Origin of the sequence: Ktedonobacter sp. SOSP1-85 (assembly GCF_016587415.1) — a bacterium.
Classification (GTDB): Bacteria; Chloroflexota; Ktedonobacteria; order Ktedonobacterales; family Ktedonobacteraceae; genus Ktedonobacter.
This window is the reverse complement of record NZ_BNJI01000001.1, coordinates 6,097,933-6,155,603: the sequence shown is the minus strand read 5'-3', so window position 1 is coordinate 6,155,603 and position 57,671 is coordinate 6,097,933. Positions and strand designations below refer to the sequence as shown.

Sequence of the window (57,671 nt, the reverse complement as noted above, 5' to 3'; positions counted from 1 at the left end):
CCTCTCTCTCGTATTGTGTCCACGGCTCCTCTCGACAAGGAGCCCGAGCACGTATATGGCTTGCTCACGTGGACTGTCGAATGCCAGAGGCTGCTTCTTTACCTGGCACCCTCGACTCCTATGAGGCGTTGTCGCGACTCATTCGGCTTGCGTTTGCCTGTTGTTAGGATCAGTCTTTTCTTGCTCCGCGGGCGTTTCGCGTTGTGGAGAGGCTCCCGCGACACTCACTCTGGCTGGACGAATGACATGCTCTTCGATGATGTACCCTTGTTGGAGTACATCGAGAATAGTCCCTTCTGGCACATCTGCATGGGTCTCGGTCGTGATGGTCTCATGCCAGCGTGGGTTGAATTGTTCGCCAATGGCACCCACACGTTGCACACCCAGTTGGTCAAGCATTGACTCAAGTCTGCGCGCGACCAGAAACAGACCCTGCACCCAGGAATGCGGACACATCTCCGCTGGTGCCGAGCGCAACGCCAGCTCAAGATCATCGAGGACAGGCAACAGGTGATAGAGTAGGCTGCTCTGGGCTGTGATGCGTCCCTCAAGCTGTTCCTTACCCATGCGGCGACGATAATTGACGAACTCCGCCTGAGTTCTACGCAGTTGATCCAGGTATTCTTCCGCTTTGCGTTGCTCTTCCTGTACCGCTTCGCTCTGGGGAACTGACTGGATGGCTGTAGTCGCTTCAGGCGGAGTCTGCTGTTGCTCTGGTTGACCCTGTTGGGCTGACTGGGTGGCTGTCGTGGTGCCAGTTGTGGCCTTCTGTTGTTCTGGGTTGTTTGACTGCATAGCATAACCCTCTTCTTTTGAGCACTGTTTTTTACGCGTATCGGCAGCATCGCGCAAAACAACAAGCTATGAAAAAGCAATCGTGAACACTGCATGTAACTTTTGTCATTGAGGCCTTATGAGAGGGAACTTGCGTCACGGCGATGCATTGAAAACAAGAGGGCAACAATGATCACCTTTATAGTTCCTCAGACTAAGACCTGCATCAATTGGCTGATCAATATTGCTTATAACCCTGCTGTTATCCAGTTCGCGCCATCATACGAAAGATAGCATGAAAAGGAAAATTTCTCTATAAATTATTGCCAGTAGTAACACAAATAAAGTATCTAAATGTTCTGGTCTGCAAACCCATAATTCCCTATTGGACATACATTGGGTTAGGAATGCATACGCTGAGAGCGCTTAAAAGGGCTACTTTATTTAATCGAGGATTGTTGCCAACACTCCTTTCATTGAGGTACACTTCTAAAAGTGCATCTATATCTTTACAAACACCAATGGCGCTTATCTTGCATCTCTTGAGAATGTAAAAGTCTTTCACAACAAAGCTCCGTCTCATTTAGATGAGATGGGGAGAAGAGTCTCTTGAAGAGAGAGGAGTAACGTGCCTCACTTTACACTTAGCCACTCGACCAACCATACACAGATAGATCAGGCTCTGCAACAGCTTGTTGAACGATATGAGTCTTCCTTTCCCGAGCGCATCGCTGCATACTACCTTACAGGGAGCTATGCCGATGAGAGCGATGTACAAACAAGCGATGTAGACCTCGATATTATCTTCCGTGAGCGCTTTCGCAATACTGAGGAGCGCCAGCTCGCGGAACAGCTACGAGACGCGTTTACGACGCGTGCGAAACGCCGGCAACTCGAATTCGATATTTCCCTCACCGAAGAAGAGACATTCCGCACCACGGGCATCGAACCCAATCTCAAGCTAGCGGGGCAGATCCTCTTTGGCGAGGACATCTGTGCACGCTACCCACTGCTCTCCATCGAGGAGTGGGCGCATGAGCGCATGCATGCCGTCTATTATCTACTTACCCACGTCTACCCCAGAGAGGCCCGCCTGAACCTGGACTACCCCAACTGGAGCGATGAATTCTTTGGCTATATGAATCGCACCGTCACGCTCGCGGATGGGAGCGAGGTCCCCTGCACACGCAACCTGCTCCGCACCACGGGATGGGCCGCGACGGCGCTGCTGGCCTTTCAAGCCAGAGAATACGTAGCGCGCAAACGCGACTGTCACCTCACCTACCGGCAACATATCGATGACGAGTGGGGTACATTGCTGGAGAGCCTCTATACCCTCTGTCGCCAGCGCTGGCACTACCTGCTCCCCACCAGCCCCCAGGAGCGCCAACAGTTACGAGGAATTTGCCAGCTCATACAGGGCTTTGAGCAGCACTTTATGCGCCAGTATAAGCAGTTCATCTTGACCGAGTTACAGGCCGGACCGGAGGCACTGAAGCAACGTACACGCGAATTCCAACAACGCTTCCCTCTGCACGATGCCGAGGTAGAGGCAGCACTCCGCTGAACTTTCATCAGGCATGTATGGTCCATGCTAACGTGGGCCATACATGGTGTGCTTCTTTAGACTGTCACGCCCTGTTCTTGCAAGAGCAGGTCCTCTTCGTAGATACGGCGAATCACATCCTCGATCTCTGGCTCCTGGAAGGTGACATCGCGCAGGCGATGCCGCCCGCCCAACCAGGCCACCAGCTCATGCGCGGGCAGGGCATCGCGCGCAAAGCTGAGCCAGACACGCGGCCCCTCAGATCGCACCAGGCGTACACCAGGTGGGAGAGTTGGCAGCACGACCTGGTCCTGTTCGTCGCGGGCAAGTTGGTCCAGCTCAGCGGGATCAAGGACCGCGATCAGCGTACGCTCGCCGCCGAAGCGCTCTCGAATGTCTGCTACCGAACCATCGTAAAGCTTACGACCATGATCGATAATGATCATGCGAGGACAGAGCGTCTCGACGTCATCCATATCATGAGTCGTCAGCAAAACCGTGGTCTTCCGCTCGGCATTCAGTTGCAGCAAGAACTCGCGGATACGAGCCTTGGCCACAACGTCCAGGCCGATGGTCGGCTCATCCAGATAGAGTAGCTCCGGATCGTGCAGGAGCGCGGCCGCGATATCTCCACGCATCCGCTGGCCCAACGAGAGTTGGCGCACAGGCGTATCAATAAACTCGTTTAAGTCGAGTGTCTCGCGCAGCTGCTCCAGGTTCGCGCGGTGGCGCTCCTCCGGCACCTGGTAGAGGTGGCGCAGGAGGCGCAGCGAGTCGATAAGGGGCAGATCCCACCAGAGCTGGGTTCGCTGCCCAAAGACCACGCCGATCCGTGAGGCTAGTTCGCGCCGCTGGCGAATGGGTTCCAGGCCCGCCACGCGTAGAGTGCCACCACTGGGCGTCAGGATACCCGTCATCATTTTAATCGATGTGCTTTTCCCCGCCCCGTTGGGACCCACCAGGCCAAGCATCTCCCCGCGCTCAACACGCAGCGAGACATCCTGGACCGCGTTCACCAGGCGCAGCTCTGGATTGACGATACTGCGTATTCCACCCAGCATTCCAGGCCGGCGCCGGGCCAGGCGGAAGGTCTTAGTCATCTGCTCAACTTCAATAATTGCCGACATAATGTACTCCTTTCAGTTGTAGGGTCCATGCTGGCATGGACTGGAGGCCCGCAGATTGACACTCCGACGCGAGGAGATCGCTTCGCTCGGAGTCCATGCCAGCATGGACCCTACAAATACGCTATTTAGTTGCCAGTGCTTTGATATTGACGAACGCCAAAGCGCCAGGCCAGCACACAGACAGCGGCAAAGGCCAGCGCCAGGACAGGCGCACAAAAGGCCAGCCACAGCGGAAGGCCAAAGGGCAGGGGCCGCTCAAGAATGTAGCAGACCGGGATATACGAGCCAAAGGCCAGAGGCACAATAAAGAGAAAGAAGCGCTGCATCAAGGCGTTATACGCCGTGAGCGGATAGCTCAGCATCTCACGCCCCCCGTAGGAGAGCACATTGGTGATCTCCACTGCCTCGATGGTCCAGAAACAGATGGTCGCGCCAAGCAGCAGAATCGCCACAAAAATGAGCGCTGTACTGACAATACCAACTGGGAGTAAAAGCATCTTGATCCAGGTCCAGTGGAGCTGGGGCAGAAGCGTCAGGGAGTAGCCCATCGATAGCACTCCTAGCGAGATACGCCCCAGGCGGCGCAGGCGAAAATCGCTGCCCACAATCTGGAGAAATACCCCCGTTGGACGTAACAGCACCCGGTCAAACTCGCCCTTACGAATCGTCTCAGGGAAATTATCAATACCCGCGCCCACCAGCTCGGCCACGCCAAAGCTCAAATTGATCACTGAGCTGAGAAAGGCCACCTCACCCACCTTCCAGCCCAGCATATCGGGGAAGGCAAAGAAGAAAAGCAGGAGCGCGAAAAACTCCAGCCCGGTCACCGCCAGATACGAGCCAATATCCAGCAGTAGATTAACCTTGTACTGAAACTGAGCCTTAATCTGCATGCTCACCAGGTAGCGGTAGAGGCGCAGATCGGCCAGAAATGTCGATAGCATCGTATGAACACTCCTCTCTTAACCGCCCTGAGACACCACGCGACGCGTCGCGATGGTGGTCACGGCACGCGCAATCAGGATAAGGACTAGTAGCCAGCCCAGTTGACGCACAAACTCAAACCAGAAGTCGGTCAGCGTCATCTTGCCCAGAAAGGCCAGCGCGGGCGCGTTCATAAAGCCATTGAACGGCAACCAGACCGTGAAGCTTCGCAACCAGCCAGGGAAGAAGTAGACAGGCACATAGGACCCGGTAAAAAACTGCGAGATAACCACGGACATCGTGACCATGGCTCGCCCTTCAAGAATCCAGAAGGCAAAGATGTTATAGAGAAAGCGATAGGCCACCCCCAGCAGAATGGCGGGCGGCAGCATCAAAAGAAGCGTACCCCAGTTCGTCCAGGAGATAGGCACGCCTATATGAAACAAAACCATGCCCGCCACATAGATGGGTAGCCCACGAAAGAGCAGGAAGAAGAGGCTCCGCCCCACCTCGCGGCTAAACCAGTACCAGCAGAAGTCGCAGGGCTTGCTTAGATCCGACACGACCTCCCCAGTGCGAATCGTCATCATCAGGTCCATCCAACCAAATGGCGAAATGACCATAAGGAAGGATTGTAAGAGCCAGGTATAGCGCAGGCTATCCTGAACACTATAGCCAGGGACCGCCGGTCGCGCGTGATAGAGCGCGAGGATGATATAGCTAAATAGGGTACAGAAGAAAATGTTGGTAACCAGGCCCGAAATATTGGCCCAGCGATAGATTAATTGGCGGCGAAATGCGGTCAACGCCACCTCAACATAAAAAGGGAACATATCACTCCTTGCAAAGGACAGCCAGAGAGAGCACAAAACGCCCTACTCTGATGAAAGGACTGTGATCAAACGTGGCTTGCGTGCATACAAACCACGTGCCCGGACAAGGCCGGGTCGATGAAGAAGATGTGGAAAGGAAATTATCGGGGACACGACAAAACCGGGATGGCTCACAACCAACCCGTAAGGAAGAAAAACAAGTACCAGAAACCCCCTACGCGCCAAAGAGAGCGTCATCTTCACGCGAAGGAGCACTATTATAGCATCAGCCACTAAGGCTTAGCAAGTTCTTTGCCCTTCGCGTGAAGATGACGCTCAGGAGTAAGGGGTATCTGGTGGCGGGATGGTTTCGCCATCCCGCCACCAGATACCCCTTACTCGGTGTTGGATGTGGGCGAACTCACACCCAAACACCACATTATTCTTCTCAGGGCTAACTTGCCAGCCGAGAAGGGGAAGATCGATGTGCCCACAAGAATTCGTGAATGCCCCTTGATCGGAACACAAATCTCAGAAGTGGAGGATAGGCAGCTTCCGCCTGTGAAGCGGGGATAATCTCAGGCCTCTCTAACACATACTCCTCCCCTCTTGTCTTGAGAACACAACGGTCAGCGGCCATCACATTGCGGACCCAATCAACATTCTTTGCCTCCCCATAGAGCACTGCCATAACAAAACCATCACCCAGTGGATACGCTGAGAGAGGCGTGATATATTCTCGGCCACTGCTTCGTCCAAGATGCTTGAGCACAGAATAGGCGCGCAAACATCCTCCAGAAATTTTGAGAAAGAGCGCGTTCGATCTCTTATTTAGTTGCTGCCTGGGGCGCGCTTCAATTGTCTCTTGCTGCTCTGTATTTACTGGCACGGTACCACCTGCTTTCTCGTTCACCTTTTTCAAGCTTGTTTTGCAAAAGTCCCTATTTGACAGACATGCTATTTTGTAACGTAAAAGAAATTCCGTAACATGTTGTCTCTTTCCAAGTGTAGCCTGGCTCCTGGCTGGAAACAAGCCACAATTGGAGCTAATTGTTAGATATGTAACAAGGAGCGCAAGATGTCACACTCGCCTGGTGATTTGCGTGTGAGGCGCACCCAGAAGCTCATTCGGGATGCGTTCATCGCCTTAATAGAAGAGCGCGGTTTCGATGCCATCACTGTTGGAGAGATTGCAAGCCATGCGATGGTCAGCCGAACCGCCTTCTATCGCTACTATGAGGATAAATACGACCTGGTCATGAAGCTATTTGAGGAGACTGTCATTACTATCAACCGGGATTTTGATGTCTTTCGTCGCGATGCATTGAGCACTGCTGACCTCAAAACCCCTGCGCAGTCCTGGACCCAACTCTTCAAATATGCCGAAGAGGTCATTCCCACGCCCCTACCATATGTGGAACTCTTCGAGCATGTTGCTAAATATGAGAGGCTGTATAGGGCGCTGCTTGGCAAGAGGGGGAGTTCCTGGTTTGTGATGAACATGCGGGCATATCTCGCCGATATGATAAGCGAGCGTCTCCAGGAGTTGGTAAAGGCTTTCAACGGGAATCTCGGGGTTTCTCGCGTATTGATGGACGGGTTTGTGCCCGCCCAAATCGCCGCACTCCTGGTTGATACCATCACCTGGTGGCTAGAGCAGGGAAGGCCCTACACCTCCAGGCAGATAGCCATGTACTACTACCGCATGATGTGCTCGATCCTCAAGGATGTTCCCACGTGGGAATAGCATGCCTCTCGCTGCCAAACAACGGGAGGCATATTACCATTTATTCTGGTGTGGAGGAGGCTTCTTCCTCGATGGGTTCTTCCTGCTCCAGGAGGAGAGGGAAGGGCGTTTTTTTGCCGTTGGCAGAGAGTGCTGAGGGGCGCGTGGAGTGATTATTGGGGTGCGCACGCTCAAGGGGAAGCTGCTGGTGATGATAGATACGATTCGAGAGCAGGGCGTGATTGGCGTTCATCGCCACCTGCATGGATTCAATAATATGCTCCAATTGCTGGATGCTGGTGAGTATTTCTTCGATATTGGTAATATTACTGGCAAAGGCGGGCTGCTGCTGTATGAGATCCGCGTGCAAGCTCTGCATCTGGACCGCCAGGTAGTTCTGGACCTCTTTGAGCATACCTTGCATAGAATCATCGAGGATGCTCAGGCGCTGTTCCAGCACCCTGTCAAAGGCGGCTGCCATATCATCCCAGGGAATCTCGGTCTGTAGCTCTATCGAGTCGTACTCGGAACTCAACTCCAGTTCGGTAGCGCCCTCCCCAAAGGTCGCAAAGTCACTCTGGGTATGTTGCTTGATTAGCTCCTCGATGGCCAGCAGTTGGGCCGCCAGGGCGTTCTCCATGGTGTGTTGAAATTGTCCCTGCTGGCGATCCTCGCGCTGTTCCAGGTGGCGCGCCAGAGCCTGGTCCGCATGCTCCTGCCCGGAAGAGACGATCTGACTCAGCCCCTCCAGCGTGCGCGCATGCTGCTCATTCAAGCGACGAGGAATAGTACGTAAAAGTTCCTGGTTGAGTGAGGAGAGGCGCTGCTCAAACTCGCGGCGCAAGGTCGCAAAGCGGCTATCCAGCGAGCGCTCCATCTCGCGTCGATGCGCGCTCAGCCGTTGATCGAGAATGGTTGTAAATGCTTGTAGCTCATCTTGAGTAAATGACATGGCCTATCCCCTCTTCGTGTTTGTCCGCTTTAGCGAGTCTCGCCTTCCACAGTATAGGAAGCAAATACATCCATGTCAATATTTTCAGGCTTTTGGCAAGGGCTTTCCATTTCTCGATTACATCGGGGGGCTTCCTTTTTCTCGATGGAGCCTTCGCACCTGCGGCGCTCAGGGGTAAAGGGGTGTGATAGCTGATATCACACCCCTTTACCCCGAGGCGAGGCAAGAGCTAGAAGAAAAATGAAAAGCTTTGGGCTAGCCTGAGAAGTTCATCTGGGCCACGGCGGTATGGGCCAGGAGCTTCTGCGCATTGCGCCACATCAGTTTTTCGCGTGCCTCGGGCGTAAAATAGTCAAAGGCCTCGAAGTCGCGCAGCCAGCGCTGGGGGGTAATAAAGGGATAGTCGGAGCCGAAGAGGAAGCGATCCTGCATCCGCGTCGCGGCCTCGCGCAGCAATACCTCGGGGATGCGCTTGGGCGACCAGCCTGAGAGATCGTTATAGATGTTGGTCTTATGCTGCATGGCGGCCAGCATCTCCTCATGCCAGGGCCAGGAGGGGTGAGCGCCAATAATCGTCAGGCCGGGGAAGTCAGCCGCCAGGGCATCCAGGTAGATGGGGCGTGTATAGTCAAGCTTGATACCCATGCCACCAGGCGTGCCAGCCCCCAGGCCATTGGTGCCGGTATGAAAGAGCGCCGGGATGCCCAGTTCCTGAATCTTCTCCATCAATGGATAAAATTGCGGGTCATTGGGATAGAAAGCCTGAACGCCTGGATGGAACTTAGCACCACCCAGCCCAAGATCTTTCACGGCACGCTCTATCTCTTTCACGGCGACCTTGCCCTTATGGGGATCGACGCTGGCAAAGCCAATAAATTGCTGCGGGTAGCGCTTCACAATCTCAGCAATATAGTCATTGCCCAGTGGGGGCAGGCCAGTCGCGGTCTCGGCGTCCCAGGCCAGCAGCACACCGATCATATCTAACTCGGCGTAATCGGCGGCGATCTGCTCGATATCTTTAAGCTTGACTTCAGTGCGGAAGAACTTCTCAGCGGCCCTGGCATATGGGCCAAGCGTCACCTGCATAAACTCCGTAGTCGGCAGGTGGACATGAAAATCAACGGCGCGTGGCATATCATAACTCCTCATAATCTATACCCTAAGTGACACACAACATTGTGCATCTACGCACTCTCATTATAGTATCGCGGGAAGGAGGCATGTCCAAACGGTTGGCATCTTCTCGCTTGCGATACAGCCTTTTCTGGTGTGCCTCGAATGCTTTATTGCTTCCTTTATGGGACCTCTGGTTTTCTCAGGGGCAAAAAGGGAACTTATTGCGTTATGGTAAGTGAGGATGGCGTGATGCCTTCCTAGAACGCCATAAATATTTTTGCTGGAGACATATCAATTATGCAAAAATACCTGCTAAAACACACCCAGATAATCAATCAGCATATTTCAAGATCTTTATTTACAGGTATCTGCTGCTTCCTGCTCTTTCTCACGGGTTGCTCAGATATGGCAGCAGCCAATCCATCAGGCACGTCATCTCAGGCCGCTGTGGCCAAAGGGAACGAAAACACATATGAAAGTACACTTGAGCAGCAACGCCTCAGCAAAGTGAAGGCCTTAATTTCAAGCATGTCTCTCGACGAAAAGCTCGGGCAACTCATCATCGTCGAATATCTTTATAGCGACTATCCTAACACAGAACTCCCCGCCATGATTGCACAGCATGTAGGTGGCTATCTCTACCAGGCAGCAAACCATAACTTTGAATACCCCTCCAATACTATTGACGCGGTAAAGCAGTTGGGGGATTTAGCCAATAAAGACGCCAGGATTCCCTTGCTGATCGCCGTCGACCAGGAGGGCGGCTTAGTCAATAAAATCGCGACCTTCTTTGGGGATGCACCGGCTGCGGCAGACCTGACGGCCACCGGCGATCCCAACAAGGCCATAGAGGCGGGTCAGCAAGCCGCCAGGCACTTGCAGCAGCTAGGCATAAATACGAACCTTGCCCCCGTCGTCGATGTGCAAACGGTCACACCTCCGCTCCTCCAATCACGCATCTACGGTTCGGATGGCGATACTGTCGCGAACTACGCAGGCGCATTCTTAAATGGCGTGCAGAAAAATAATGTTATTGGCTGCTTGAAGCACTTTCCCGGTCTGGGCGCGCTTACGGCAGGGAATGAGAATGATCCTCACTTAGCACTGCCCATCGTCTCCAGCAGCATGGATACGCTTCAAAAATATGACCTCGCGCCCTATAAGAAGCTGATTGCGACGCAGAAGCCTGCCATGATCATGTCGACCGACGTGGTAACTACGGCCATTGATCCCAATCTGCCAGCGGAGCTCTCTCCCAAGGCCATCAATGGTATGCTACGTAAACAGCTCGGCTATAACGGTGTGGTGATCACGGATGGCCTCTATATGGGTGGCATAATTGATCGTTGGACGCTAGGAGAGGCCGCCGTGCTCTCGATCATCGCGGGCAACGACCTGATTGAGGGACCCACCACCCCTCGCAGGTAGCCGAGGTCGTGCAGGCCTTTAAAGACGCCATCCAGAATGGGCGCCTGAGCGAGCAGCGCATTGATGAATCCCTCCAGCGCATCCTCCTCATGAAGATGCAATACGGCATCATCAAAACCTGACCAATGTGCTTTAGCAGCATCGGCCCACCGTGATACAGCCGCTTCTGGCGCTCTATGCAAGCCTAATTGATTCCTTTATGGGACCTCTGGTTTTTTTGAAAACAAATGGGGGTATATTGCGTTATGGTAAGTAGGGAATGGCATGATGCCATCATCATATGATACCGCAGATGTTTTTTTTGCTGGAGCTTTAATTTACTATGCAAAACTACCCGCTAAAACGCACACAATTGACTCATCAACATATTTTAAAATCGTTCCTTGCCTGTATCTGCTGCCTCCTTCTCTTTCTTACCAGTTGCGCAGATACGACAACTGGTAACTCACCAAATACATCCTCCCAGGGCAGCCAGGCCACGGCTTCCAAAGGGAACGAGAACTCATATGAAAACACGCTTGAGCAGCAACGCCTCAGCAAAGTGAAGGCCCTCATCTCGGGCATGTCACTCGATGAAAAGCTGGGACAGCTCATTATCGTCGAATATTTTGGCTCAGATTACGAAAACACCAAACTCCCCTACATGATTGGTCAGCAACATGTGGGTGGCTATCTCTATCAGCAGGTAAATCATAATTTTGAATATCCCTCCAATACCATTGCTGGATCAAAACAATTCTCAGACGCGGCCAATAAAGATGCGAAGATTCCCCTGCTGATCGCCATCGACCAGGAAGGCGGGGTTGTCAATAAGCTCAGCACCTTGTTTGGAGACGCTCCATCCGCCGAGGATCTGGCAGCCACCGGAGACCCCAACAAAGCCCTGGAGGCGGGACAGGAAGATGCCAACCACATGCAACAGGTTGGCATTAATGTGAACCTTGCACCCGTCGTCGATGTGCAGACAGCGACGCCTCCACTACTCGCCTCGCGCACCTTTGGCACAGACGGCAACTCCGTCGCAACCTATGCGGGTGCCTTTCTGAATGGCTTGCAGAAAAATAACGTTATTGGTTGCTTGAAACATTTCCCTGGTCTGGGATCGCTCACAAGTGCGGATGACCCTCATGACACTCTGCCCATCGTCTCTAGCAGCATGGACACCCTCCAAAAGTACGACCTGGCTCCCTATAAAAAACTGATCGCGACGCAGAAGCCCGCCATGATTATGTCGACCGACGTAGTCACTACGGCTATTGATCCCGATCTGCCCGCCGAACTCTCGCCCAAGGCCATCGATGGCGTCCTGCGCAAACAGCTCGGCTATAACGGTGTGGTGATCACGGATGGCCTCTATATGGGTGGTCTCAAACGCTGGGGCCTGGCCGAATCCGCCGTCCTCGCAATCATTGCAGGCAATGATCTGATTGAGGGACCATATGAACCCTCGGATGTAGCAGGTATCATACAAGCCTTTAAAGACGCCATCCAGAATGGACGCTTAACTGAGAAGCGCATCGATGAATCCCTCCAGCGCATCCTCCTCATGAAATTGCAGTATGGCATCATCAAAGCGTAAATTCCTTGTGTTTGGGAATGTGATAGCCCCTGGCAACCTCAGGTTGCCAGGGGCTATCACATTCCCAAACACAGAGAATAATGCTCTTTTTCAGAGCCTCATAGCACAAATAGCATATTTCACTCAACAAGGCAGGCTTTGTATGATACAATTTCAATCTGTACAATGCTGTCCGCTTTCTTCTGTAGATTTCGCATGTAGAAGGAGAAGCTCGCCGATGAGATTAGCACTTAAACGACTTCATCACCTGGGAAAACATCTATCTATCGGTGTGCTTATCTGCACACTCATGACCTTAGGCGTAGTACCAGGAACCGCCTCAGCCCACGAAACAACCAAAACGTCCACGACAGCCAACCATGCCCTCTCTTCCACAGATACAGGCTCACCCAAGCGCCAACTACGTGCCGCCTGGATCGCTACAGTTACAAATATCGATTGGCCATCACAGCCAGGCCTGCCCGCCGCCACACAGCAGCAGGAATATCTAACGCACCTGGATGAACTGCAACAGATGAATATGAATGCCGTTGTCGTCCAGGTCAAGCCCACTGCCGATGCGTTCTATCCATCACAGTATGGCCCCTGGTCCCAATATTTAACCGGGGTGCAGGGGAAAGATCCTGGCTATGATCCCCTGGCATTTATGGTCAATGAGACGCATAAGCGCAATATCGAATTTCATGCCTGGTTTAATCCCTACCGGGTCAGCATGCAAGGCGATATCAACCAGCTTGTGCCAGATCATCCCGCACGCCTGCATCCCGACTGGGTCATCAGCTATGGCGGCAAGCTCTATTACAATCCCGGTATTCCCGAGGCTCGCGAGTTTGTAGTGCAGAGCATCCTGGAGGTTGTGCGCAACTACGACGTCGATGGCATCCACCTGGATGACTACTTCTATCCCTACAAGGTCGGCAACCAGGACTTCCCCGACGACGCTACCTACCAGCAATATGGCGCGGCTCGCTTCGCCAATAAGGACGACTGGCGCCGCGATAACGTCAACCAGATGATCCAGGAGCTTTCAAGCGGGATCAAGCAGATCAAGCCCTATGTCAAGTTTGGCATCAGCCCCTTTGGCGTCTGGCGCAATGCATCGGTTGATCCAACTGGCTCCGATACCACCGCCGGTCAGACCAACTACGATACCCTCTACGCCGACACGCGTACCTGGATCAAGAACAACTGGCTCGACTATATCGCGCCTCAGATCTACTGGAATATTGGCTTCGCGCCCGCGGCCTATGACAAACTCGTAAGCTGGTGGGTCAACGAGGTCGCCGGAACTCATGTTCAGCTCTACATTGGCCAGGCCACCTATAAGATCGGCACCAGCAACCCGACGAACTGGCTCAACCCGGACGAGATGCCCAATCAGCTCGCACTCAACCTGCAATATCCCCAGGTCCAGGGCAGCATCTTCTTTAGCTTAAAAGATCTCAATGCCAATTTACTGGGCTTTAAAGACCGCCTGGTCAACGATATCTATAAGCAGAAGGCGCTAGTCCCCACCATGCCCTGGCTGGATAGTACCGCTCCAGGCCCTGTGATACTCCTGCCTGGCGGACCGAAACAGGACAGCGCAAGTCTACGCTGGCTTGATCTCCCGCATAACACAACGGCCTACTATGTAATCTATCGCTTCGACGGCAAGGTTGTGCCTACCCAGGCAGACTTTGACAACAGCGCCAACATCCTCACAACACTGCGCAAGCCGCAAGATAACACACAGCAGCAGTTTGTCGATACAAGCGCCCAGAGCGGTCACACCTACACGTACTATGTTACCGCAGTGGATCGGCTGCATAACGAAAGCCAGCTCTCACACGAGCGATCGATCACACTCGCCTGACCAATAACGTCATCGATCACACTTGTCTGAACGAGAACGCTATTGATCACACTTGTGTGAACAAGAACGCTATTGATCACACTCGCCTGAGCGTGAACGCTATTGATCCACTCGCCTGATCGAGAACATACCTATCATGAGAAGACCCCCAGCAATTCCTGATTGCTGGGGGTCTTCTCATGATAGAAGGAAACACAGCGATTGTAGGGTCCATGCTGGCATGGACTCTTCGGCCTACAAGCCGAGGCTCGGCCATCGGAAGATCGCTACACTTAGAGTCCATGCCAGCATGGACCCTACACGTTCCTTACCAACTGCCAGGTCAATATTGCATCCTATCAATTCATCACGCTCAGGCGATGCTAGGACTCCTGCTCCTTGCGGACACTGCGTACAATGGCCCAGGCGGTGGGCAGCAAGGCCGCGGCGACGACCATCTTGAACATCTCGCCAGGGAGGAAGGGGACCGCGCCCGCCAGCAGGGCCGCGCTCAGGCTATGATTCACACCGTGCGCCATGGGCAGACCGAAGATAGCCAGCCAGATCACGCCCAGACCCAGGTTAATAACCACAGCAGGCAACATGGCGAAGATGGAGGTCAGGTAGCTGCGATCCAGGCCGCGCTCACAGAGCCAGCCAACCACGAAGGCCGCAATAGGAAAGGCCCAGATATAACCCGCGGTCAAACCAATCAAGCTGGCGGGAGAACCCCCACTCGCAAAGACCGGCAGGCCAACCGCGCCTTCAGCGATGTACAGCAGCATTACCAGCGCGCCACGCTTGCTGCCCAGGGCCGCCCCTGTCAGCAAGACCATAAATGTCTGTAACGTTATAGGAACCGGGGTAAAGGGGAGGTAGAAGCCTACGTGTGCGGCCAGGGCCATCAAAATACTAGCACTCACGATGAGCAATCCATCACGCCCCAGGCTGGCGACACGTGACGTCCGTCGCGCGGGAACTGCGTAATCAAGAATAGTTGTTCCTGGTGCTATTGCCATTAGTATACTCCTCAATCTGTTGTTCTGTTCGTTCTTTTAATTCCACAACGCTGCCCAGGCCAAAGATCTTCTACGAAATACGCACTACAAGAGACCTCTTCCTCGGGGCCAGCATTCACGTAGCGAATTCTACCACATTCTTCTAAATTATTGGTAGGTTGCTCAGGGTTATTGTTGAGTATGATGAAGGACTGGCTTCGCCAGCCATCGGAAGACTCAACAATAACCCTGAATATGCACTTTACATGCATATATAATCTTAAAGACTTATGCGAATACAAAACTATTTATAGCGTGCTACAATACAATTTATATAAGAATGTTCGTTTTCTTCTTTCAATTTCCGCACTCAAGAGATGGAGATGTTACACGATGAGACCACTGCCAGCACGCCTCATGGGCAAACTCATGTCACTCTCCGCGTTGCTCTGCGCCCTGCTCGCCCTGAGCCTGGTGCCGGGCACAGCTAGCATCTATGGCGCCACGAGCAGCCCCGGTATACCTCGGGTGAACACGGCTCCGCTCGCGCCCAAGCGCCAGTTGCGTGCCGCCTGGCTCGCCACTGTCCAAAACATTGATTGGCCTTCGAAGCCTGGATTGCCCGTCGACACACAGAAACAGGAGTATACGGCCCACCTGGATGAAATGCAGCAGATGAACATGAATGCCATCGTCGTCCAGGTGCGACCCACGGCTGACGCCTTCTATCCATCACGCTATGCCCCGTGGTCGGCCTACCTGACAGGAACCCAGGGACAGGATCCTGGCTATGATCCCCTGGCCTTTATGGTCGACGAAACGCATAAGCGGGGGATGGAGTTTCACGCCTGGTTTAATCCCTACCGGGTCAGCATGCAAGGTGATATTAACCAGCTCGTCGCTAATCACCCGGCACGCCTGAATCCCGACTGGGTCGTGAGCTATGGAGGAAAACTCTATTATAATCCCGGGGTACCTGCGGCACGCCAATACGTTGAGGATAGTATTCTCGAAGTCGTGCGCAACTACGACATCGATGCCGTCCACCTGGATGACTACTTCTACCCTTACAAGGTTGGCAATCAGGACTTCCCCGATGACGCCGCCTATCAGCGCTATGGCAGCGGAAGCTTTGCTAAAAAGGATGACTGGCGGCGAACCAACATCAATCTCCTCGTCTACGAACTCTCCACGCGCATCAAGCAGATTAAGTCCTTTGTCAAATTTGGCATCAGTCCTTTTGGCGTCTGGCGCAACAAAGTCGCCGATCCCACCGGCTCGGATACCGCCGCCACGCAGACCAGCTATGATGATCTGTATGCCGATGCTCGCACCTGGATCAGAAACAACTGGCTCGACTATATCGCCCCACAGATCTACTGGAGCATTGGCTTCACGCCTGCCGCCTATGACAAGCTCGTCGCCTGGTGGGCCAACGAAGTCAGCAGGAGCCGCGTCCAACTCTATATCGGGCAGGGAGTTTACAAGATCGGCACCAGTGAGACTACAGGTTGGCAATCTCCCGATGAGATGCCCAATCAGCTCGCGCTCAACCTGCAATATCCCCAGGTCCAGGGCAGCATCTTCTTTAGCCTGTCCAGCCTGCACGCCAATCCGTTGGGATTCAAAGATCGTCTGAGTAGCACCATCTATCACACTCCAGCGCTGGTCCCCACCATGTCCTGGCTCCCGCGCACAAATCCGCGATCTCTCACATTGCAACCGCTGGAACAGAGCACGCAGGGGATCACCCTGCACTGGAACGACGCGCCTTATAACGGCACAATAGCATATGTGATCTATCGCTTCAGCAGCAATGGCGCGACCCAGGCAACCGACTTCAACACTGGCACCAACATCCTGACGATTCTCCCCAAGCTCCAGAACAATTATCAGCACGCCTTCATGGATACCAGCATCCAGGCAGGAGGAAACTACACCTACTACATTACCCCCGTTGATCGCCTGCACAACGAAGGCACGCCCGTTCGTTGGCAACCCGTGACACAGCGTTAAAAGTCCTGTAAGGTCCATGCTGGCATGGACTCTTCTCGCCAGAGGATGTGCTTACTCTGCGCGAATAAGTCCATGCCAGCATGGACCCTACAGTTTATCCCTTGAGTGCCCCCATACGGACGCCCTCCAGGAAGTAGCGCTGGAAGATCAGGAAGAAGATAATCATGGGGAGGGCCGCCAGGGCCGCGCCCGCGAAGATGATGCCAAAGTCGGTGGAGAACTCGCCTTGTAGGCCAGCCACGCCAACCGGTAAGGTATAGGCAGAACTATCATTGAGCACGATCAGCGGCCAGAGGAAGTCATTCCAGTGGCGCACAAAGGTAAAGATGGCTAGCGCGCCAATGGCGGGCCTGGAGAGCGGCAGGATGACATGCCAGAAGACTCCCGGCTCACCACAGCCATCAATGCGTGCCGCATCCATTAACTCTGAGGGCAGAGTCTGAATATACTGGCGCATCAGAAAGATGCCGAAGACGCTGGCAAAGCCAGGAAGAATCACCGCCCAGAGCGTGTTGAGCAGTTGCAGATTACGTGTCACGAGATACATTGGTACCAGCGTCACATACGTTGGCACCATCATCGTCGCAATAACAATCCAGAAGAGCACATTGCGCCCCGGAAAACGCTTCTTGGCAAAGGCATAGCCCGCTAGTGTATCAAAGAAAATGTGGAAGAGTGTAACACATAGCGCAACGGCGATACTATTGCGCGCCCAGATCCAGTAATCGCTCGCCTGGTTCAATAGACGCTGAAAATTCGAGAAGTCCGCATGCAATGGCACAACATCAGGCGGCGTTTTCAAGACAAAGGTGGTAGGCGTTAGGGCGGTCACGAAGAGCCAGTACATGGGCCACAGCGAGATACAGGTCGTGATTGCCAGAACCAGCCAGGCAAGCCCCTTCGATGGGTGCCAGAGACGAATACGCGCAGCCTGTGGACGCGAAGAAACCGATTTGCTTGCCATTATCAATACTCCACATCAGATCTGAGAAAGCGGAATTGGACCAGCGCGACCGCCGCGATCATCAAGAAGAGAACAAAGGCCTGCGCCGAGGCTAGGCCATAGCGAAACTGCTGAAAGCCGTTCTGGTAAATCTGCGTCACGATGACCTGCGCACTATCGCCGACGCCAGCGGGAACCATCACAAAGACCTTCTCAAAGACCTCAAAGCTGGCAATGGTATAGAGCACCACCAGGTACAGGGTAGTAGGCCTGATCAGCGGCAGGGTAATATGCCACCAGCGGCGCAGGGGACCCGCGCCATCCAGCATGGCGGCCTCATAATACTCCGTGGGAATACTCCCCATCGCCGCATTAAAGAGCACCACGCCCGTTGCTGGTACGGTCAAGACGGTTGAGAGTGTAATGCTATTGAGCACAATATTGGGATCTGACAGCCAGCGCACAGCGGCAAGGTGGAACGCGCCCAGGATATAGTTGAGGAAGCCGTACTCACTGTTATAGATCCAGCGCCAGGTGATGGCGATAATGACTACGCTGGTAACGGCGGGCAGATAGAACGCCGAGAGAAAGAAGGTGCGCCAGGGCTTGCTGCGCCCCTGAATCAGGCTGGAGAGGATCAGCGCAATCAGAATATTGGCGGTGACCGTGATCACAGTATAGTAGAGTGTATTCTTGATCGCCTGGCCAAAGACGCCACCCTCCGTCGTAAAGGCATGCACATAATTGCTCAAGCCCGCCCACTTGCCATTCCAGATGAAGGTATAATCATAGCTTTGAAAGGAGATAAGCAGTGCCCAAAGCACGGGCGCGAGCGTAAAGATAGCAAAAACGAGCATACTGGGGAGGATAAAGGCATATCCCCACCCATATGCTTTGAAGAAGCGCCTCAGGCTGGCAACGACGCCACGTTGCCGCTGACCAGTCTGCTTTTCAAGTGCGATATGTGACATAGGTCTCTTCCTAGTGTTCTTGTAGGGTCCATGCTGGCATGGACTCCGAGGCCCACAGGCCGATACCCTGACGCTGAGGGATCGCTTTGCTCGGAGTCCAAGCTAGCTTGGACCCTACAATTGGTTAGCCGTTGAGCAGTGAATTGACCTCGCTGGCGGGATTGTTGAGCGCGTCTTTGGCTGTGACTTTGCCCAGGACCGCCTTCTGGATCTGATCGTGCAGGATTGTGCGAATCTGCGGCCACTGCGCGATAATCGGGGTAATATAGGTATAAGGCACAAACGGCTTAAACAGAGCGATAGGATTGCTCACTTCGACCGATTTACGCGCTCCGGGCGCCAGGTAGTAGCCAGTAATATCATGACCCACCTGCGAGCTTGTCAGGTAGCGCGCCAGGTCCATGGCGGCCTTAAGCTTATTCTCATCCTGCAGGTTCGTCACCGAGATCAGGCCAATGCCTCCGGTCGTGAGTGGTTTGCCGCTCATGCCAATGGGCATCGACTTGACTGTAAAGTTCATCCCCAGGGCTTTATAGGTCGCGGAGGAACCACTGGGCTCACTATACATCGCGTAGTTCTTCTTCTGGCTAAAGCCGGTAACCATGTCAGTGGTGGTTTGCGTACCAAAGTCAGGAGGCGTGACCTTATACTTCAGCGCCAGGTCCATCAGCTTTTGCAGACCACTCACGCCTTCAGGGGTATTAAAGGTATACTGTTTGTTATCTTTGCTCAGCGGATAGGCCCCATCACCCATAATAAAGGGCCAGGTATTGACGACGCCGGGATCAATGACGCCGCTATAGCCATATACCTGCTGGCCATTGGAGCGTTTGAAGGTGAGGCGTTTGGCGATATCCACAAACTCCTCATAGGTCCAATCATCATTGGGAACATCGACGCCTCGCTCTTTAAAAATATCCAGGTTGAGATACATGCCCACAGGCGGCACCCAGAGCGGCCAGGAGTAACGTTTACCATCGGTCGAGACCGCGTCAAGAAGATTAGAGGCGATATCGCTCTTATCGTCCGCTGTGAGAAAGTCATCGATTGGCGCGACCGACCCCGCACGCACCAGGGTTGGCAAGACATCGGATGGCAGGCGAAATACATCTACGGTACTGCCTCCCTGCACCGCTTGTGTCAGCTTAGTGAAGCCACTCTGATCGCCTGTATAACCTGTAATCGTCACCCCCTTCAGGTTCTTGTGAGCCTTTTTATAGGCGGCGACCGCGGCATCGGTCAGTTTACCCGTCTGGTTACCACCATTGGGCGAATAGCCAAGCACCCAATAGCGTAAGGAAACATCACTTGTTTGATTCCCCGACCCCGAATCCCCCCACACGCGGCGAGCAGTGCGCTCAGCACACTGGCACTTACAGCAACTTTGCTGCCCTCAACAAGCAATTGACGACGCGTAATCGAGCTACTCATCCTTGTACTCCTCATCTTATCAGGCCCAGGTAGCCGTATTCATAAGAGATGATGTGCAGGTACACGAACCGGCAAGTTGAGCCTTACACTATAGGCCAACACCTAGCGCTCTGCATGTCACATGCGTTAACCTTTAACAAGCCCTTTCCCTCCAGGTAGGCGCTCCAACGAGCCTCCACGCAACTTGCACGCGATGTCCACAGGCAGCGGCGCCCGCGTTCTCCAGTATCAGTTATGTTCGATAGACAAACATGCTCACCTCATGCGTAAAAAATAACAGGTGGTAGGCGAAGCTATTGAAGGGTGCAGAGACAGGAGGAGAAGATACTAAGAGAGATCGCCTGGCAAAGGGTAAGAGGGAATTTGTGCGCATATATAAATATATATACAACATGATCACTTGCAAAAAGTGAGGCTTCTTCTTACTCACAACGCCAGGAGTGCGAAAGAACATTTGCAATTGGGAAAGTGCATGGGTTTATTTTAACATTAAAAATACAACGTATGCAATATCGGCAAAATCTCAAGTAGAAATGTTGCCTGGCAGGTCACTCTCAAGCAGGTGCCAATAAGCGGCAGAGGTAGAGTACACAAGCATAGACCACTATTTTCTTCCTATACGGGAGAACAGAGCAGCATATACCATCGTTCCTATGCTACAATAGCAACTGCAGGCGATTATATGAAGTAGGCATGGAACAATGGCACGCATCGATTATTATAATGATCCTCAAGCCCCCAGACCCAATAGCCTGGTGCCCGCGGCATCAGCGATTATCTGTGATCAGCAGGGCCGCATTTTACTCCATCGGCGCAGCGATAATAATCTCTGGGCACTGCCCGGCGGCGCAATGGAGCCAGGCGAGTCTATTGGCAAGACAGTAGTACGCGAGGTGCGGGAAGAGACGGGCTTACATGTCCAACCAGAGCGGATTGTGGGTATCTACTCAGATCCGCGCCACATCATTGCCTTTAGTGATGGGGAGGTCAGACAACAGTTCTCGGTCTGCTTTGCCTGTATTCTCCTTGGTGGCAAGTTACGCGTCAGCGCGGAGTCATTCGAGGTCGCGTTCTTCTTCCCCTGCGAGATAGAGTATCTGAGCATGCATCCCTCTATTCGCCTGCGCATCCATCACTTTCTTGAGCAACGCACACAACCCTACTTCTCCTAGCGTCGGTTGGCAAACAGGGACGCAAGCAAGCCCGTCGCGCTCCCCCAGACCAGGTGGGCGGCGATCATCATCAGGTTACGCCGTCCGGGTTCGCGGTAGGCTGACTCTACCAGCCCCAGCGCGGGCAGGAGTCCAAGGTAGCTTGCGGCCCAGACAAGCAGGCCAAAGCCGCCTCCCTTCGCCAGTGACGGTCCGGGCATATAGCGCTCGACAGGTCTATAGAACAGGCCCATAGCAGTTCCATAGCCGAAATGAGATACAAGCGTCGCCAGCAAGATCTGGCGCTTGCTGAGCCGCCAATGGAGGTGCGCTCGCCGCGCCAGGTCTTGTATGATGATCTCGGGTGGCAGATCGTAGCGCTGCCCATGCGGCAAGAAGCGTTGTGTAAGCAGCATAAACAGCGTCATTGGCGCAGTCGCTACACATCCGGCAACGGCATCCTTGATCCACAATGGATACTCCTGGGCATCGGCCTCACGCGCACGTGTCGACATAGCATCTCTCCTTCTTGAACGGCTCCATCCTTCTGCGAACCCTTTTCCTTTCACACGTTGGAGCGCGTGAATTCGTGGCTAGCTCGTTTATTATGCTTGCTTGACGCTGCGCATTTCTAGATGCTACACTCAGGGGCAAGTTATCCAAACAGGACCTCTTATTTTGCCTGCATAAAGGATGCTGCCATGTCTACACACAAAGAAGTATTTTTGACTACAGCACAACAGGGTTCGTTATCATCCACCACTCCTCATCCTCCAGAGCAGCTTGATGCGCGCTATGAGTATTACCGCGAGATCTTTAAAACGCGAAGAAAGCCCTTTGCCTTTGTGGATCTTGACCTCTTACAGCAGAACGTCGAGCGCATCGCCACCCAGGCGGAAGGGAAGCATATTCGCCTGGCATCAAAGTCTATCCGCAGCACCGCTATTCTGCGCCGCATCCTGGAGGCCAATTCATGCTTTCAGGGCATTATGTGCTTTACCACGCGTGAGGCGGCCTTTCTGGCGGAACAGGGCTTTGATGACCTGCTGCTGGGCTATCCCACCTGGAACGAGGAGGATCTCGCCGAGATTGCCCGCGTCAATGCTCAGGGGAAGCGCGCCGTTTTGATGGTCGATAGCCTGGAGCAGATCGCGCAGGCGGAGCGCGTCGCGCAGCAATTCGCCGTACGCCTGCCGCTCTGCCTGGATATTGATATGTCTCTCCCCCTGCCGGGGCTGCACTTCGGCGTCTGGCGCTCACCCCTGCGCACCATCGCGGATGTGCGTCCACTGGTTGAGCATATCCAGGGCTCAGAGCATGTCTTGCTCGATGGCATCATGGGCTACGAGGCACAGATCGCGGGAGTAGGCGACGCCTTCGCAGGTCAGCGCGCAAAGAATACCCTCGTTCGCCTGCTCAAACGGCGCTCGCTCCCAGACATTGCACGCAGGCGAGCAGAGATCGTGCGCTACATTCAAGAGGAGGCGGGACTTCCACTACGCGTCGTCAATGGCGGCGGGACCGGAAGCATACACACTACCCGCACAGAGGCAGCAGTCACCGAAATAACGGTTGGCTCAGGCTTCTACTCCCCCACCCTCTTTGATAATTACCAGGCGTTTCGCTATCAGCCCGCGCTTGGCTACGCCATCGAGATCGTCCGCCGACCTCAGCCCCAAATCTATACCTGCCAGGGAGGAGGCTACACGGCCTCCGGCGCGGTCGGACTCGATAAACAACCTCAGCCCTATCTGCCCAAGGGAGCCAGGCTGGACCCCATGGAGGGCGCGGGCGAGGTACAGACACCTGTTCACTACAAGGGAGCGCTCGCCCTTCACCCGGGAGACCCCATCTTTATGCGCCACGCCAAGGCGGGAGAGGTCTGCGAACGCTTTACGCACCTGCTGCTGGTGCAATCTGGCACCATCGTCGACGAGGTAACTACCTATCGCGGCGACGGTAAATGCTTTTTATAAACGAGTTGTAAGAGGGAATAGATATGAGCCAGAAGAGTTTGATGGCCCCAACCAGCACGGGAAGCGCGCGTAACTGGCGCAACTGGTCGGGTTCGGTTGCCTGCACGCCCCAGAACTTCGCGCACCCAAGCACGATAGAGGAACTGCGTAAGCTTGTCCTCCAGGCAGGCACAGCAGGTGGACAGGTGCGCGTCGTCGGTGCGGGGCACTCCTTCACGCCCCTCGTACAGACTAATGATACGCTTATTTCGTTGGACAACTGGCAGGGGATCGAGCATGTCGAGAAAGTGGACGAGCAACAGGACATAGTCACTGTACGTGCAGGCACCAAGCTAAGCACGCTGGGCAAATTGCTACATGAACATGGTTTAGCTCAGGAGAACCTGGGTGATATCGACGTGCAAAGCATTGCAGGCGCCATCAGCACGGGTACGCACGGTACCGGCATTCAGTTTGGCACCATCGCGACGCAGGTCGTTGGCCTGACCCTGCTGACGGCGCAGGGCGAAGAGCTAGAATGCTCACCTGAAGAGCGCCCTGATATTTTTAAGGCCGCGCAGGTCTCGCTGGGCAGCCTGGGCATTCTCACACACGTCAAATTGCGCACCGTTCCCAGCAAGCGCCTGCACTACCGCAGCCATCGTGAATCTCTTGAAAGCTGCCTGGAGCATCTGGAGAGCTACAAACAGGAGAATAGCCACTTCGAATTTTACTGGCTCCCGCATACAAAGTGGGTCCAGACCAAGTTTGCCAATGAAACGGAGGCCGCGCCCAACGCTGGAAGTCTCTGGAGCACGATTAACCAGGTCGCGCTGGAGAATGGCCTCTACTGGCTGCTCTCGGAGGCCTGCCGCCTCTTCCCTCGCCTTACACCTACCATCAGTCGCATCTCCGCTATGGGTATCTCCCCCGTAGACGAAGTTGACTACAGTCATTTGATCTTTGCCACCCCGCGCTGGGTGCGCTTCCAGGAGATGGAATACAACATTCCCGCCGAGCACTTCACCACCGTCCTCGCCGAGGTAAAGCGCTGCATTGAGAAACACAACTTTGAGGTCCATTTCCCCATCGAATGCCGCTTTGTGCAGGGTGATGATATCTGGCTCAGCCCAGCCTACCAGCGTGATTCCGCCTATATCGCTGTACATATGTATCGCGGAATGCGCTACAAAGACTATTTCCAGGCCGTCGAGGAAATTTATCAACACTACCAGGGGCGTCCCCACTGGGGCAAGATGCACACTCTCACGGCAGAGCAGTTGGCGAGCCTCTACCCTCGCTGGGAGGACTTCAAGCGCATCCGGGCGCAGCTTGATCCCCAGGGACTCTTCCTCAACGGCTACCTACATGTCCTGTTTGGCGTGCCACCGGCGTCCGTTTAAGTCCATCTTGTAGGGTCCATGCTGGCATGGACTCCGAGGCCGGCTGGCTGATACCCAAACGCTGGGACATCGCTTCGCTCAGAGTCCATGCCAGCATGGACCCTACAGTTTGGCTCCTGCACGCCCCACTGTGCTTTCACGCTCAATGAGCCGGAAAGGGATATACACACGCTCTGGTGGTACATCACGCGTGCCCTCGATACGCCCCAGCAGGAAATCGACCGCCGTCTCGCCAATCAGTTTCTTATCGGGCGAGATGGTCGTCAGCGCTGGAAAGGCATAGCGCCCCTCCTCGATATCATCAAAGCCGATGACCGCGACATCCTCGGGCACGCGCAATCCCATGTCATAGAGGGCACGTATGGCTCCCAGCGCCATCAAGTCATTGAAGCAAAAAATGGCATCCACGGCTACACCATCAGCGAACAGGCGACGTATAGCGCTATAGCCACTCTCTCGATCATAAAAGGCTTCGGTTGTGGTAATCAGTTGCCTATCAGAGGCGATGCCAGCCTCCTGTAAGGCTTGCAGGTAGCCACGCAGGCGTAGTTTGGACGTTTCCGCCTGGTCGGGGATATCGATGCGCAGACCAATAGCGGCGATACGCCTGTAACCCAGGCGCAAGAGGTGGCAGGTAGCTTCATAAGCCGCGGCAACGTTATCAATCGCCACGTGATCATGGGGAACATCGAGGAAGCGCTCGCCCAGCAGCACCACGGGCGTCTCAACCAGGCCAGGTTGCAGATCCTCCTGCTCAAGCGCCAGGGGACTTAAGATCACCCCATCTAAGAGTTGCGGGCGCCATCCATTGATGACCATACGCTCATTGGCGCGTTCCCCCCCAGTCGTATCCACCAGGACGGTATACGCCTGGCGCCCCGCAGCCAGGATAATAGTATTGCTGACCTCTGCAAAATAGGGGTTTAAGAGTTCAGGGATAGCCAGGCCAATCACACCCACACGTCCCTTGCGCAGATAGCGTGCCGAGAGATTGGGCTGGTAGTTTAGCTCCTTGAGCGCCTCTTCAACCCGCTCGCGCTTCTCATCAGTGACATACACCCGCCCATGAATCACATTGGAAACCGTTTTTATAGAAACTCCAGCGCGTAATGCGACATCTTTGAGCGTCGTTGGCACGTGTTTCTTATTCCTTTTCCCAGAACTCCATGAAATACAACGTCAGACAACTATACCATGAAAAATTTATTACCGTCAATGCAAACGCCAAATTATATTGACAATGGTAAATTTTATATGGTACAGTTCTTTACAACGTTGTAATCGCGATTACAACGTTGTAAAAGTGGAGTTACAAGAAATCTGACAGGCGAATTCACGGATCAACGTAGATTTTTAGAGGTGCCGAGGTACCAACGCTGGTGACGATCTCTTCTTCCGGTCTTTTATTGTTGCTCATATGCAATTACAACGTCAATCACCTGCTTGTATCCTCGATCCTATTCACGCAGATTCAACTGGGAGTGTAAGTTACAGAGAGGCCTGCCATGCTTGTAACCGTGTGGCGCTGACACAGCTTTTTCAGAGGAGTATCACACAAAGGAAGGATCACTCAATGGTCTCTGAGCAGCGTACATTTACGACGGGTTCTGAACCAGAACAGGCGTCGCGCATTAGCCGTCGAGGCTTCCTCGGGCGCGCGGCCGCTCTCGGTCTGGGAACCACGGCCCTGGCTGGAATTCTCAGCTCTTGTGGCACAACCGCCTTTGGCGCGGGCAAGACACACATTACCTACTGGCATCTCCTGGGTGGCGGTGACGGCGAGCGCATGCTTGAGATGGTGCAACAATTCCAGCATAACCACCCCGAGGTTGACCTGGAAGCGGTCACCCTCTCCTGGGGAACCCCCTACTACACCAAGCTCGCGATGGCGGCGGCGGGCGGACGACCACCCGATGTGGGTATTCTGCACATGTCGCGCCTACCAATGTATGCGGGAAGCGGCCTGCTTGAGCCGTTCGATACCTCCGCCCTCTCCAACAACGGCATCACACAGGATAATTTCGTGGACCCCGTCTGGCAGAAGGCGCATTACAACGGCAAACTGTACGCCGTTCCTCTTGATACCCACCCGCTGGTGATGTACTACAGCACGGACGTCTGCCAGAAGGCGGGGCTACTTGACAGCAACGGCAAGCTCCTGGAATTCAAGGGCGAGGACGACGTTCTCAATGCCTTTAGCGAAGCTAAAAAAGCCTCTGGTGCCCTGGGCCTCGCCCTGGGCGTGGGTGATCCCTCCACCTGCTGGCGCGTCTTCTGCGCCCTTTATGCTCAGCTCAATGGGCAGTATTTCTCAGCAGATGGCACGCAACTGACCTTTGAAGATGACAAGGCGGAGCAGGTCCTGGCCTATATCTCGAAGCTCGCCAAAGAGGTAGGCAGCACCAATATCGATTATCCGGGAGCTGTTGCGCTCTTCAGCGGCGGGAAAGCAGGCTTCCACTGGAATGGTGAGTGGGAGGTCACGACCTTCCAGACGCAGAAGATGAAATTCGACATGACACTCTTCCCTAATGTCTTTGGTGGCCAGCAGACCTGGGCCGACTCGCACTCTCTCGTCCTGCCACGCCAGGGGACGGTTGATCCAGAACGGCGCGCAATGAGCATTAAATTTGTCAGCGAGCTTCTCAAGAGTAGCTATATCTGGGCACAAGGTGGACACATTCCGACGTATCTGCCCGTAGCGACCAGCAGCGAATATAAACAGCTCGTACCTCAGTCGCACTACGCGGCCGAAGCCTCAAACGTGGTGTACGATCCCCCGGTCTGGTTTGGTGGAGCGGCCTCTGAGCTGGAAAACCAGGCGGGCGCGGCCTTTCAGTCAATCATCACGCAGCAAAAGACGCCCAAGCAGGGCATCCAGCAATTCCGCGCGGCCATGCTCAAGCAGTTGCAAACGCCCAAACCGTTTTAAGGACGCTCTACAGCACAGAGAGGATTCGTCATGTCAGAAATTTTGCTTGAACAACAGCCTGCCGAGCGTCTTCAGAAGGCGCAGCAGGCCAGAAGGCAGGCTCGCTGGCGCAATGAACTAACCGGCTTTGCCTTTGTCCTTCCATTCCTGCTGGCTTACGCCATCTTTCTCATCTGGCCCGTCATTCTCGGCTTCCGCATGAGCTTCTTTAACTGGAGCCTGGCGGGCACAGGCACCGATGTGTTCATGGGCTTGAGCAACTATGCTGAGGCCCTGGGCGACGCCAACTTCTGGGGTGCCCTGGGAAACACCTTCCTCTTTACCATCATTAGCACACCTATTCTGGTGGTGCTGAGCCTGGGCCTGGCTTTGCTGGCGAATATGGCCATCCCCGCGCGCTGGCTCTTCCGCCTGGCCTTCTTTGCTCCATATATCCTGCCGGTCTCGGTGGTGGTCCTGATCTGGAACTGGCTCTACCAGCCTGGCTTTGGCCTGCTCAATAGCGTGATCACGGCCTTTGGGTTCAAAGAGGTCGCCTGGCTGTCCGATCCCAATGTGGCGATGCTCTCGGTCGTGATTGTGACGGTCTGGTGGACGCTTGGTTTTAACTTCCTGCTCTACCTGGCAGGTCTACAACAAATTCCCCAGGAGATCTATGAAGCGGCCTCAATTGATGGCGCGAACTCCAGCTCGAAGCTTTTTAGCATTACCGTTCCACTCCTGAAGAATACGACGGTTACCGTGATTATCCTCCAGGTCATTGGCTCGCTCCAGCTCTACGCGCAGGCGGCCCTGCTCACGGGTGGCGGCCCAAACTTTATGACCCGCCCCATGCTGGAATACATATACGATTCGGCCTTCACCTCCTTCCGCGTCGGATTCGCATCGGCGATGTCGTATCTCTTCTTTATCGTTGTACTCGTCGTAACAGCCATCCAGTTTGTCGTACTGTATCGTAGGGAGGCAAAAGGTAATGAGTAGTCTGGCATCCAACCTGTCGACTCGGGGGCAGGCAGAACCCAGGAAACGTTTCTCGCTTTCGCGCACGCTCGCGCTTGTCTTGCTGACGATCATGGCGCTGCTGTGGATCATTCCCCTGCTCTGGGCGGTCGATACCTCGCTGAAACCAGAGGCAGAGACCACTACAGTGCCTGTAAGCTGGCTGGCCTCGCACTTCACGGGTGACGCCTACCACAACGTCTTCAGTACAGCGGATATCTTCCGCTGGTACTTTAATAGCGCGTTTACGGCGTTGATCGCCACGGTACTGGTCATTGTCCTGGCGAGCCTGGCCGCGTTTGGTCTCTCGCGCATTCGTTTTCGCGCCCGAGGTCCCCTCTTCTGGATCATTCTCGCCGGCTTGATGGTCCCCGGTCAGATCCTGATCGTGCCCCTCTTCACCGAGATGCAGCAGATGAACCTTGTCAACACCTACTGGGGCATTATCCTGCCACAGATTGCCTCTCCCCTGGCGGTATTCATCTTCAAGCAGTTCTTTGATAACATCCCACAGGAACTGGAGGAGGCAGCCATCGTTGACGGGGCCAGTCGCTTCCGCGTCTACTGGCAGATCTGGATGCCCCTGGCGCGCACCGCGATCTCGGCAGTGGCGATCATTACCTTTATCGGCGTCTGGAACAACTTCCTCTGGCCCTTCATCGTCGCCACTGGCGTTGACATGATGACGCTGCCAGTCGGCCTGGCGACGGTCCAGACCTCCTATGGCGTCCGCTATGCGCAGATCATGGCCTCGGCGGTCGCGGGCGGTCTACCGGTCCTAATCGTCTTCCTGTTCTTCCAGCGCCAGATCATTCAGGGCGTGGCTGGAACAGGCCTCAAAGGCTAAGCGCCCTCTCTCGCGCCTGCGATGCGAAAGGGTGGAAAAAGGATGGGCGCGTGGTGCTGGCGAATGCCAGCACCACGCGCCCATCCTTTTTTTAGGTATATTGTGAGAAGTTTAACGCAAAATGCGTATTATATCTAGCACAACATGCAAACCTCCCGGGAACAAAACACGCGCCTCTAACGTCTCTTAGAGTAGAGTTAAAGCTAGACAAATCATCTCTATACTGGCTGCTCTGCAACAGCCACACAATGTATACCGTTGTCCACACATACGGTTGTTGTATTTTTATGTCTAAAAAAGGAGCCGCAATTATGAAGGGCCGGGGAAACCAGCTACGAGGCCTAAAACTAGGGGCCTGCTCTGCTTATTGTTGACCATTTTCCTTGTAGGCTGTGGAGGCGCGAGCACGAGCGGCGGCACAGCCAGCAGCAATACTGGTAGCACAGCAAGCTATAATACTTCCAAGCAGGCCAGCTCCAGCAATGCGAGTGGGTCTTCTACATCCAATGCGCCGACAAACTACACGCCACAGTACCTCATTAAGCAACTGAATGTCACCATGGAGGCCAAAGACACAAACAGTACCGCCAATGATCTACAAAACTGGATCACGAGCACTGATACACGCGCCTCCTCTTCGGGTATGCAATACCAACTGAACGGAGATACGTATACGATTACCATTACCTTCTCCGTGCAGGCCAGCGACTATACCCAGATTCAGCGCTACCTGGTAGACTATCCTGCCAAGCACAACGGGCGCCTGCTTAGCCTCAATGAGTCGGTGCAGAACGCCACCAATGACTACATTGATACGCAGTCACGCCTCAAGAATCTGCGCGTCGAGCAGCAGCGCCTACAGGATTTGATGAAGAATGCCCAATCAATGTCGGATGTCTTGAGCATTAATTCGCAGTTGTCGGATGTCGAGGGGCAGATCGAACAGGCAGAAGGACACCTCAATGCTCTGAGCGACCAGACCACCTTCTATCCCATTTCGATCACGCTTCAACCGCCAGGAGATGGCTCCGCTACACCTACGGCCCCCAGCGGCAATAGTTGGAACGCCGGTCAAATCGCGCACGATGCCTTCCAGGCCTCGCTCCACTTCTTCCAATTCCTGGTCTCGATCCTCATCTGGCTGCTGGCCTTCAGCATCTATATTATCCCAACTCTAATCCTCATCTGGCTCTACAGGCGCTGGCGCAGGGGCAGACAGGTGACGAACTACAGACCACAAAGACTCTCTACGCCACCGCCAGCAGCGACATTACACACGCAGCAACCTGTACCAGAGGCAGTACACCCTAAAGAGGAAGAGCCAGTTGCGCATGTGGATGCTGGCGAACAGGCAGAAGAAGAAGCTCAGCCCGTAGTCAACGAAGAGGAGCTACCAATCAGCTAGCCTCCAGTGGAGAGAAAGGCCCGACGCTACTAAAGTACGCGTCTACATATGCTCGTAATATGTAGACGCGTACTTTAGTAGCGTCGTCCAGCCACCTACGCTAAATCTCGACAGCTGCCAGGCCGTGTGCCCCGAGGATGGAGGGGATTTCTCTGACTCTCATTGCTCCAGGGCATCTAGCATCGTACGGATAAAGCCGACGCTTACTGAGAGCCAGTCGAAGGAGCGCGTCCAGGCGACCCATTCCTGCTGTGTTGGCCAGCCGGGCCGGTAACGTGTGATCATCTCGCGGGGCATGATGATCGCCCACTTGCTGCCCTCGCCCAGGGAACCCGGTGTGATCCTGACATTGAGGTTGAAGACCGTCTCTTTAGGGAGGTGCTGCTTCCAATCTGGCATGCTTTTGAGCAAGGGGTCCTGGCGCCAGGCGCTAAAGAGCGCGGGCTGAGGCTCCTCGCTCCCCTCGGCGGGTCGCAGGGTCACAACCTGTCCAACGACCACCGAGCGCTCCCACTCAGGGAAGCGCAGCCAGACCGAGTAGCGATACTCATCCAGGCCCATAGCAGAGACGAAGGGAGTATATCCATCGCGCGCGAGGCGACGCTGGGTATCGCTCTGCCAGAGCGCCACCATCGCATCGAGACGCTTTTTCTTTTCCTGTTCGCTCGCTCCAGCCAGCGAGCCACTATTTACGGGGTATGGCGTTGAAGCTGTCATTAACTTGTCCTCATTTACATTGTAGGGTCCAAGCTGGCTTGGACTTGCCCGACCCACAGGCCGATACCTGTACGTGGGGAGTCGCTGCGCTCGGAGTCCAAGCCAGCTTGGACCCTACAACTGGTATGTATCCTTCACTATACAACACAAGGCTGGGCAGCCGGGAAGTAGCGTTCTAACCAGGCCAGCAGGTCCGCCGTCAAGGGGGCGGTAAAGGTCATGACACGATTATCGACATAATGGCGTAGCGTCAGACTGCGCGCGTGCAGAAACTGGCGACCAAGCACGAGATCAGAGGGCTGGGGTTCGCGATATACCGGATCACCCACGATAGCCTGGCCTAAGGCCGCCAGGTGCGCTCGGATCTGGTGCGTGCGACCCGTCACTGGTCGGACTTCGAGCAGCGAGCGCGACGCCTCATGCGCCAGCACACGTACCTGGGTACGTGCCTCCTGTCCGCCCTCAATTACGACACAGCGCCGCCGGTCATCGGGGTCGCGCCAGAGGGGGCCATCGATCAGAAACTCAGTATCGGGCGCAAGCTCCTGAATGAAAGAGGTAGGGAAGTGTGCAAGCACCTGCCCATTGTGAGGGAAAGCGACACTCAGGGGAGCGCGTGGCCGTGTCCAATCTGGCGAACCTGGCTCGACGACCGCCAGGTAGCTTTTGACTATGGTATGGTCATGAAATTGATGAACCAGATGCGTGCGCGAACTCTCCGTGCGTGCCAGGGCCACCACGCCCGAGGTATCTTTGTCCAGGCGATGCACCAGGCAGGGGCGTGGGAGCAGGCCTTCTTCTTGCAGGATTTGGGCACGCCGCCGCTCGCGCAGCATATTCTGAATCTCCAGAGGGGCACGCGCCCAGGCGGGATCGTCCGCGAGTTCTGGTGGATTCCACTGCTCGGGCTCCTGCGCTGCCAGGTGACGCAGCAGAGCATCCCACATCGTACCGCCATCAGTATGCTTGTAAGTGGGGTGAATGACCATGCCTGCCGGTTTATTGACGATCAGGAGATAATGGTCTTGATAAAGAATAGTAATGCCCATCTCTTCCATGTTAGGCAGTATAGGGATTGAAGTCGCCAACGTCAATAATCCTTTCAACTGGACAATGGTCCTATCAGGCTCACCCGCAGGATGGAGCACATAAAATTTTTCCCTCGCACAAAAAAGAGATGGCATATCTCTACTACCATATTTGCCACAAGCCGCAAGAATGGTAGAATGATAACAAATATTTGCTTAAGGAGCATTTACACAGGCAGGTAGAGAGGTTTTTTGAATGTCACAGTTGCACTATCATGCCCAACCAACCCTACGAGATCCCCTGGTAATCGCCGCGTTCCGGGGCTGGAACGATGCCGCAGAGTCGGCGACGCATGCCATTCAATATCTCGCTGACCGCTGGTCATCCGAGAAAATTGCCGAGATAGATAGCGAAGACTTCTTCATCTTTACAGAAACGCGGCCAACAGTCAAGATTACCGACGACGATAAACGCGTGATTGTGTGGCCTAACAATGATTTCCTGGCCTATAGCGCACCCGATCTAGAGCGCGATATTATCCTATTTCTGGGGACCGAGCCACAACTCAAATGGAATACCTTTGCGCAGAGCTTCTTAAAGGTCTGTAGGAACTTTCGCGCCTCTGAGGTGATCTTGTTTGGGTCGATGCTCTCAGATGTTCCCCACTCGCTCGCGGTTCCCATCACGGGGGCTTCGTACGATCCCGCAACACTTTCACGCCTGGAAGAGATGACACTCCCTACCTCTGGATATGAGGGTCCCACCGGGATTCTCAGCGTGCTCCATGAAGTCTGCCACCAGGCACAAATACCGACCACGATGTTCTGGGCCGCTGCCCCCCACTACCTGGCAACTACCCCCAATATCATGGTCTCGTCTGCCCTACTCACCACGCTCAACGGCTACCTATCTCTAGACCTGGACCTCGATGAGATCCAGGCTGAAGCCAGGCGCTTTAGTTCCCGCATTGATGCCATGGTTGCGCGCAATCCAGAGGCCGGCGAGTACATTCGCCAGCTCGAAGAGCAGTTGGATGAGCTAGAGAACGAGATCGAGATTGAAATTGAACTGGAGGAGGAAGATGAGGATGAGGCGGATTCCCACCGCGAAGAGCAGTCAACCCCTCTGCCAAGCGCAGATGTTTTGATCGAGAATATTGAGGCCATGTTACGGATGGAACGGGAGCATCAGGGCCTTCCCTATCACTCTGATGATGACGAGAAGGATGTTGAATAGGATGATGAATGAATAAAGAGCTTCATAGCCTCGAAGAGGTGCTGCAACCACGCTCAGTCGCGATTCTGGGCGCCTCGCGTTCCCCCAGAAGTGGGGGCATGTCGCCGCGCGCCAGTTGATCGAAGGGGGATTTGCTGGTGAGGTCTACCTCATCAACCCGACCGTGTCCGAGATCCTGGGACGCCCCACCTATCCCAGCCTGCGTGATGTCCCCGGTCAGGTAGACCTGGCTGTGATTGCGACCTCGTTCCCACACGTCCCCAGTTCCATTGAGGATTGTATCGCTAAAGGCGTGAAAGGTATTGTCCTGATCACCGCTGGCTTTAGCGAGACGGGTCCCGAGGGGCGCGCCCTGGAGCAAGACCTTGTGGCCCGCTGCCGCGAGCATGGCATTCGTATCGTCGGCAGCAACTGCATGGGTCTCTATGTGCGTCGCTCCAAACTCAACGCGTTGGGAATGGTCTTCCCGCTTCCCGAAGGCCCCATCGGCCTGGTCTCGCAGAGCGGCAACCTGGGAATGTATTTCTACGCCCAGGCGCACCTGGATGGCTGCGGTTTTACCACCTTCTTGAGCGTCGGCAACTCCGTCGATGTCTCCTTCCCGGAATGCATGCAGTACCTGGCCGATGATCCAGAGACCAGTGTGATCGCTGGCTATGTTGAGTCCATCGAAGAGGAGACCCTGCGCCAGGTCACCAGAGATATGCATGCGCGTGGCCATTACAAACCTGCCGTGATCCTGCTCAGCGGCGCGACAGAGGTGGGTGTGCGCGCCTCCCTGGCCCATACTGGCTCCCAGGCTCGCGTTCGCCCAGATAGCGATACCAGCCTCTTCGCCAGCGGCGTCGTACGCGTCCTACGCTCAGACGAGCTCTTCCCCGTGGCCCAGGCCCTCGCGCTGCAGCCAACAACCCCTCAGGGCGGTCGACGCATCGCGATCATTGGCGATGGCGGCGGCAGCTCGGTCGCCTCTGGCGACGCCGTGATCCGCGCCGGCCTGGAGGTTCCCGTCCTCAAAGCCGAGACGCAGGCGGCCCTACGCGCGCTTATGCCCAGCCGTGCGACCTCGACGAATCCCGTAGACGTCGCGGGCGCCGCCGATGAGGATCCCCTCTCCTTCGCCCACCTGGCCGAGGTCTGTGTCAAAGATCCCGATGTCGATGGCGTGATCATTACGGGACTCTTCGGTGGCTACCGCTGGCTCCTCTCAGAGGACTTTGGCCCACGCGAAGAGGCCGCGGCCCGCGCCCTTGGCGACCTCGTACGCCAGTATGGCAAACCCATACTGGTTCAGACCATCTATGCACGCCACGATATCCCCGCGCTGCGCATCCTGCGTGAAGAGGGCGTCCCCTACTACGAATCGGTCGAGATCACCTGTCGCGCCATGGCCGCCCTCTCTGAAGTCGGCCAGTTCCTGGCCAGACAGGAGAGCACGGCTCCAGCCTCACAGGCATCCATTCGTTAGCCAAGATCAGTTGTAGGGTCCATGCTGGCATGGACTCGCCCGGCCCGCAGGCCGATCCCCTGATGCAGGGATGGTCGCTTCGCTCGGAGTCCATGCTGGCATGGACCCTACAAGAATTTCTCAGAGAAGCCACGGCTAATGGTGGTGGCTTCTCTGACGATACGCTCGATGAGTTCCTGGGTCGAGGGGATATCCTGTATCAGGCCCGCGACCTGGCCACCCCAGACGAAGCCTTCATCGAGCTCGCCTTCCAGGGAGGCGCGCGTGTTTACCCGCCCCTGGATGTAGGGAAGCAGGCGAGCCAGGCGCTCCGGCGGCGTGAGCTGCTCCTGCTCCATCTCGGCTTCAAGCGCGAGGATCTGCTCGGCGGCCTTCCCTTTTAGCACACGCGCCGGGCGCCCGATGGCGCGCTCAACCACCACGGTATCCGTCTCTTGCGCCTCGACCAGCGCCTGCTGATAGGCGGGATGAGCATTGCTCTCCTGTACCGCGACAAAACGCGTCCCCAGTTCAATGCCTTCCGCGCCCAGGGCCAGGGCCGCGACAAGCCCTCGTCCATCGGCGATACCTCCGCTGGCCAGCACGGGGATACTGACCGCGTCCACCACGCGCGGAGTGAGCACCATTGTTCCGATATCGTCACGTCCCAGGTGGCCACCGCCCTCAAAGCCTACGGCGATGACGGCATCCGCGCCCAGAGCTTCGGCCTTGCGCGCCGCACGCACCCCCGCGACTAATACCATCGTCTTCACGGGGACGCCGCTCTGCTGAATATGCTTTAAGAGTGGCTCGGGATTGCCGCCCGTGATGCTAATGACGGCCGGACCTTCCTCAAGGGTGACATCCAGAAACTCGCCCAGGGGAATGTGACCGATAGGAAAATTGACGCCGAAGGGCTGCTCCGTCAAACGCTTCGCCTGCTGAATATTCGCGCGCAATTCATCGGGAGTCTTAAAGCAAGCGCAGCCAATCTGCCCCAGTCCGCCTGCATTAGAGACCGCCGCCGCAAGCTCGGCAAAGGAGAGATGGGCTAGCCCTCCTTGCACAATGGGATAACGAATACCCACCAGTTCGGTAAAACGCGTTTGTATACGTTCTGGAAGTGACGACATCGCTGGCGTACTCACTTTCTTTTTGCCAAATTAGATGCAGAAATAAAACGTGCCTGGAATGTTGTATCACATTCCAGGCCGTTGTTTCAATTGTCTCCCTCTTCATGTTCTGTAAAGCTTGCTTAGTGCATAACCAGGTTGAAGGCCGCCGCCCCGAGCAGGCTTACCACCAGGATGGCTGCGCCAAAGGCGACCAGAGTTTTACGCATATAATTATTCATGGTCTCGTCATGCATTCCAATACCCAGATAGAAGAGGTCTTCGGCCTCGGTGCTGGCCTCCTGGCTCAGGGTCACCGTGGCAAGTTCGCCCATGCGGCTGCGCGAACTGACCACACCTCTGGTATACAGGAACACATTTACAAACACACCGCCTACGACAAGGGCAACGAAGAAGATTAGAGCGATCAAACCGACCATTGCTTGCATAGTTACACCGTCCCTTTTTTGTGTCTGCCTGAACATACCAGTCTGTTTACTACTCCACTTGCGTGGTTGTTCGCACTTTCAATTACCTAGACGCGTACTACACAAGGCGCTAAAAAAAGAAATGCCTCCATTTCTCTTCAATGGAGGCATTTCGTAATGATTTTGTCAGAAAAGCGTAACTTTTCGCGTCACATTCAATAAAGCTGGCGCTCTACAAGCCTATCAACGTCTCTTTCCCATACCAATCCTACAAAACCACTGTCACTTTCCGCTGTGTTCCTCCACGCAGAAATCCAATGGTGACCTTTTCGCCAGCTTTGTGGGTTCGCACGATACGCTGCAAGTCCCGAGGCTCGGTTACAGGCTCTTCATCGGCTGAGAGGATAACGTCCAGGCGCTTGAGTTGAGCCTGGTCCGCCGGGCTCTGGGAGCGAAGCTCAAGAATCTCCATGCCCCAGCGCTGCTGGAGCTGTAAACGCTGGCGCAGCGACTCCTCAAGCGTGACACGCATGCCGCCCACGCCAAGCGAGACGCCCTCGGGCCTGGCGGAGCGCTGAGTGGCGATCTTTGCCACCACACTCTTGACTGTATCCAGCGGAACCGAGAAGCCCAGGCCCTGGGCCATCGGCATCATAGCCGTCGTAATCCCAACCACGTGCCCCAGGCTGTCTACCAGGGGACCTCCAGAATTGCCGGGATTGATGGAGGTATCTGTCTGAATCAGGTTGGTCATCTTGGGAGTGCCTGGAGCCTGCAAGGTACGTCCCAGAGCGCTGACCACACCCGCGGTGACCGTCCAGTTTAAGCCATAGGGATTGCCCACTGCAATCACTAGCTGACCAACCCGCAGGGGCGAATGGCCAAGCTCGGCCACTGGCAAGCGCTCAGTTCCGATACGCAGAACCGCGACATCGACAGCGGGATCGCTTCCCATCAGGCCTGCATCGAAGGTTCGCCCATCGGCCAGGGTCACCTTGATATGGCGCGCCCCCTCGACGACATGGGCGTTGGTTAAAATTTGTCCATCAGAAGCAAAAATGAAGCCCGAGCCGATTCCTCCCCGCAACTCTGGCGGATAGCCATAGGAGCGAGAGCGGCGCGTGGCATGCTCGACGTCAATACGTACAACCGCAGGTCCAACCCGCTCAGCCGCCGTCGTGACCGCGTGCGAATAGGCATCTAGCGCCAGGGCATCTTTTTCAAACGTACTCATATCACATCGTGCTTTCTCGTGGAACCCGATCATGCTACGTATGTGCGAGGCTACAACTCAATAAATTTGATAGCTATTATATCACAACTGCTGAGACCAGAGTATCAAGGGATAGGTATTCTCTGGGGAGTGGCGTGATCGATAGGTGTTGCCTTATCGATCACGCCACTCCCCAGAGAATACCAAATCTCCTATGGGCGCGATTATTGGCTGGTTGGTTGCGTTGTCCCTAGTAGAAAAGAAAAAGTAAGTTTCTTTTCTTTTGAATGTGCCCGTATAGCTCTTGACAAGACAATTGCATGTTTTGTTATTCTACTCTTTTGGAGGATTTGTGAGAAAAGGTTTGCGGCGCAAGATGGCGCCATTTCTCGCTCGCCTGATGGGATGTGCTGTCCTACTAGCGACTCTTTCATCGATATTTATCTATCATAGTAATCCCGTTTCTGCGGCGTCACACACTGGACGTCACACACTACCTAGTCGTGCGATTGCGACGCTCAAACGCTATAAATCCACACAAGGAACTAGCAAACAGAAACAGCTACAGCTCTCGATCAGCCTCAATCTTCGCAATCGCGCTGGCCTGGACGCGCTGATCGCGGCCCAGAACGATCCGAAGTCACCTTCTTATCACCACTACCTGACGCCCCAGCAGTTTACAGCCGAGTTTGGCCCAACGCAAGCGACGGTGGAGAGCGTCGTCTCCTACTTGAAGGGGCAGGGATTAACGGTTACCTCGGTAGCCTCAAACAATATGCTGGTGAATGCAGCCGGATCAGTAGCAACGGTTGAAAAGGCCTTTGGCGTCACGCTCAATGACTACCAGGTCGACGGACGCGTGGTCTATGCTCCCGCTTCTGACCCGACCATTCCTGATACGCTAAGTAACACGATTCTGAATATTGAAGGATTGGACAATCTCGTTCTCTATCACCATGCAGCCATAAAGCAACAATCCAGGCAAGCGACTGGCCCAGGAAAAGGCTACACGCCGACGGAGTTGCGGACCGCCTATGCTATGAATGAACTAATGAACAATGGCGGCACCGGCGCTGGTCAGACGACGGCTCTTTTTGAGCTCGATGGCTATAATCCCTCCGATGTTTCGACCTACCTCGACTACTATCATCTCGGCTCTCCCAAGTACTCGAATGTGCTTGTGGATGACGCGACCAATACCCCTGGCGATGGAGCGGTAGAGGTCGAGCTGGATATGGAGGTTCTCTCAGCGCTAGCGCCCGATGCCACGCAGAAGGTGTATATCGGTCCCAATACCGTTCCTGGTGTGAATGATACATACAACAAAATCGTGACCGATAACCTCGCCAAAGTCGTCAGTATTAGCTGGGGCATATGTGAGCTGAACTCTGGTGACGCGGAACTGACAACACTGGACAATATCTTCACGCAGGGTGCAGCCCAGGGGCAGGCTTTCTTTTCTGCATCCGGTGACTCTGGCGCCTACGATTGTCGCGATGGCTCAACCCTGGCTGTTGACTCGCCCTCTGATGACCCATATGTGGTGGGCGTTGGCGGTACCAATTTACAGCTTCAAAGCGATGGGACCTACGGCAGCGAGTCAGCCTGGAGCAATACGACCTACGGCGAAGGCGGCGGCGGTGGCATCAGTGCTCACTTTACACGTCCAGCCTACCAGGCAGGCCCCAATCTTACAAATCTCAACCGCGAGACGCCCGATGTATCGGCAGATGCCGATCCACAGACTGGCTATTCAATCTACTGCACCACTACGGACACTATCTGCGCTCAGGGGTGGGGAGTTGTTGGTGGTACAAGTGCCGCGGCCCCCTTGTGGGCGGCCCTCGCCACCGATGTGAACGAATACCTCTCTAAACAGGGTAAGCCTGGTCTCGGTGGGGCCAGCGCCAGTTTATACGCCCTCTACAACACTCCTCAGACCTACAGCGCCTACCACGATATTACGTCGGGTAATAACCTGTACTACCAGGCCACTTCAGGCTATGATAACGCGTCTGGTATAGGCACCCCTGATGCCTGGAACATCGCGCGCGACCTGCTCACTCTGGCACCGGGCGGAGATCATGGCTCGACGCAGTTGTTACAGAATCCAGGCTTTGACAATGGATCACAATCGTGGACAGAACATGCTTCTGGCGCGTATGAGATCGTCGATACGACGCAAGCCCATGCGGGGGATACGAGCGCCGATCTCTGTGGCTACGCAACGTGTAACGATAGCATCGGGCAAACTGTGACCCTTCCCGCCAACACCACTAAAGTTGTGCTAAGCTACTGGATCTATGTCAGCAGCCAGGCCACAGGACGCAACTGCACCGACGCCCTCATCACACGCCTGCGCACAGCTAATGGAACCACCATTGCCACCTCTCAGAAACTGTGCAACACACAGGCCCCAGGATGGAATCAATATACCTTTGACATCACGCAGACGCTTGCCAAGTATGCCGGAAAACGCGTTGAGGTCGACTTCCACGGGACCACGACATCTTCGACAGCGACGGCCTTCTTCGTTGATGATGTGGCGTTGACGGCTACCCATTCTTGAAAATAGAGGCAAACCATGGATAGAAGAACATTCAAAGGAGTTTACGGTATGCGACCTCTGTTCACAGGCTCCAGATGGAGAATTACAGCCTGGCAAGCACGCTTCGCCTGCATAGCATTGCTGGCAGTGTGTCTGATGATCGGAGCATTTCTAGCGCCTTCCATCGCCAACGCGCAGGCCGCACAGACGGCAACACACCAGATCCAGCTTGCGGGGCTGACCATGATTGACCAGCAACACGGCTGGGCATTCGATGAGAGCCATACCCATATCTATGCGACGCATCAGGGACCCGAACACTGGCGCGACGTGACGCCATCACAGTTCAAAGCGACGAATATGTTCGTCACAACTTCATTCTTCCCGGATGCCAGGCATGGCTATATTGGAGCCCTACAAGATCAAACACAGATTCTTCTCAGCACCCAGGATAGTGGTCAGACCTGGCAAACAACATCCTTTACCCTTTCGACCCCTGGTGGGCCGTACTACTTCTATCAGATTAACTTTCTGGACTCCCAACATGGCTGGCTCGCGTTCAGCGCTCAGGGTTCCCATCCAGGATCGTCCGAGATCGCACTATTGCGCACCAGTAACGGCGGTAAAACCTGGGAGACCTTACTGAATACCGTTGATAATCCGGCGAGCCTGGTTCGTCCATACGGCCAGTCGATCCATTTTACGTTTGCCAACCCCCAACAGGGCTGGGTAACGGGCATCTGGCTCTCGGGCGAGGTCTATCTCTATAGCACCCATGATGGCGGCAAGACCTGGAGTAAAGACAACATTGCGCCCATTAAAGGGGGCAATAGCGTTTATTTTACACAAGGGTATGGGCCATTCTGGCAAGACAAGTATACTGGCACGCTTTTTGTGAAATATGACACAAGCTCTGGCAACGGTATGTCGCATCTCACCGCCTATCAGACGCAGGATGGAGGCAAGACCTGGCTGCTGGGACCTTCTTCGCCCGCGACCTGGTACACGGAATTCACAAACTTTAGTTTCCTCAATGCCCGAGAGGGCTGGAGCTTTGGCTTTGATGGTCAGGGCCAATTCGTCCTTCATCACACCAGCACTGGTGGTCGCTCCTGGGATATCATCCACCCAAGCGGGCTACTCAAGGCTGACGCCGATTGGCAGGTGTTGGGTGGCTTGACCTTCCTCACGCCCCAAACGGGTTGGGTCTGGATCAAGGATAAGCAGAATAACTGGAACCTTTTCCAGACCAACAACGGCGGTCATAACTGGCATGCTCTGCAGCCAGTTGCCGACTAGCCTTCTTGATGTGAGATAAAGGATGTGGTGCTGGACCAGCTAAGCCGGTCCAGCACCACATCCTTATTTGTTCCCAAATTATTCAACCTTTCAGCCATGTGCTGCGTATTATAGGTGAGGCTGTGAGAGAACGGTCGCAGTCAAGATGAGCACACAGCAGAATAGATGAGCACATAAAAACATACTTATGCAGCATATGCAAAAAGGAGTGTAATAACAATGGCACAAGATCCACGTGAAGGCTATACTGATCGCAGCAATATTGAGCAGAAATCTTATGGTGTTGAAGAGCTCCAGGTCGTTGGCGAGCAGTTGCTGGCCAAGGTAAAAGAGCTTATCCATGAGGGTAATGTTCGCCGTATTATCATTAAGCAGGATGGCAACTCCATTCTGGAGCTTCCTCTGACCATTGGCGTCGCGGGCGTTCTCCTCGCGCCAGCCCTGGCAGCGGTCGGCGTCCTGGGCGCGCTGTTGACGCAGTGCTCCATCGAAGTCGTGCGCACCGATAATCCCACCGACTATATCGAGCGCAAGGTGGAAGAGATTCGCGACGACGTTCCCCCTGCCCTCTAAACTCAATTAGTGTAGAGAAAAAAGTGTGAGAGCTGGTTCGGGCCAATGCCCGAACCAGCTCTCACACTTTTTTCTCTACACTATAAAACTACCCTAGCTTGACTACGGTGAGGATGCGCCCATTGACGACCTCGACGCCCTGCTTGACGCGCGGGAAGGCCTTGACCTCGCTAACAGGAAGGACCAGGGCATGCTCGCCTTTCTCTCCATTGCGTCCCGTCCAGCCGAGCAGCAAGTGATCCTGTTCATTTACCAGCATACTGAGCAAGACGCGGTCTTTGTCGCCAATCTCGGTAGTGACCACACCACCAGTTGCACGTCCCTTCTGGGGATACTGGCTAACAGGTACCTTCTTGAGCGTGCCCTGCTCGGTTACGACCAGCAGGCTATTCAGCTCTGGCAGGACTTCGCCCGTGGTCTCGTCGACGACGGTCCCTTGAGGCTCATAATAAGAGGCGCTTACAACGACGCCTCCTCCCTTAGCGAGGGCGATGGCCGCGACACCCTGGCCGACACGGCCCTGAGCACGCAAGGCCTCGTCACTAAAACGCAGCGTCTGCGCATAGTCGGTAGTGACAAAGTACTCGCCCTGGCCACGTGAGAGCAGCGCCGTGACGACGCTATCGCCCTCGGCCAGCTTCATATCTTGCGCGCCATCGATATCGACCGTTTTGTACTCGCTGAGTGGCGACTTCTTGACCTTGCCCAGGCGGCTAAAGGTGACCATGTAGCGATCCTCGTCATAGGCATCGATGGGCACAACCGCCACGATCTCTTCACCTGGCGCCAGCTCCAGCAGATCGCGGATGGCCTCGCCCTTGGCGGAACGCGTCACCAGGGGCAGGCGATGGCTACCGATCTGGAAGACACGCCCGGTCGAGGACATACACAGCAGGTAGTCCTGCGTGGTGGTGGCGACCACCTGGCGCAACTGCTCATCGCCACGGACAGGGGTATACGCAAGCACACCATTTTTCTGCTTGGGCTTGAAGGTATCGGGCGCAAGTGCCTTCAGCGTCCCAGGAGAGGCAAAGGCGACGGTCAGCGGCTCACGCTCGTGCAGGCTGGCCACGTGAGTGATGGGCGCGTGGGGCTGTCCCTCAACATCAATATAGGTCCGGCGCTCATCCGCAAACTGGCGCATGAGCTGCTGCATCTCCTTCTTCAAGAGGGAGATCAGGGCGCGCCGATTCGCGAGCAGATTCTCTAGCTCCTCGATGCGCCGCTGCAACTCATCGCGCTCGCGCTGGTATTTGCCGCTATCCAATTTGGTAACCTGCGAGAGTGTCATCGAAGCGATGACGTCCGATTGGATCTCCGTCAGGGAGTAGCGCTCTTCAATGGCTCTACGGGCGCTGGTCCGATCTTCTGACTGCTGGAAGATCTTCACGATCTCTTCCGCGTGCGCGGCACCGGTAATCAGGCCCTCAATGACATGCAGGCGCTCACGGGCCTTGCGCAGGTCGTACTGTGCCCGGCGCGTGAGCAGGTCGAGCTGGTGCGCGTTCCAGTAGTTGAGCAGTTCCAGCATCCCGGTCTGTTTGGGCTGGCGTGCGGCCTGCATGGGTGAGCCAAAGAGAAAGACCATCTGGAAGGAGATCGCGATCTGGAGATCAGTTTCGCGATAGAGCTGCTCCAGCGTCTGGGCTGCGTCCACGTCTTTGCGCAGTTCCAGCACGATACGCGTCCCCTTCTCGGTGTCGCTCTCGTCGCGCAGATCGGCCATCAGTCCTTCGAGTTTGCGCGCGTTAAAGGCCTTGATAATGGAAGCCTTGACCTTGTCGCGTCCAGTCGGGGGAATCTGGGTAACGACGAGCGCGCGGCTGCGCGGCGTCTCCTCCAGGCGCACCTCCGCCCGCACAATGATACGTCCCTTGCCGGTGGTGAAATAATCGCGAATGCCCTCGGTGCCGATGATATGGCCACCCTGGCTAAAGTCAGGCCCTGGAATATAGCCCATCAGCTCATCGACAGTCATATCGGGACGGTCTAGCAGGGCGATACAGGCTCGTAGCACCTCGCCCAGGTTATGGGGCGGGATGTTGGTTGAGAGGCCAACTGCGATACCGCTGGAGGGATTGACGACAGGCGGAATGCGTCCAGGTAGATAGTCAGGCTCCTGCACCTTGGGATCCTGCTTATAGGTTGGATGCAGGGGGACCGTCTCGCGCTCCATATCGGCCATCAAGGCCTCCGCGAGCGGCGAGAGGCGCATCTCGGTGTAGCGATACGCCGCCGGGGCATCGCCATCCTCGCTGCCCATGTTGCCCTGCCCCTCGATCAGCGGATAGCGCATGGTAAAGGGCTGGGCCATGCGGGCAGCCGCCTCATAGACCGAGGTATCGCCGTGAGGATGATAATTACCCAGGATCAAGCCTACAATCTCGGCGCTCTTGACCGTAGGGCGGCTGGCAAGGTAACGCGCCTCGCGCATACCCGCCAGGATGCGGCGCTGCACCGGTTTGAGGCCATCACGCGCATCCGGGAGGGCGCGATCCGTGACCACGGAGAGACCATAGGTCGCAAAGGCCTGGGCCATGATCACGGAGAAATCTTCCTGTATGATACCCGTTTCTACGGTTTTCTCTGTATTTTCACTTACACTAGCCATCGTTTACACGTCCAGTTCCTTGATCTTACGCGAGTGTTCCGCCAGGAAAACGCGACGGCGTTCCGCGTTTTTATCCTCCATCAGCTCAGTCACCAGTTTCGCCGCCAGGACGCCATCCTCCATTGTTACCCGCTTGAGCGTACGCCGTGCCGGGTCAAAGGTGGTATCGCGCAGTTCCTTCGGGTTCATCTCGCCCAGACCTTTGAAACGCTTGAACTCCAGGTTCTGCGCATCGGCATGGGTACGTACAAAGCGCTCACGCGCCTCGTCATTGAGCAGCCAATGCACCTTGCCCTTATACTTGACGGAGAACAGGGGGGACAGGCAATATACACATGCCCTTGCTCAATCAGATCGCTAAACTCCTGGTGGAAAAGCGTCAGCAGGAGGCATTGGATATGCAGGCCATCGACGTCCGCATCGGTCGCGATAATAACCCGGTTAAATTTGAGGCGGCTAATATCAAATACATCGCGCGTGCCGGTTCCCAGCACATTGATGATTGTGCGAATCTCTTCGTTCTCGACGATACTCTTCAAATCGGCCTTGGCCACGTTCAGGGGTTTGCCCTTGAGCTTTAAGACGGCCTGGAACTCGGAGAAACGCCCCTGACCGGCGCTACCACCCGCCGAATCGCCCTCGACGATAAAGAGTTCCGCGCGCGAAGCATCACTGGTGTTGCAACGCAGGAACTTCTTTGAGAGCGAGGTGTCGATCATCTCATTGTTCTTCTTGGTGCCCGCCCGCGCCAACTCCTCCACCAACTGAGCCTCATTGCGCGCTTTCTGCATCTGCTGAATTTTTTTCAGCCACTCTTTCCCGGCCGCGCTATTCTTCTCAAACCAGTCCTTCAGCCCCTCGTCAACGACTGAACGTACGATGCCTTCAATGGGAGCATTGTTCAGGCGATCCTTGGTCTGGCCCTGGAACTGGGGGTTGGTCAACTTGACCGAGATAACGACGTTTAGGCCCTGTTGAATCACCTCTGGTTTAAAGCCATCACGCTCGCGATTCTTGATCACGCTCAGCTTGATGGCATAGTCATTGATGACCTTGGTTAAGGCGGCCTTAAACCCGCTTTCGTGCACACCACCATCGCGCGTACGCACGGCGTTGGCGTAGCTATAGAGCGCGGTTTTATACCCTGTGGTAGGCTGGAGCGCCACCTCGACCGAGACATTATCCTTCTCTTTGGCGATGCCAAGCACATGCTTAAACATGGGGGTATTCGTCCCAGAGGAGAGATCACGTACGTAGTCTGGCAGACCCTCACGCGAATAGTACACGCGCCGCACCTGCTCGTTGAGGCTCTCATCCCAGGCCTCAAGATGGAAAGTTACACCGCGATTGAGATAGGCGGAGGCCTTCAAACGGCTATCGATGGCTTCAAGAGAGTAGTAGACATCGGGATCAAAGATGGTGCGGTCATACGCCCAGCGCAACTGGGTACCGTGTAATTTTGGGTCACAAGGCTCAATGTGGTGTGGCAGCGCGGTACCACGACTAAATGACTGGGTAAAACACTGCCCATCCTTCCAGATGGTCAATTCTAGCTTCTCTGAAAGGGCATTGATGACGGTCGAGCCAACACCATGCAGACCGCCTGCAGTCTTGTAGGCACCTTCAGCGAATTTGCCGCCTGAATGAGGTACTGTCAGGATAACCGTTGCCGCGGGCAGGTAATCCCCCTGGTAAAGCATAAGGTCAAAGGGCATACCTCGTGCTTCGTCACGTACCGTGACCCAGCCCTCCCGATCTATCGTTACCCAGATCTGCTTGCCATAGCCAGCTACAGCCTCATCAACAGCATTGTCAAGCGCCTCCCAAATCAGATGCACCAGTCCAGAGGTAGATGTTGAGCCAATATACATTCCCGGGCGATGTCGAATGGCGGAGATACCCTCGAGCACCTGGATATCGGCAGAGGAATATACTGCCTCCTTCCGGGCTCTAGGCGCCTTCGACTCAACGCTCTGTATCTGTTGTTTTTCTTCTCTATCTTCGTCTATACTCCGCGTCGCTAAGAATGAGAACTCCTGTTGCTGAAGGTCCGACTCATTCTGCATGGGAGGGAGTGCTTTTGGGGAACGAGACATCTAACCCTATACCTCTTTCAATGCGTTTATTGCCTAATCAGCATACAGCCTTAAACATGGAAAGTCAAGATAATCTCTAGCAATTTTGGATCAAAAGTTCTATTAGTCAAATTCTTTTTGTTCTTAGCATATCTGGTAATCATGCCAGGGCGCAAGATTAGCGCATGCACATGTTAGAATAGAGACGCCAATTTGGCAACTGTGGGTAGCACAAACGGCTGTGATATACTCAACTATCCTGGCCTCATTTTCGTAGTATAAGACAGCAAGGATAGAATTTCACCGGGAAAGGGCGCGAATTATCATGAAGCCAATTACAGGTCAGTATGAGTGTCAGCATCGCTCAGGGGTCGGTCTAGACTACTTTACCTCCCTCATTGACCGCCTTGTTCTCCAAGCGAATGGGCGCTTCGTCTTGATTGTCCAGGATCGCAGTCGCCTGGCCCATATGGCCCAGTCCTTCATCAAGGGCGAGCAGACCAACGCCACGGCGCCCGCCGCTGAGATCAGGCGTGAGGGAAATTTTTATCAGCAGGGCTCGCTACTGACCCTGCGCTTTGACGACGGGAACCAGGAGCAAGGGCAGTTGACGCCGCAAGAGGATGGCATCCAGTTGGGGAAGAACCTGTTCGCGAAGGTCTCAGACTCACCATCCCTGCCCTCGATGCAGCGCATGAAAAAGGATATGGACGATATCGCCAAAGGCATTAAGATCGCCACGACGCTGGGTGGAATGGCCGTCAAGGCCGCGAAAACCATCAATGATACGATTCAGAGCACACAGAAGCCAGATCCCGACGCGCAGCTAGCGGGTCCGAGCCAACCTACAGCGAATCCAAACTATCCCAGGCAACCAGTGCAGAACGTCGCTCCGCCTGCGCCCCAGCACCAAACTATGCCCACGCCGCCTGCGCCACCATCCTCGCCCCCCGTTGTCAGCCAAAATCAGGCGCCAGCAGCCAGTGGGCAGCCGATCTATTGTGAGCAGTGTGGCAATCGCTGTCGACCGGGGAAGCGCTTCTGTAATCGCTGTGGCGCGCCCCTCTTCTAGGCGCGCCCGGCCCTCCTATTTCTGCTCACGCATCAACGTATGATAGGCTGCGATGATACGCTGCATCTGCTGGGGATCGCCTCCCCGGTCCGGGTGGTACCGCTTGGCCAGCAGACGATAGCGCTGTTTAATTTGTTGAGGAGTCGCGTTCGCAGGCAGGCCCAGCACCGCCAGGGCCTGCTGGCGCTGCATGAGCACACGGGCTGGATTTGAATTGCTCTCCCAGAGCGCTTTCATACTCAGGCGCAGCATCTGCCATAGTAAGGCGCCCAGCGATTTTGGTGGTCGTGTACTCATTGTCCTCTCAATCTACAGTAAGCTCCTGCCCGACGCTACTAAAGTACGCGTCTACATATTATGCCCGTATATAATACACAGCTTCATGCTACTACATACCGCTATAGGTTTTCTGCCTGCCTTCTCTCCAATACTATACCCGAAATAGCGCTAGAAATGAAACGCTACACTATGCTCAACCGTGAATGATATACAGAAGATAAGGTCCTTTTTCTTGCTTTTCCTTTATCTTTCAGAAAATGCGGATAGCAGATCGAGCACTGTATAGTATCCAACGGGAGATGCAATTATGGCAAGCGGCATAAGCAATATGGAGAGTGAGGCGCACAAGAAAAAGAGCGCGACACAGCACCTCCTCCACGGGGCGGAAGCGGGCGGCAAGACCTTCCGCGAATTCCTGAACAAATTTAATAACGACTGGTCGTCGGGCCTGGCGGGCCTGCTGGCCTATAACATTCTGATGTCGATAGTGCCTATCGCCATTGCCTTGATCGCCATCCTGGGGTTTGCCCTGGGTGGTGTCACCGATACACAGCAACTTATTAACCAGGCAACGAGCTTCTTCCCAATCGCAGGGTCCAACAAGGCTGCGCTCAGCCTGGCGATTACGCAACTGCAGAAAAACGCCGGTTGGTTGACAATTATCGCCGTGGTGCTGGCACTTTTCAACGGCTCCAACCTGTTTGTGACCATAGAGAACTGCCTGGATATCGTCTACCGCGTACGGCCACGCCCTATGATACGCCAGCGCCTGGTCGCCATAGGCATGGTACTGATCTTTGTCTTTCTCGTTCCCATCATGGTCTTTGCCTCGTCGCTCCCCACCCTTATACTCGGATTACTGCAAAATAACCCGGCATTGAAGAGCATTCCCTTTGTATCAACCATCGCCGCAAACCCTGTGCTCTCGTACCTGGCAGGTTTTGGCGGTAGCGTCCTGGTAGGTTTTATGCTCTTCGAAGCCATTTACGTTATTGTCCCCAATCAGCAAATCAGCTGGAAGAATAGCTGGAAGGGCGCGCTTGGCTCGTCGATTGCCCTGGCTCTTTTCCTGGCGCTCTTCCCAATCTATGCGCGTTTTGGCCTGGGCAACTATACCGGCCAGGTAGGCTTCGCGATCATTTTCTTGATCTTTTTCTACTACTTCGCCACGATCCTGATGATTGGTGGCGAGATCAATGCCTTCTTTAGCGAAGGCGTACGCCCTCTCCCCAACAACCTGATAACGTTTGTCAGCACCATGGCGGGCAAGCTCAATAAGGATATTCCAGAGAAAGAAGCTGAGGCAATTGTAAATATCAAAGCCACCGAGCTTGCCGACCGCCAGCATGTTGCAGAAGCGCGGAAACAGGAGGAGCAGAACCGGCACCGCAACCAGGAGAAATTTCGCCAGACGCCAGGTTACCTGCAACACGGTTCAGCCGGAAACGTCCCTGCCGCTAAACCAAGCAAGAAAGGCATGGTCCTACAGGTGGCCGCTGGCTCCCTTGTCGCGGTCTTGCTCGAATGGTTCCGCCTGCGCCAGAGACATTAGATGCTCAGTAACCTCGGCCGCGAGTCCCTGTCCATCCAGACCATCGGCGAGAAGCGCGGCTCCTAGCGCACACTCGAAACCTTCAGGCTCGCTTGCCTCACGGGGAAAACCATAGACCTGGTAGAGGTCCCCGAGGCGAGCGAGCATCTTTTCGTTTACCAGCGGCACCGTGGCTGTTGATCCCGCAGGTATATAGCCTCGATCCAGCAACACGATATCTTCGATGTGGTGGATAGCTATAAGCGCCGCGAGGTCCTGGCGTAGATCCTCTTCCAGCGCCATGGCTAATTCCTCGCTCTCAGCCTGCTCGGGCGAGAAATAGGTGAGTGGCTTCTCGCCACAATCATCGATGATGCACCCATCATAGATCACCGTAATATGACGCGCTATACTGCTCATGTCAAGCAAGAGGAAGCGCATCTCTGGCCATACCGCCTCGCGCTGGCGCATACGGTAGAGCAAGGTCGCCGCCAAACTGAGGCGATCAGATCCCCCCATCTGGGAGCGATAACGCTTGCGGAAAGCCGGCACGCTCGGCAAATAACGCACACTCGGCAGGCAGTAGCTATGGTTATTGTAGACGCTTAACGAGACGAGAAAGCGCTGTAGCTCATCGTGCTCCTCAGCGCTAGCCGCGGTACAGAGCGAGAGCGAGACCTGGGTCCCTGGATCAAACGTAGCTAAAGGACGCAGGCCCGTTTCGAGCTGAGATGCCAGGGCCAGAGCCGGCTCGGGATAGCAGGCACAGAGACGCGATATATGCTCGGCGAGCAGTTCGCCTGTGGCGAAGGACCTATACTCGATGGGCTTTCCCTGCTCCAACACGCAAAGACGCCACTCACCATGGCGATACTCAAGACCCAGGCTTATATTCATGCTCTTCAATTTATCTCCCATGTATGGACACAACATATTGAAACACACAGCGCGTCCAATACTGTATTCCTTCGTTTTCCTTGACGTAACCTGTAAGAATCTGTTACACTTTCACTCAATTAGATGAGATGCCCCGTTTACCCAATGCCGTCCATGAACTCCTGGTTCTAGTGACAGAGTGTAGCAAAAATGCACGTGCCTTTTTGAGGTCCATGTAGCTTCGGAAGAGGTCGTAAGTATGCCTGGAGAGCAATCTATATCGACAAGTAATGAAGAGCACATTCGACTGAGAAACGCATTGCGCGAGAGCGAGTTGTTGCGCGAACTCTCAGAACTGCTGGCCTCTTCGCTGGACCCGACCCATATTTTACAGGTACTCGTGCGCCGTACCACAGAAGTGTGCGAAGTGCAGCGCTGCGCGGTCTGGCTCCTCGACGAAGCCCAGACTTCCTTTCTCCCCTCAGCCTATCACCTGAACGCCTCAAGCTTTCCGCCGAAGGCGCTCCAGGCCGCCGACCACGTCTGGCACCGAAGTCGCTTTCCCTTTCATGATCCTATTGTACAACACCTCGTACAACAACAACCCTGCCTGGCACTTAGCGATCTCGCCAGTACCCCCAGTTCCCACATGCGCCTGCTCGCTGATAAATTTCTGGTGCGCTCGATTCTATTGATCGCGCTCTTGCGTGAAGGCAAACCCGTGGGCATCATGTCGCTCGATAATCCCCAGCAGGAAACACTTTTTAGCGCGGAACAACAGCAGTTGGCACGCGCCATCGGGCAGCAGGCCGCGCTCACCATTCATAATGCCCGCCTCTATCAACAAGCACAGAGCGAGCGCAAGCGCGCCGAACGCCTGATCCAGCGCGCCCGCTCTATTTACCAGGTCGCTATGGCCGTCAACTCCGGTGAGGAGCTGGCGACGGTCTTGCATATTGCCACACAGCACCTCCAACAGGGCTTTGGTACGGGCAAGGCAGCCATTGCGCTTCTCTCCCAGGACACGACCCTGACCGTGATGATCCAGGGCGAGTCAACCTCCTCAACACCCAGCGAAGGCCCCCACCTGCCAGCGTTATCTCACTGTCAGCAAGCGGCCACAACGGGGAAGACCTACTTCATTCCCTCCGATCAGGCCACTCCACATGAGCGTGCCTGGTTTCAGCAACTTGGTTTTGAGCAGGTCCTCGTGGCTCCCTTGATGGGGAATCTTCCCCGCCAGCATAGTCGGCGGACGGCGCGTGGCGAGACCTCGTGCCTGGGACTGGCCTTGATTGGCTTTCCCCTGCATGCACGTGCCCCCTCGCAGGGATATCGCGCCTTTGCCCTGGATATCGCCGCTCAGTGTGCCCTGGCCATCGAGAAAGATCATATTTTGCAGGAGGCCCGCCAGGCCGCCGCCCTGGCGAATGAACGCGCCAATACACTTGATGCCATCTTCAACGCCATGAGCGAGGGCATCCTGGTCCTGGATATGCAAGGGGAGGCCATTCTCAGCAACCATATGGCCAGGCGCTACCTGGAAACCTCTTTTGACGCGCAAATTGACCTCTCCAAGCTCCTTCAACATCGACATATTTCAACCTTACGCGGCAAAACTATTCCACCTGAGCGCTTCCCGATTGTACGCGCACTACGTGGCGAATATATCCGTGGCGAGCGCTATGTGACTACAAGCGCCGATGGCTCCGAGCGTACCATGGAGATCAATGTCGAGCCGCTCCTAGACGATCAACAGCAACAGATTGGTATCGTCAGCGCATTTCGGGATATCAGCGAACAGATACGCAGCGAACGGCGCGTCCGGCGCGCACTGGATACCATGCTCCATGCTGCCGAGGCGGCTTCGGGCCTGACGAACCTTCACGATATGCTACAGAGCCTGCTGGGGAAAACCCTGGCTTCGCTGCATTGTGATCGCGGTATGGTCCAGCTCTACAACCAGGAGCAGCATGTATTTGAACCCTATCTCTCCATTGGTTTCGCTCCAGAGGAGGAGGAGCTCTGGCAGCAAGAGCAACAAACCTGGCTTATGCCAACAAAGGGACAGTACACGGGATTTCGGGAACACCTGCTGGCCGGGCACGCGCTCCAGGTCAGCGCGGAACAATGTCCGGAGCAGCCTAATCCCTTCGCCGAAACCATGCTCATCGCGGCTCCCATTATGCATCGTAACGACCTCCACGGGGTTATTCTGCTCGACCGCTCGACCACGCTGCGCAGGGAGCAGCATCCACAGGAGGGCGCGACACGTCCCCTGCGCCACCCGGTCTTTAATGTCTGGGATCTCGCGGTCGCCGAAGGTATCGCGCAGTTCGCGGGCCTGGCCATGGAACAGATGCACTGGCAAAAGGAGGCGACCCTCGCCCGCACCAGTGAGGAGCTTATGCGCCAGTCAAACGATCTGAAAGACGAATTTCTCGATATTACTGCCCATGAGTTTCGCACGCCGCTCACCATTATCGTCGCCCATAGCCAGATGATGGCGCGCCTGCTCCGCAAGCATCAACTTGAGCCAGTGCTCCAGGACAAATTGCATGAGAGCATCGCCACGATTGATCAACAGGGCCATCAACTCACTAACATCGTCAATACCTTCCTGGAGGTAACGCGCCTCAATCGGGGCCAGATCGTGCTCAATACAGAAGAACTTGATGTCCAGCGTATCGTTGAGCGGACGGTCGCCGAGCATGCTATGACCTCGCCCATGCATACCATCACCTGCCAGGTTCAAACAGGCGCGCACCCCTACCTCATCCTGGGTGATAGCGCCCGCCTCTCCCAGGTCTTTGCGAACCTCCTGCAAAATGCGATAAAATACAGTCCGTTCGGAGGATCTATTACTGTTACCTTGCAGCAGACACCTAACGCCAGTGGGGATCCCTTTGTAGAGATACGCATACAAGATCAGGGCATTGGCATCCCCCTCGATGCCCAGGCACGCCTCTTCGAGCGCTTTTATCGCGCCCCCAATATCGAAGGGAACAAGACCAGGGGCGTGGGCCTGGGACTGTATGTCGTGGCGCAGTTTCTGAGCCTGCATGGTGGGCATATCGGCGTCGAGAGTAGTGGTATTCCGGGCGAGGGCACTTGTTTTATTCTCACCTTACCATTAGTAGAAAGATCTGACATCATTGAAGCCTGAACTTCGCTCCTGGATCGTGGAACGCGCCAGGGAGGTACTGGAACAAGAAGAGTGTAAGGATGCCTCACATGATTTTGACCACTTACTTCGTGTCATGTCCCTGGCAGAGACGATTCAAGCCAGGGAAGGTGGTAATCTGCCCGTGATCTGGGCCGCGGTCGCATTTCACGATATCGGGCAGGAGCGCGAACGCCTGCATGGTGGCGACCATGCCGAGATAGGCGCGCATATGGCCGCCGACCTGCTCGCGCATACCCACTTCCCCCAGGAGAGCATTCCCCTGGTCCAGCAGGCCATTCGCGACCATCGCATGACAGGGGGCCAGGTTCCGCGCACCCTCGAAGGGCGTATCCTCTATGACGCAGATAAGATTGATTGTCTAGGCGCAATTGGGATTGCACGCCTCTTCTGCATTACGGGACGCTACAACCAGAAGGTCTACTCAGAGGTTCCCCCGAGGTCAGTCGACCTGTCGATCCCCTCCTCGTCCGCCAGCTCCGTCGGCGCCCTGACTATTCGCCAAGCATCGAGTTTGAACTGCTCTTCGATGCCATGCCCCAGCGCATGACGACCGCGACCGGCCGCGAACTGGCACAGGAACGCTTTGACTATATGGAAAACTTCTTCCAGCGCCTGCGCCAGGAAGTACAAGGAGAGCTGTAAAGATACAGGATGTCGAGGTGGGACGACGCTACGAAAGTACGCGTCTACATATGATCTATATGTAGACGCGTACTTTCGTAGCGTCGTCTAGAGGATGATGTAGTTAAAGGTTGCTTGTTTAGATGCAGGGGCCGTCAGGTGGACGGTGAAGCCGACGCCGGGCTGGAGCGTGACGAAATGCACCACCACCGGGCCAGGGTCAGATGTCAACGTGACCAGGACCGTACTGGTGGCACTGACCTGTTCATGATTAATGGTGACGTCGCGCTGAGCGCTCTCAAAGACACCACTCCCCGCATTCGTCGTCTTCCGTGCTGTCTGCACTGGTTTCAGGGCCGTAAGGTAAGCGCTATTACGCATCATCTCCATGGGCGTATCGGGCAGGAGACCAGGGGCGTGTGTAGCCATGACGTCCTCACTTGCACGCTTCTCGCTTCCCTTCTGCACGGCTGGCATATAGGCGCTCACGCTCTCCTTGCGGCGCGTCCCGGCGATGGGAACACGGGGAGCTGTGGGTGAAAGCGGGATCTGAGTAGAGGCCAGGGTCTCCTTCGCCATAGCCACAGGTGAGGCGGCCTGCAAATGAATTTTGGTAGTGTGGCCAGCCAGGCGATACCTGCCCCTGCCCGTCTGCGAGACGGCAACGCTTCCCATGGAGGAACTGATGCTCGTCATGGAGGCCGAGAATGAACCCATCGAAGATGGCAACGGGCGAAAGGCTTCATTCCAGGGTGTGTCAAACATCTGCTCCAGCGGAGGTATAGTCATCTGATCCGCAATATGCGCTGCCTCTCTCATCTCATTCATAGTCGGCATGCCATCATGAAAAGATGCCGGTATCGATGGAAAATCAAGCGTCTCTTGCGCAGAAATCGTGTTAACCACAACATTTGTAGTATCTCTAGCAGCAGTATTTCTATAATCGCCTGACTCCGGAGGTGTTCCGCTCCGTTTGTAGAAACCGATAGCCGCCAGCGATGAGGTGACACGCCGCGCGAAGCGGGTCAGCAGGTTATTCTCAGAACTCGCCTTCAGTTCGCCATTTTCACCCAGAGCCATGAGGGCCACATTTGTCTGCGTGGCCGCGGGTTCTTCGCCCAGATTACTGCGGTAAAAGGCTGGTGCCAGGCGCGATTGCAAGCTAATACGAGGTGGAATCAGCGTTTTGCCATAGATGGTATGACTCGAGTTCTTCACTTTCCCATCTACCCCCTCCCGCTCTCGACCAGCAGCCACAGATTTCTCATAGAATGTCTGCTCTATAGAGGCCGAAAGATTATACCTCTCTTTCGCCACATAAGTATGCCAATCTTGGTTCGTTGTTTCTACTTGTTCTCTATGCAAAGACATCGCTGCTCCCAAAAGTTTTTAGGATTATACGATACAGGTTGGAACGTATAGATGCAGTATAACACATATTCCACAAAAGATTTGCAAAAATTATGCAGATAGCACATTTGGATAATCTACTTTCCATACATTTCGAAATCCCAAATTTGCATATTGAATGCAATTTATAGACCTCATAGAAGATAGAAGATATCCATTCGAGACGCCGTAAACCTCCCCTGCGATGGACATTCTCTGAGTAAAGGGTGATGATGTGGCGCGTGGGCAAATGCCCACGCGCCACATCATCACCCTTTACTCCTGAGCGCCTGCGCGCTCAGGAGTAGGAAAAGAGGCTAACTTCTTGAAAGTCGCATAAGAAGTCGGTACAATAGGGCCTGATCTACTAGATCGTACATGCAAACACATGCATATTGCAGAAGCGCATCAAGACGCTATCAACAATATTTTTTCTAAGGAAGGGTTTTTCTCGCATGAAACTTAGTGGTACACACAAGTTCAAGTCTTCCAGCTCGCAGGTCTTCAAGGGCATACTCAATCCCTCCATCCTCCAGGCCAGCATCCCTGGTTGCCAGTCGATTGAGTTCCTCGACGCGAACCGCATCAAGGCATTTGTGACGACGCCCATCCCCGGACTGAAAGGTCCCTACGCGGTGGTCATCAACATCACCCGCGTTCAGGAACCCAACTTCATTGAACTTCAGATTCAGCGCCAGGGCACCGGCGGTTCGGTTAATGGCGTCTGCCAGATCAATATTTCCGACGAGCCCGGCGGCGCAGTGCTGGCGTATGAGGCCAACGCGGAGCTTGAAGGCGCGGTCGCGATGGCGAACAATCCCATCGGCAAGGGCGTAGTCAACAGCACCCTGAACACCATCTTCAAGAACCTGGATAACAATATCGCGTAATTTCTCGCAAACTCAATAAGCGGGTCCCTTGCTCTCGGATGAGAGCAAGGGACCCGCTTTTCTTGTTCCTGCTTATCCATTCGCCCGCCAGGAGATAATGGCATTGGGCATCTGCGGCAACGGGAAGGTCAGCATGGTCTCCCGCTCAACCAGCCAGGAGGCCAGCATGCCACGCAGTTCCTCCATAATCTTGGGATCCTCAGGCAAAATCAACTGCTCACGCATCTCCGCGACGGCCTCCTCTAGCGAGGCAAAGCTCATACTTTGCGTGGTAGAGACGACCTCGACATTGGCATAAATGCCCATTTCGTAGAGGACATCCAGCGCGTGGATATAGCCAGGGGGCAGGCAGCGAGGCTCTCCATGGAAATGCCGCCACAGGGGATCGCTGATCTCATCAAAAGAGGTGGCGCGCATAAAGAGGAAGCAGGTATGCTGCGTCGCTGCATGTAGCCTGGCGAGGAAACGGTCCAGATCAAGAATAGGGTAGAGCACGTGGCTGCACAGCGAGACATCTGCACGCAGGGCGGGGTCTGCCTCCTGCCATGTGCTGGCTATCGATGAAATATTCGTGATCCCGCTGGCCTGCGCATCCGCTTGTAAATAGCGCAACATACTTGCGTTTGGCTCGACCGCGTAGACGTGTTTCACCAGAGGTGCCAGGGCCAG

48 protein-coding genes (1 of these 48 running past the window's edge) are annotated in these 57,671 nt (G+C 55.0%); 23 read left to right on the top strand and 25 right to left on the bottom strand.

Features of this window, described 5'->3' with window-relative positions:
- Positions 1-138: 138 nt before the first annotated feature.
- Positions 139-795, bottom strand: coding sequence for a nucleotide exchange factor GrpE (locus tag KTE_RS25770; protein ID WP_201386057.1), 657 nt, complete (start codon positions 793-795; stop codon positions 139-141).
- A gap of 607 nt (positions 796-1,402) precedes the next feature.
- Here KTE_RS25770 and KTE_RS25765 point away from each other — a divergent pair.
- On the top strand, positions 1,403-2,341 hold the full coding sequence (locus KTE_RS25765; protein ID WP_201386055.1) for a nucleotidyltransferase domain-containing protein: 939 nt from the start codon (positions 1,403-1,405) through the stop codon (positions 2,339-2,341).
- Between the two features lie 56 nt (positions 2,342-2,397).
- Here KTE_RS25765 and KTE_RS25760 read toward each other — a convergent pair whose 3' ends face one another.
- The 3 genes from KTE_RS25760 to KTE_RS25750 all read right to left on the bottom strand — a co-directional run bounded on the left by KTE_RS25760 (position 2,398) and on the right by KTE_RS25750 (position 5,204).
- The gene (locus KTE_RS25760; RefSeq protein ID WP_201386053.1) at positions 2,398-3,447 is read right to left on the bottom strand and encodes an ATP-binding cassette domain-containing protein; all 1,050 of its coding nucleotides are present in this window, start codon (positions 3,445-3,447) and stop codon (positions 2,398-2,400) included.
- Positions 3,448-3,572: 125 nt separating this feature from the next.
- Complete coding sequence (locus KTE_RS25755; RefSeq protein WP_201376396.1) at positions 3,573-4,391, bottom strand: ABC transporter permease; 819 nt, start codon at positions 4,389-4,391, stop codon at positions 3,573-3,575.
- A gap of 18 nt (positions 4,392-4,409) precedes the next feature.
- Complete coding sequence (locus tag KTE_RS25750) at positions 4,410-5,204, bottom strand: ABC-2 family transporter protein (RefSeq protein WP_201386050.1); 795 nt, start codon at positions 5,202-5,204, stop codon at positions 4,410-4,412.
- Positions 5,205-6,261: 1,057 nt separating this feature from the next.
- Here KTE_RS25750 and KTE_RS25745 point away from each other — a divergent pair.
- On the top strand, positions 6,262-6,930 hold the full coding sequence (locus tag KTE_RS25745) for a TetR/AcrR family transcriptional regulator (protein WP_201386047.1): 669 nt from the start codon (positions 6,262-6,264) through the stop codon (positions 6,928-6,930).
- Between the two features lie 40 nt (positions 6,931-6,970).
- Here the strand turns inward: KTE_RS25745 and KTE_RS25740 are convergent, their stop codons facing one another.
- On the bottom strand, positions 6,971-7,861 hold the full coding sequence (locus KTE_RS25740; protein WP_201386046.1) for a hypothetical protein: 891 nt from the start codon (positions 7,859-7,861) through the stop codon (positions 6,971-6,973).
- Between the two features lie 255 nt (positions 7,862-8,116).
- Complete coding sequence (locus tag KTE_RS25735) at positions 8,117-8,995, bottom strand: amidohydrolase family protein (RefSeq protein WP_201386044.1); 879 nt, start codon at positions 8,993-8,995, stop codon at positions 8,117-8,119.
- A gap of 387 nt (positions 8,996-9,382) precedes the next feature.
- Between KTE_RS25735 and KTE_RS25730 the strand changes: the two genes are divergently transcribed.
- From KTE_RS25730 to KTE_RS25720, 3 genes are all read left to right on the top strand, one after another.
- A complete protein-coding gene (locus KTE_RS25730; RefSeq protein ID WP_236600570.1) occupies positions 9,383-10,405 on the top strand; it encodes a glycoside hydrolase family 3 N-terminal domain-containing protein in 1,023 nt (340 codons plus the stop codon).
- A 322-nt stretch (positions 10,406-10,727) separates the two neighbouring features.
- Positions 10,728-11,984 carry a glycoside hydrolase family 3 protein gene (locus tag KTE_RS25725; protein ID WP_201386041.1) on the top strand — a complete coding sequence of 419 codons (1,257 nt, stop codon included), beginning with the start codon at positions 10,728-10,730 and terminating at the stop codon, positions 11,982-11,984.
- Positions 11,985-12,201: 217 nt separating this feature from the next.
- Positions 12,202-13,839, top strand: coding sequence for a glycoside hydrolase family 10 protein (locus KTE_RS25720; protein ID WP_201386040.1), 1,638 nt, complete (start codon positions 12,202-12,204; stop codon positions 13,837-13,839).
- 362 nt (positions 13,840-14,201) lie between these two features.
- Here the strand turns inward: KTE_RS25720 and KTE_RS25715 are convergent, their stop codons facing one another.
- A complete protein-coding gene (locus KTE_RS25715) occupies positions 14,202-14,837 on the bottom strand; it encodes a biotin transporter BioY (RefSeq protein WP_201386039.1) in 636 nt (211 codons plus the stop codon).
- A 372-nt stretch (positions 14,838-15,209) separates the two neighbouring features.
- Between KTE_RS25715 and KTE_RS25710 the strand changes: the two genes are divergently transcribed.
- Positions 15,210-16,832, top strand: a complete 1,623-nt coding sequence (locus KTE_RS25710) for a glycoside hydrolase family 10 protein (protein WP_201386038.1) — start codon at positions 15,210-15,212, stop codon at positions 16,830-16,832.
- Between the two features lie 94 nt (positions 16,833-16,926).
- On the opposite strand, the gene KTE_RS25705 is transcribed toward KTE_RS25710, so the two are convergent.
- The 4 genes from KTE_RS25705 to KTE_RS47745 form a co-directional block, all read right to left on the bottom strand.
- Positions 16,927-17,796: a carbohydrate ABC transporter permease gene (locus tag KTE_RS25705; RefSeq protein ID WP_201386036.1), complete on the bottom strand. Its 870-nt coding sequence runs from the start codon at positions 17,794-17,796 to the stop codon at positions 16,927-16,929.
- A gap of 2 nt (positions 17,797-17,798) precedes the next feature.
- A complete protein-coding gene (locus KTE_RS25700; RefSeq protein ID WP_201386034.1) occupies positions 17,799-18,746 on the bottom strand; it encodes a carbohydrate ABC transporter permease in 948 nt (315 codons plus the stop codon).
- Positions 18,747-18,870: 124 nt separating this feature from the next.
- Complete coding sequence (locus KTE_RS25695) at positions 18,871-20,031, bottom strand: extracellular solute-binding protein (RefSeq protein WP_236600569.1); 1,161 nt, start codon at positions 20,029-20,031, stop codon at positions 18,871-18,873.
- The gene (locus tag KTE_RS47745) at positions 19,986-20,177 is read right to left on the bottom strand and encodes a hypothetical protein (protein ID WP_236600568.1); all 192 of its coding nucleotides are present in this window, start codon (positions 20,175-20,177) and stop codon (positions 19,986-19,988) included. The genes KTE_RS25695 and KTE_RS47745 overlap by 46 nt, the downstream gene beginning before the upstream one ends.
- A gap of 701 nt (positions 20,178-20,878) precedes the next feature.
- On the opposite strand from KTE_RS47745, the gene KTE_RS25690 reads away from it, so the two are divergent.
- Positions 20,879-21,349 carry an NUDIX domain-containing protein gene (locus KTE_RS25690; RefSeq protein ID WP_201386032.1) on the top strand — a complete coding sequence of 157 codons (471 nt, stop codon included), beginning with the start codon at positions 20,879-20,881 and terminating at the stop codon, positions 21,347-21,349.
- On the opposite strand, the gene KTE_RS25685 is transcribed toward KTE_RS25690, so the two are convergent.
- Complete coding sequence (locus tag KTE_RS25685) at positions 21,346-21,843, bottom strand: DUF6789 family protein (RefSeq protein WP_201386030.1); 498 nt, start codon at positions 21,841-21,843, stop codon at positions 21,346-21,348. The genes KTE_RS25690 and KTE_RS25685 overlap by 4 nt on opposite strands.
- 120 nt (positions 21,844-21,963) lie before the next feature.
- Between KTE_RS25685 and KTE_RS25680 the strand changes: the two genes are divergently transcribed.
- Positions 21,964-23,304, top strand: a complete 1,341-nt coding sequence (locus KTE_RS25680; protein ID WP_201386028.1) for an amino acid deaminase/aldolase — start codon at positions 21,964-21,966, stop codon at positions 23,302-23,304.
- A 23-nt stretch (positions 23,305-23,327) separates the two neighbouring features.
- Entirely contained in the window at positions 23,328-24,686 is a 1,359-nt protein-coding gene (locus KTE_RS25675; RefSeq protein WP_201386027.1) for a D-arabinono-1,4-lactone oxidase, read from the top strand.
- A gap of 102 nt (positions 24,687-24,788) precedes the next feature.
- Here the strand turns inward: KTE_RS25675 and KTE_RS25670 are convergent, their stop codons facing one another.
- A complete protein-coding gene (locus KTE_RS25670) occupies positions 24,789-25,823 on the bottom strand; it encodes a LacI family DNA-binding transcriptional regulator (protein WP_201386025.1) in 1,035 nt (344 codons plus the stop codon).
- A 436-nt stretch (positions 25,824-26,259) separates the two neighbouring features.
- Here KTE_RS25670 and KTE_RS25665 point away from each other — a divergent pair, with 436 nt between their 5' ends.
- The 4 genes from KTE_RS25665 (at position 26,260) to KTE_RS25650 (ending at position 30,869) form a co-directional block, all read left to right on the top strand.
- A complete protein-coding gene (locus KTE_RS25665; RefSeq protein WP_201386023.1) occupies positions 26,260-27,618 on the top strand; it encodes an extracellular solute-binding protein in 1,359 nt (452 codons plus the stop codon).
- A 30-nt stretch (positions 27,619-27,648) separates the two neighbouring features.
- Positions 27,649-28,599 carry a carbohydrate ABC transporter permease gene (locus KTE_RS25660; RefSeq protein ID WP_201386021.1) on the top strand — a complete coding sequence of 317 codons (951 nt, stop codon included), beginning with the start codon at positions 27,649-27,651 and terminating at the stop codon, positions 28,597-28,599.
- A complete protein-coding gene (locus KTE_RS25655; RefSeq protein WP_201386019.1) occupies positions 28,592-29,464 on the top strand; it encodes a carbohydrate ABC transporter permease in 873 nt (290 codons plus the stop codon). The genes KTE_RS25660 and KTE_RS25655 overlap by 8 nt, the downstream gene beginning before the upstream one ends.
- Positions 29,465-29,831: 367 nt before the next feature.
- Positions 29,832-30,869, top strand: coding sequence for a DUF4349 domain-containing protein (locus KTE_RS25650; RefSeq protein WP_201386017.1), 1,038 nt, complete (start codon positions 29,832-29,834; stop codon positions 30,867-30,869).
- Positions 30,870-31,028: 159 nt separating this feature from the next.
- Here KTE_RS25650 and KTE_RS25645 read toward each other — a convergent pair whose 3' ends face one another.
- Together KTE_RS25645 and KTE_RS25640 are read right to left on the bottom strand one after the other, a co-directional pair.
- On the bottom strand, positions 31,029-31,586 hold the full coding sequence (locus KTE_RS25645; RefSeq protein ID WP_201386015.1) for a hypothetical protein: 558 nt from the start codon (positions 31,584-31,586) through the stop codon (positions 31,029-31,031).
- A 137-nt stretch (positions 31,587-31,723) separates the two neighbouring features.
- Positions 31,724-32,674: an RluA family pseudouridine synthase gene (locus KTE_RS25640; protein WP_201386013.1), complete on the bottom strand. Its 951-nt coding sequence runs from the start codon at positions 32,672-32,674 to the stop codon at positions 31,724-31,726.
- A 196-nt stretch (positions 32,675-32,870) separates the two neighbouring features.
- Here KTE_RS25640 and KTE_RS25635 point away from each other — a divergent pair, with 196 nt between their 5' ends.
- Positions 32,871-33,851, top strand: a complete 981-nt coding sequence (locus KTE_RS25635; RefSeq protein ID WP_201386011.1) for a PAC2 family protein — start codon at positions 32,871-32,873, stop codon at positions 33,849-33,851.
- Between the two features lie 115 nt (positions 33,852-33,966).
- On the top strand, positions 33,967-35,319 hold the full coding sequence (locus KTE_RS25630) for a CoA-binding protein (protein ID WP_201386009.1): 1,353 nt from the start codon (positions 33,967-33,969) through the stop codon (positions 35,317-35,319).
- 107 nt (positions 35,320-35,426) lie between these two features.
- On the opposite strand, the gene KTE_RS25625 is transcribed toward KTE_RS25630, so the two are convergent.
- From KTE_RS25625 to KTE_RS25615, 3 genes are all read right to left on the bottom strand, one after another.
- The gene (locus KTE_RS25625; protein ID WP_201386007.1) at positions 35,427-36,431 is read right to left on the bottom strand and encodes a nitronate monooxygenase family protein; all 1,005 of its coding nucleotides are present in this window, start codon (positions 36,429-36,431) and stop codon (positions 35,427-35,429) included.
- Between the two features lie 122 nt (positions 36,432-36,553).
- Complete coding sequence (locus KTE_RS25620; protein ID WP_201376422.1) at positions 36,554-36,859, bottom strand: hypothetical protein; 306 nt, start codon at positions 36,857-36,859, stop codon at positions 36,554-36,556.
- Positions 36,860-37,106: 247 nt separating this feature from the next.
- Positions 37,107-38,072, bottom strand: coding sequence for a S1C family serine protease (locus KTE_RS25615; RefSeq protein WP_201386003.1), 966 nt, complete (start codon positions 38,070-38,072; stop codon positions 37,107-37,109).
- A gap of 355 nt (positions 38,073-38,427) precedes the next feature.
- On the opposite strand from KTE_RS25615, the gene KTE_RS25610 reads away from it, so the two are divergent.
- The 3 genes from KTE_RS25610 (at position 38,428) to KTE_RS25600 (ending at position 42,471) form a co-directional block, all read left to right on the top strand.
- Positions 38,428-40,620, top strand: coding sequence for a protease pro-enzyme activation domain-containing protein (locus tag KTE_RS25610; RefSeq protein WP_236600566.1), 2,193 nt, complete (start codon positions 38,428-38,430; stop codon positions 40,618-40,620).
- Between the two features lie 48 nt (positions 40,621-40,668).
- On the top strand, positions 40,669-41,898 hold the full coding sequence (locus tag KTE_RS25605; RefSeq protein WP_201385999.1) for a YCF48-related protein: 1,230 nt from the start codon (positions 40,669-40,671) through the stop codon (positions 41,896-41,898).
- 219 nt (positions 41,899-42,117) lie between these two features.
- The gene (locus tag KTE_RS25600) at positions 42,118-42,471 is read left to right on the top strand and encodes a DUF4342 domain-containing protein (RefSeq protein ID WP_201385997.1); all 354 of its coding nucleotides are present in this window, start codon (positions 42,118-42,120) and stop codon (positions 42,469-42,471) included.
- An 88-nt stretch (positions 42,472-42,559) separates the two neighbouring features.
- Here the strand turns inward: KTE_RS25600 and KTE_RS25595 are convergent, their stop codons facing one another.
- Genes KTE_RS25595 through KTE_RS25585 form a run of 3 tightly spaced genes read right to left on the bottom strand, consistent with a single transcriptional unit; the run spans position 42,560 to position 47,178 of the window.
- Positions 42,560-45,082, bottom strand: a complete 2,523-nt coding sequence (locus tag KTE_RS25595) for a DNA topoisomerase (ATP-hydrolyzing) subunit A (protein ID WP_201385995.1) — start codon at positions 45,080-45,082, stop codon at positions 42,560-42,562.
- Positions 45,083-45,085: 3 nt separating this feature from the next.
- Positions 45,086-45,271 carry a hypothetical protein gene (locus tag KTE_RS25590; protein ID WP_201385993.1) on the bottom strand — a complete coding sequence of 62 codons (186 nt, stop codon included), beginning with the start codon at positions 45,269-45,271 and terminating at the stop codon, positions 45,086-45,088.
- The gene (locus tag KTE_RS25585) at positions 45,268-47,178 is read right to left on the bottom strand and encodes a toprim domain-containing protein (protein WP_201385991.1); all 1,911 of its coding nucleotides are present in this window, start codon (positions 47,176-47,178) and stop codon (positions 45,268-45,270) included. The genes KTE_RS25590 and KTE_RS25585 overlap by 4 nt, the downstream gene beginning before the upstream one ends.
- Positions 47,179-47,482: 304 nt before the next feature.
- On the opposite strand from KTE_RS25585, the gene KTE_RS25580 reads away from it, so the two are divergent.
- Positions 47,483-48,229: a zinc ribbon domain-containing protein gene (locus KTE_RS25580; protein WP_201385990.1), complete on the top strand. Its 747-nt coding sequence runs from the start codon at positions 47,483-47,485 to the stop codon at positions 48,227-48,229.
- Between the two features lie 15 nt (positions 48,230-48,244).
- Here the strand turns inward: KTE_RS25580 and KTE_RS25575 are convergent, their stop codons facing one another.
- Positions 48,245-48,526: a J domain-containing protein gene (locus KTE_RS25575; RefSeq protein ID WP_007923439.1), complete on the bottom strand. Its 282-nt coding sequence runs from the start codon at positions 48,524-48,526 to the stop codon at positions 48,245-48,247.
- Between the two features lie 289 nt (positions 48,527-48,815).
- Between KTE_RS25575 and KTE_RS25570 the strand changes: the two genes are divergently transcribed.
- A complete protein-coding gene (locus tag KTE_RS25570) occupies positions 48,816-50,060 on the top strand; it encodes a YihY/virulence factor BrkB family protein (RefSeq protein WP_201385988.1) in 1,245 nt (414 codons plus the stop codon).
- Here KTE_RS25570 and KTE_RS25565 read toward each other — a convergent pair.
- A complete protein-coding gene (locus KTE_RS25565) occupies positions 49,992-50,936 on the bottom strand; it encodes a DUF1464 family protein (protein ID WP_201385987.1) in 945 nt (314 codons plus the stop codon). The two genes, KTE_RS25570 and KTE_RS25565, sit on opposite strands and share 69 nt — an antisense overlap.
- 238 nt (positions 50,937-51,174) lie before the next feature.
- Between KTE_RS25565 and KTE_RS25560 the strand changes: the two genes are divergently transcribed.
- Both KTE_RS25560 and KTE_RS25555 read left to right on the top strand, forming a co-directional pair.
- On the top strand, positions 51,175-54,081 hold the full coding sequence (locus KTE_RS25560) for an ATP-binding protein (RefSeq protein ID WP_201385986.1): 2,907 nt from the start codon (positions 51,175-51,177) through the stop codon (positions 54,079-54,081).
- Positions 54,071-54,649: an HD domain-containing protein gene (locus tag KTE_RS25555; protein ID WP_201385980.1), complete on the top strand. Its 579-nt coding sequence runs from the start codon at positions 54,071-54,073 to the stop codon at positions 54,647-54,649. The genes KTE_RS25560 and KTE_RS25555 overlap by 11 nt, the downstream gene beginning before the upstream one ends.
- Positions 54,650-54,831: 182 nt before the next feature.
- On the opposite strand, the gene KTE_RS25550 is transcribed toward KTE_RS25555, so the two are convergent.
- Positions 54,832-55,941 (bottom strand): hypothetical protein, encoded by a 1,110-nt coding sequence (locus KTE_RS25550; protein WP_201385978.1) that lies wholly within the window; start codon positions 55,939-55,941, stop codon positions 54,832-54,834.
- Between the two features lie 626 nt (positions 55,942-56,567).
- On the opposite strand from KTE_RS25550, the gene KTE_RS25545 reads away from it, so the two are divergent.
- A complete protein-coding gene (locus tag KTE_RS25545) occupies positions 56,568-57,002 on the top strand; it encodes a CoxG family protein (protein ID WP_201376435.1) in 435 nt (144 codons plus the stop codon).
- A gap of 72 nt (positions 57,003-57,074) precedes the next feature.
- Here the strand turns inward: KTE_RS25545 and KTE_RS25540 are convergent, their stop codons facing one another.
- On the bottom strand, positions 57,075-57,671 hold the 3' portion of the coding sequence (locus KTE_RS25540; protein ID WP_201385976.1) for a bifunctional 2-polyprenyl-6-hydroxyphenol methylase/3-demethylubiquinol 3-O-methyltransferase UbiG. It continues 237 nt past the right edge of the window; only the last 597 of its 834 coding nucleotides appear in the window; its start codon lies off the right edge, out of view — the gene reads right to left on this strand; its stop codon occupies positions 57,075-57,077.

What these genes read in the sequence shown, in the direction of transcription:
- KTE_RS25770 (WP_201386057.1), bottom strand. Translation starts at nt 795, where the DNA reads ATGCAGTCAAACAACCCAGAACAACAGAAGGCCACAACTGGCACCACG.
- KTE_RS25760 (WP_201386053.1), bottom strand. Translation starts at nt 3,447, where the DNA reads ATGTCGGCAATTATTGAAGTTGAGCAGATGACTAAGACCTTCCGCCTG.
- KTE_RS25755 (WP_201376396.1), bottom strand. Translation starts at nt 4,391, where the DNA reads ATGCTATCGACATTTCTGGCCGATCTGCGCCTCTACCGCTACCTGGTG.
- KTE_RS25750 (WP_201386050.1), bottom strand. Translation starts at nt 5,204, where the DNA reads ATGTTCCCTTTTTATGTTGAGGTGGCGTTGACCGCATTTCGCCGCCAA.
- KTE_RS25745 (WP_201386047.1), top strand. Translation starts at nt 6,262, where the DNA reads ATGTCACACTCGCCTGGTGATTTGCGTGTGAGGCGCACCCAGAAGCTC.
- KTE_RS25740 (WP_201386046.1), bottom strand. Translation starts at nt 7,861, where the DNA reads ATGTCATTTACTCAAGATGAGCTACAAGCATTTACAACCATTCTCGAT.
- KTE_RS25735 (WP_201386044.1), bottom strand. Translation starts at nt 8,995, where the DNA reads ATGCCACGCGCCGTTGATTTTCATGTCCACCTGCCGACTACGGAGTTT.
- KTE_RS25730 (WP_236600570.1), top strand. Translation starts at nt 9,383, where the DNA reads ATGGCAGCAGCCAATCCATCAGGCACGTCATCTCAGGCCGCTGTGGCC.
- KTE_RS25725 (WP_201386041.1), top strand. Translation starts at nt 10,728, where the DNA reads ATGCAAAACTACCCGCTAAAACGCACACAATTGACTCATCAACATATT.
- KTE_RS25720 (WP_201386040.1), top strand. Translation starts at nt 12,202, where the DNA reads ATGAGATTAGCACTTAAACGACTTCATCACCTGGGAAAACATCTATCT.
- KTE_RS25715 (WP_201386039.1), bottom strand. Translation starts at nt 14,837, where the DNA reads ATGGCAATAGCACCAGGAACAACTATTCTTGATTACGCAGTTCCCGCG.
- KTE_RS25710 (WP_201386038.1), top strand. Translation starts at nt 15,210, where the DNA reads ATGAGACCACTGCCAGCACGCCTCATGGGCAAACTCATGTCACTCTCC.
- KTE_RS25705 (WP_201386036.1), bottom strand. Translation starts at nt 17,796, where the DNA reads ATGGCAAGCAAATCGGTTTCTTCGCGTCCACAGGCTGCGCGTATTCGT.
- KTE_RS25700 (WP_201386034.1), bottom strand. Translation starts at nt 18,746, where the DNA reads ATGTCACATATCGCACTTGAAAAGCAGACTGGTCAGCGGCAACGTGGC.
- KTE_RS47745 (WP_236600568.1), bottom strand. Translation starts at nt 20,177, where the DNA reads ATGAGTAGCTCGATTACGCGTCGTCAATTGCTTGTTGAGGGCAGCAAA.
- KTE_RS25690 (WP_201386032.1), top strand. Translation starts at nt 20,879, where the DNA reads ATGGCACGCATCGATTATTATAATGATCCTCAAGCCCCCAGACCCAAT.
- KTE_RS25685 (WP_201386030.1), bottom strand. Translation starts at nt 21,843, where the DNA reads ATGTCGACACGTGCGCGTGAGGCCGATGCCCAGGAGTATCCATTGTGG.
- KTE_RS25680 (WP_201386028.1), top strand. Translation starts at nt 21,964, where the DNA reads ATGCTACACTCAGGGGCAAGTTATCCAAACAGGACCTCTTATTTTGCC.
- KTE_RS25675 (WP_201386027.1), top strand. Translation starts at nt 23,328, where the DNA reads ATGAGCCAGAAGAGTTTGATGGCCCCAACCAGCACGGGAAGCGCGCGT.
- KTE_RS25665 (WP_201386023.1), top strand. Translation starts at nt 26,260, where the DNA reads ATGGTCTCTGAGCAGCGTACATTTACGACGGGTTCTGAACCAGAACAG.
- KTE_RS25660 (WP_201386021.1), top strand. Translation starts at nt 27,649, where the DNA reads ATGTCAGAAATTTTGCTTGAACAACAGCCTGCCGAGCGTCTTCAGAAG.
- KTE_RS25655 (WP_201386019.1), top strand. Translation starts at nt 28,592, where the DNA reads ATGAGTAGTCTGGCATCCAACCTGTCGACTCGGGGGCAGGCAGAACCC.
- KTE_RS25645 (WP_201386015.1), bottom strand. Translation starts at nt 31,586, where the DNA reads ATGACAGCTTCAACGCCATACCCCGTAAATAGTGGCTCGCTGGCTGGA.
- KTE_RS25635 (WP_201386011.1), top strand. Translation starts at nt 32,871, where the DNA reads ATGTCACAGTTGCACTATCATGCCCAACCAACCCTACGAGATCCCCTG.
- KTE_RS25625 (WP_201386007.1), bottom strand. Translation starts at nt 36,431, where the DNA reads ATGTCGTCACTTCCAGAACGTATACAAACGCGTTTTACCGAACTGGTG.
- KTE_RS25620 (WP_201376422.1), bottom strand. Translation starts at nt 36,859, where the DNA reads ATGCAAGCAATGGTCGGTTTGATCGCTCTAATCTTCTTCGTTGCCCTT.
- KTE_RS25615 (WP_201386003.1), bottom strand. Translation starts at nt 38,072, where the DNA reads ATGAGTACGTTTGAAAAAGATGCCCTGGCGCTAGATGCCTATTCGCAC.
- KTE_RS25610 (WP_236600566.1), top strand. Translation starts at nt 38,428, where the DNA reads ATGGCGCCATTTCTCGCTCGCCTGATGGGATGTGCTGTCCTACTAGCG.
- KTE_RS25605 (WP_201385999.1), top strand. Translation starts at nt 40,669, where the DNA reads ATGCGACCTCTGTTCACAGGCTCCAGATGGAGAATTACAGCCTGGCAA.
- KTE_RS25600 (WP_201385997.1), top strand. Translation starts at nt 42,118, where the DNA reads ATGGCACAAGATCCACGTGAAGGCTATACTGATCGCAGCAATATTGAG.
- KTE_RS25595 (WP_201385995.1), bottom strand. Translation starts at nt 45,082, where the DNA reads ATGGCTAGTGTAAGTGAAAATACAGAGAAAACCGTAGAAACGGGTATC.
- KTE_RS25590 (WP_201385993.1), bottom strand. Translation starts at nt 45,271, where the DNA reads ATGAACCCGAAGGAACTGCGCGATACCACCTTTGACCCGGCACGGCGT.
- KTE_RS25585 (WP_201385991.1), bottom strand. Translation starts at nt 47,178, where the DNA reads ATGTCTCGTTCCCCAAAAGCACTCCCTCCCATGCAGAATGAGTCGGAC.
- KTE_RS25580 (WP_201385990.1), top strand. Translation starts at nt 47,483, where the DNA reads ATGAAGCCAATTACAGGTCAGTATGAGTGTCAGCATCGCTCAGGGGTC.
- KTE_RS25575 (WP_007923439.1), bottom strand. Translation starts at nt 48,526, where the DNA reads ATGAGTACACGACCACCAAAATCGCTGGGCGCCTTACTATGGCAGATG.
- KTE_RS25570 (WP_201385988.1), top strand. Translation starts at nt 48,816, where the DNA reads ATGGCAAGCGGCATAAGCAATATGGAGAGTGAGGCGCACAAGAAAAAG.
- KTE_RS25565 (WP_201385987.1), bottom strand. Translation starts at nt 50,936, where the DNA reads ATGAATATAAGCCTGGGTCTTGAGTATCGCCATGGTGAGTGGCGTCTT.
- KTE_RS25560 (WP_201385986.1), top strand. Translation starts at nt 51,175, where the DNA reads ATGCCTGGAGAGCAATCTATATCGACAAGTAATGAAGAGCACATTCGA.
- KTE_RS25545 (WP_201376435.1), top strand. Translation starts at nt 56,568, where the DNA reads ATGAAACTTAGTGGTACACACAAGTTCAAGTCTTCCAGCTCGCAGGTC.